Raw genomic sequence first — 57,671 nt, 5'->3', positions numbered from 1 at the left:
GCACGCAGGTTCTTCTCGGCGATCTTGAGCCGCTTGGCCTGCTCGGCGCGGACGTACGGGATCGGCTCGCGCTCGTTGCCGTCCTCGTCGGGGTGCTGCGGGACCAGCTGGTCGGGGCCGTAGTCCTTGACGATCGCCTCGGCGTCGAGACCGAGCTCCTCGAGGATCCGCTCCTCGAGCTGCTCGATCCGCATCCGCTGCTGGGCGCGGGCCATCTCGTCGCGGTGGACGGAGTTGACCAGTTCTTCGAGCTCCTTGCCGAGGTTGCGCAGCAGCGAGCGGCACTCGCGCAGCGCCTGCTCGCGCCCGGCGCGCGACTCCTCGATCTCGGTGCGGGCTCGGGCGGCCTGCTGCACCGAGACCTCCAGACGGTCCAGCGCGTACGCCACCGCGGTCCCGACCGCTCGCGCGGCCTCGCCCTCGCGGCGCATCTGCTCGCGGCGGGCAGCCGCCTTGGCGCGCTGCTCGCGCTCCTGACGGGCCGCACGGAGCAGCCCGTCGGCACGGCCGGCCAGCGCGCGGGCGCGCTCTTCGGAGGTACGTAGCGCCAACCGCGCGTCCATCTCGCGCTGTCGTGCGTCACGGGCGGCCTGGGCCAACCCGTCACGGACACTGAGGTCGGGCTCGTCCTCGGGGTCCTCCTCGGCCATGGCGAGGCGCTCCTCGAGCTCAGCGAGCCCGGCCACGGCGTTCTCCCGCGCCTCCTGCGCCTGCTCGACGGCGGCCAGCAGCCGCTCGGCCTCGCCGCGAGCCGCACGCGACTGCGCGCCGAACTGGCCGAGCTCCTCGGCCACGGCGGCCAGGGTCGCGTCGGACTCGTGCAGCTTGGCCAGTGCGACGTCGACCCGCTTCTGAGCGGCCAGCCGCTCGGCCTCGAGCCGGGAGGTCTCGAAGGTGGCCCGCTCGGAGACCGCGTGGGCCTCGGCGAGCTGGGCGGTGGCCTCGTCGACCGCGGCCTGCACCTCGATCAGGCTGGGTACGCTGGAGGAGCCGCCGGAGGCGAAGTGGGCGCCGATCAGATCGCCCTCGCGGGTCACCGCAGTGACCTCGGGATTCGCCGCCGCGAGCGCCCGGGCGGTGGCGAGGTCCTCGACCACCGCGACCTTGTCGAGCAGCCGCGCCACCGCGGGCCGCAGCACCGGCTGGCACTCGACCACGTCCAGGGCGTACTCGGCGCCAGCAGGCAGCGCCGGCCAGCCGCCGGTCTCCTCGGGAGAGCCGCCCAGGAGCAGCCCGGCCCGGCCGAGGTCCTCGGTCTTGAGATGCTCGATCGCGCCGACGGCACGCTCGGCGGACTCGACGACGACCGCATCCGACGCGGTCCCGAGCGCCGCCGCGACCGCGGCCTCGTAGCCGGAGCGGACCGCCAGCAGCGAGGCGACCGACCCCAGCACTCCCGGAAGGTCGGAGCCGAGCAGCGCGCCGGCGCCGTCCTTGCGGTTCAGACCCATCTCCAGGGCGTCCTTGCGGGCGGCCAGCGTCGAGCGGTCGCGGTCGGCCTGCTGAGCCTCGGCCTGCAGCTTGGCGAGTCGCTCCTCGATGTCCTCGAGGGCCGCGGCAGCGGCCTCGTGCTCGGCATCGAGGCCCTCCTCCCCCGCGTCCAGCCCGGCGACCTTGGTCTCCAGGGCGGTGAAGTCGCGCTGGGCCCGCTCGGCGCGTGCCAGCGCCTCCTCGCGAGCGGCGGTCAGGCGCCCGACCTCGTCGTCGGCGGCAGCGGCCCGCGACTTGAGCGCGTTGACCTGACCGGTCAACCTGGCCAGCCCCTCGCGACGGTCGGCGGCGGCGCGCTCGAGCCCCTTGACCCGGCGTTCCTCCTCGGCCGCGGCATCCTCCGCTTCCTTACGAGACTCGACGGCCTCCTCGAGGGAGTAGCGAAGCTCCTCGACCTCGGCGTCGGCGGTCTCCTCCTGCTCGCGGGCCACCTCGGCCTGGGCCTCGAGCTCCTCGGGGTCGCGCCCCTGGCGCACCTCCAGGTCCTCGGAGCCGGCCGCGTTGCGCACCCGCTCGGAGGCCAGCGACTGGGTGCCGCGCAGCCGCTCGCGCAGCGAGTTCAGCGCGAACCAGGTCTCCTGCGCGGCGGCCAGCGCCGGCAGGTCCTCGCGCAGCGCGGCCTCCAGGACCGCCTCCTGCTCGCGTCCCTCCGCGATGGTCTCCTCGACCTCGGCCCGCCGGGCCAGCAGCGCACCCTCGTCGGCGAGCTCCTTGTCGAGCTCGGTCTTGGCGGTGACCAGGTCATCGGCGTAGATGCGGGCCTTGGCGTCGCGTACGTCCATCTGCACCGTCTGCGCCTGCCGGGCGACCTCTGCCTGGCGGCCGAGCGGCTTGAGCTGTCGGCGGATCTCGACGAGCAGGTCCTGGAGCCGGTCCAGGTTGACCTGCGTGGAGTCGAGCTTGCGCAGCGCCTTCTCCTTGCGCTTGCGGTGCTTGAGGACGCCGGCGGCCTCCTCGATGAAGCCGCGGCGGTCCTCCGGGGTCGCGCGCAGGATCGTGTCGAGCTGGCCCTGGCCGACGATGACGTGCATCTCGCGGCCGATGCCGGAGTCCGAGAGCAGGTCCTGGACGTCGAGCAGCCGGCACGGGCTGCCGTTGATGGCGTACTCCGAGCCGCCGTTGCGGAACATCGTGCGCGAGATGGTGACCTCGGCGTACTCGATCGGCAGCGCGCCGTCGGTGTTGTCGATCGTCAGCGAGACCTCGGCGCGGCCCAGCGGGGCACGGCCGGCCGTACCGGCGAAGATGACGTCCTCCATCTTGCCGCCGCGCAGGCTCTTGGCGCCCTGCTCACCCATGACCCAGGCGAGCGCATCGACCACGTTGGACTTGCCAGAGCCGTTGGGGCCGACGATGCAGGTGATCCCGGGTTCGAGCTCGAGGGTCGTCGCGGAGGCGAACGACTTGAAACCCTTCAGCGTCAGACGCTTGAGGTACATCGGCTTCTCCCCCGGCTCAGGACCACGTGGTCGTACACAGTTCGCAACACATCAGCGTGGCTGAGGTGAGCCAGCAAATCTAATCGCCGCTGCTCAGGGGAACCCCAGCGGGTCGAGGATAACCCGCCGGGTCCGTCGATCTGGGGACCTCGGCCCCCACGACGGCCGGAGTCAGAGCCCCAGCGTCCGCTTCACCTCGGCGCGCAGCTCGCGCAGGTGGGCGTCCGCGGCCGTACGCAGGCCCGCGACCGCCTCGGGGTCCGGGACGACGCGCTCGGTGAACCGCTCGGCCAGGTCGGCGGCGTCGAAGGCGGAGACGTTGGCCTCCAGCCCGATGCGCTTCATGAAGTTGCGGTTCTTGTTGGTCGCGACCATCACGATCGACGGCACGCCGTACATCGTGGCCACCACCGAGCCGTGGAACTTCATGCTCGCGAACGCGGTGCACTCCCCGATCGCCCGGGTGAGCTCGTCGAGGTCCTCGGTGTAGACGACCTCCTTGCCCGGGATATCGAGGTCGTCGGCGTTGGCCACGTCGCGGCGACCGACCTCCATCGTGCCGAGGATGAGGTGGCGTACGCGCCACCCCTCCGCGATTGCCTTGCCGGCCATCTCCTCGACGCGCGAGTAGTCGTCGGGCTCCTCCAGGTTGGGCCGGTAGCGGGTGACCACGCCGAGGATCGACGCCCCCTCGGGCTTGGTCGCCGGAGGCAGGTCCAGCGAGCAGACCATGTCAGGAGCGACCTTGATGTCCAGGTCGGCGGAGATGTTCTCGAGGATCCAGTCGGCGGTCGGCTGGTCGCGGACGCCGATGAACTTCACGTTGGGGTGCTCGAGGAACTTCCTGTGCCTCTCGATGATGTGAGGCTTGATCTCGGTGTTGCGGTAGATCGGCACCCCGACACCGACCACGAAGACGGGCTTGGCCAGCATCTTGTGGTTGAAGTAGCGCGGGTCCGCCTGCCACGACTGCAGGATGTCCCCGCCGCCGATGAGGATGGCGTCGACCTCGTCGACGATCTCGGGCAGCGGCCGGTCGTAGTAGGGCTTGGTCATGTTGTCGGCCAGCACCCGCAGCTCGAACTCCTCGCCGAAGTACTGCTCGTACACCGACAGGAACAGCTCGTCGCCGTAGTTGCCCGCCCCGAAGAACCCGGCGAGCCCGATGACCGGCTTACGACCCCGTCGCTCACGGCGGGCCAGCGCCGCCCTGATCTGCTCCTTGAGCGGGTCGGGAAGGCGGCGGGCCGCGGACCGCAGGACCGGGTGATGGCGCAACGAGGACAACGGAGAGCTCCTGGGGGATCACGAAACGGGCCGCCGACGGCGGCGAACCGCGCGAGCGTAGCGACGCCGGGTTGTCCCCGACGCTCATCTGCCGAACCTGAGGTGAACGCTGGGCGACCACTCGGTACACCCCCGAAAAGGTCGAAACCGACCCTGAGTTTCAGAGTCGGTTCCCCCTGAACGAAGCTAGCCGCGAAACACGAAATAGCTCTCGCTCGTGGTGTTGCTGAGTTGCCCGCAGGTCAGGCGGGCTGCATCTCCTGCATCGAGGTGTCCAGGTCAGCGGTGTGAGCCGCAACCAGAGCGTCGTTCTCCGTCTTCAGAGTGAGAACGAGATCCTCGAGCTCACGCACACGCGCACGAAGCCGAGCATTCTCGGCTGTGAGGTGGGCGGGAGTCCGCAGGTCGCTGCTCATGTAACCGATCAGCGCCTTCGCCATGAATACGTTTCCTTCGTTGGAATCACTAGAAGTTCCCGCGATACCGGGCCGTCTACAAGGGTGACACCGTTATCGACAAGCGTCAACGTCGCGTGTCCAAAGCCGGGACTTCCGACCATGCTTCCGCCGCGAATCCAGCCTGAACTTGAGTGGATCGCACTCAACTTCGGCTCATTTTCGGCTCAGCCGCGGCGTCGGCGCTCACGCAGCTGCATGAGCTCCTTCTTCTCCTTGCTGGTGAGGGAGTCGGCGCCCTCGGCGTGGATCTTCTCGAGGAGCTCGTCCATCCGCTGGTCGTCCTTGGAGACGGTCGAGGACTCCCAGGGACCGGTGACGACGGTCGGGCCCGACTTGCGCTTCTTGGCCTTGGCGGGCTTGGCCGGCTTCGGCTGGCCGGGACCGCCGGCCACCTGCGGGATCCAGGGGAACCGGTCGAGCAGGCCGAACTGGCGCGCCACGAAGGCGTTGACGACGAGGCCGACGACGAAGACGAGCAGCATCACCCAGCTGCGGTAGCCGAGGTACTGGATCAGCTGGATGCCGACGAGGATCACGCCAAAGAGCCAGGCCGGGATGTTGAACATGAACATCCGGTCGGGCCACTGCGCGATCCACAGCAGCACCACCATCATCTCCAGCATCCCGAGACCGGCGAGGAGGTATGACGGGTCCAGCACCGCGCCGAAGACGACGGTCAGGAACGAGAGCACCGCCGTGAACGCCACCAGCATCCAGGCGAACTTGACCCGGCCGAGCTCGTTGCGCTCGAGGTCGGAGCCGAAGTACCAGAAGAAGAAGATCGCCAGGACGTCGAAGATGCTGAACTGCGGGTAGGCGAAGGGCCAGGTGAACAGCGTCCACAGCTTGAGCTCGGCGAGGTTGGGCTGGATCAGGGCGAGACCCGCCAGCACACCCTGGCCGCCCATCACGGCGAAGAGGATCAGCCCGACGATGCTCGCGAAGACCACGAGCCACGTCGTGGTCACCCCCAATGAACCGATGTGGAACCAAGGCTCGTGGGGGTAACGACCGCCTGGGGTCAACCGGAAACGTTCTCGCACGGGGCCGAGCCTATCCACGCATTGGTTGCCGCGTCAGCAGGGCACTCCCACCGACTTCCTCGATGTTGCCCAGATCCGGGGGAAGCATCGGATCGTTGCGCCACGGATGCTGCTGAAAGGCCGCTCGCGCGCCGTACCTGTCGATCATCGCGATCAGCGCGACGAGGTCCTCGGCACGGTCCTGGGCGACCAGCCACGCCATCAGCCGTTGGGCACGTGGAACAGCCGTGTTCTCGAACGGAACACCGGCTTCGTACCAGAACTCGAGGACGGCGCCACGCAGCAGCTTCCAGTAGCGGCTCGGGTCCTCGGTGTCGGGGTGAACCGCCGCGCGGAAGTGCTCCCACATGTCGATCGGCAGAACCTCGACGAGCAGGGTCTCCATGAGCTTCGCCGAGCCGGCGGCACGTACGAGATCGATCGTCTGGCGCTTGGTGTCGATCCGCTCGACGAGGTTCGCGATCTGTGCGCGCTTCTGCGTCGCCGAGGACCGGTCGGAGCGGACCTGCCAGTCGTAGACGATCTCCGTCATGACATCGAAGGAGTCGGCGGCGAGGAACACCTGGGTGAGCGCGACCTGGTCCTGGTAGCGAGTGCGCTCGGGGAAGGCGATCGCGTTCTCGGTCCAGAACGACCGCCGGAAGATCTTGTTCCACACGAAGATGTCGGCGAGCATCAGCGGCGCGTCCTCGATCCGGCACCTGAGCCGTTCCTCCGCGTGGTTGCGGCGCATCAGCGGCGTCATGAACCGGCGTTCCACACCGCCCTCGACCGCGACCCGCTCCGCCGCACCGACCGCGAAGTCCGAGCCCGTACGCCGCAGCGACCGCACCATCGCCGACCATGCATCGTGCGGCAGGGTGTCGTCAGGGTCGACGAACGTCAGCAGCTCGCCGGTTGCCGCGTCGATGCCGGTGTGACGCGCTCGCGACACCCCTGAGTTCGGCTGGGTGATGACGGTGACGCAGGGCTCCTCCGCAGCCAGTCGCCGCAGGATCTGCGCCGAGCCGTCCGTCGAGCCGTCGTCGACGACGATCACCTCGAGCTTCGAGATCTCGCTTCGCGGCTGGTCCAGGATGCTGCGCAGGCTCTTCTCGACGTACTCGGCCACGTTGTAGACCGGTACGACCACGCTGAGCGTAGGCCTGCCCTGCAGCAGCCCTTTCGCCCGGCGCACCCCGGCGTCCGTCCGCTGGCGCCAGTCCGTCCCGCCGATCCGTTGCCCGACGGAGCGCCCCCGAGCACTTCTCACAGCGGGAGGTCCTTCTTTCCGGCCGACGGGCGATCCCGCTTCTCGTACTCGCTGATCTGGTCACGGAGCGACCGCTTCAACGAATTGAGGCGGTAGATCTCCTCGGTCGCGGCCACCAGCGCCGCAACCACCTCTGCCTCCTCGGGTGTTCCCGTGGAGGGGCGGAAGACATGGGTCGGAGTGAGGTTGAAGGTGCCTGTCTGGGTGTAGCCCATCCGACTCATCCACGAGGAGACCTTCTGGTACCCCGCCAACGTTCCGCACTCGACGTACAGGAGCGGTCGGTCCCGCGAGATGAGCTCAGCCGCGCCGCCGAGCACATCGATCTCGGCGCCTTCGACGTCGATCTTGATCGCGGCCACCCGAGCCGGAAACTGCTCGTCGTCGAGAGCGACGACCGCGAAGTCGCCCTCGTCGTCCGCCACTGCGACGGACTGGGCCCCCAGATTGGTCGCATCGAGGTCCGCCATCGTGCCGCGTGCGGACTTCGCATGGACGCCGACGTCACGGACGACGACACGGTCACCGAGGTCGTTGGCCTCGACACTGGCGTTGATCCCGGCGACCAGCTCGGGGTTCGGCTCGTACGCGACGACGCGGAGCCCTCCGACCACCGCCAGGTACAGGGTGTGGTTGCCGATGTTGGCCCCGACATCGATCACGAGGTCACCTGGCTCGAGAGCAGCAACCATCGCCTCGAGCATCTGCTCCTCGTAGGGGCGGCCGGTCTTCACCAGGTTCGACTGGATGTAGTCCGTTGCGGCATGCGGGACGCAGACCGTGTAACTCCGTCCCGAAACCTCGATCGCCGTCATACGGTCCGAGGACGTCGTGCTGTCAATCATTCGTGATCACTTTCGCAGCGCAAGGATGGGACGGAACTGGTTCCGCGACGCTCTAGATCTAGATCGGTCACAAGGCGTCTTCGATGGCGCGGCCCAGGTACGGCGCAAGGGTTCGCGTGTAGGTGAGGGTCAGGTGTTCACCGTCATCACGGTAGACGATGACGTGACCGACGACCGGGCGACAGAACTTCGGTTCGCAGTAGAGGTCCGTCAGATCCACCAGCACCGCGTTCGGGTCGATGGCCACGGCCTCTGCCAGTCCCGACGGCGGCAGGACCTTCTGGCGTGGTTGCGCACACGCTGAAGCTGCGTCAAGCAGCTGCTCCTCCACGCAGGCCATTGTTCCTTCTGGCATCGCCGGGTTGTCCTCGATCGCGATCACGGGCACCTTTCGAGGGGTCGGCCGGCGCGCCCACGCGCGGGCCAACCCGTCTGCGGTCTCTGCGACAGACGCGGTCACATCGCCACCGGTCAGGATCGGAGAGGAGTTTCGCGCCTTGGAGGTGAGGATCGCGTCCAGATCATCGGCGTTCTCGACGTACGCGCTGATGCCACGCCGCCACTCCTGGCACATCCGATGGTCTGCGGTGCTGTTCTTCTGGAGGTCCGACTGAGTCCAGTAACAACCGACTCGGCCGGCGACGTCGATCCGCCACCCGAACTCGTGCGCGATGTCCTCGTACGCCCCGACGAGCTGATCGTTGTGGGAGTCACCGACCGCAAGCAGTCGTTTGCTGTAGCCGGTCTTCGGGCCGAGCTGGCACATGACGACGTGACCGGTCTTGGCCGCCGAGCTCGACCAGCATTCGCCACGGTTCGCCTGGTCCGTGGCGAGGTCGGACGGGTTCGGGACGAGAACGCCGTCCAGATCGGGGTTCTCGCAGGTTGGGTCGGCGAGCTCGGCCGCTCCCAGACAGGGCAGGTTCCGAGCGAGCAGGGCGTTCGCCTTCCGTTCCGACTCCGCTGCACTCATCGCCTGCGCTGTCAGCCCGGTTGCAGCGACGGCCAGCACGACGACCATCGCCGCAGCACTCCACAGGCCGACAGAAAGCGGAGAACGTCCACCAAGAAGCCGTGCGGAGAAGCGGACACGGTTCTCCCACTGGGTCGTACTGAGCCATGCGAGCGGGAATGTCACGCATAGGATCAGCAGCTTCGTCCCCACGTTCAAGGGCGCACCGGTGATGTACGGCAGCAGGATGATGAGCGGCCAGTGCCAGAGGTAGATGGCATACGAGGTGTCTCCGACGATGGACACGGGTCGCCATGTTCCGACGCGTGCGAGGAACGTTCCCCGACCGAGCCAGATGGCCAGTGCGGCGCCGCTCACCGGAACCAGGGCGGCGACCCCTGGAAATGGCGTGGCGCTGGTGTAGCGCGTCGCTGCCGTCGCGATCAGGGCAAGGCCCAGCGCCACCCCCAGAGCGCGCGCCCTCCTCGACGCGATCATCGGCAACAATCCGATGAGAACCCCGGCGGCGAACTCCCACGCTCGGGTGAAGGTGGAGAAGTACGCCTCTGGGGTGTTCGCGGTGAGCCAGACACCGTAGGCGAAGGAGGCGCAGGCGATGAGCGCGAACAGTGATCCAGCCAGTCCCCGGGTCGTGACGTACGACCTGGGGCCGATCAACCGGGAGAGCAACAGCACCAGGAGCAGCAGAACCGGTGTGAACAGGTAGAACTGCTCCTCGACGGAGAGACTCCAGAAGTGCTGAACGGCGGAGGGCTTGTTGTCGGCGGCGAGGTAGTCCACGCTCGCCCAGGCGAGTCGCCAGTTCTCGACGTACAGGCTCGACGCGGCGATCTCGGTCAGGAACTGCGACCAGAGACTTCGCGGCACCCAGACGAACGTCGCCACGGCGCTCACCAGCAGGACGAGGAGCGACGCCGGCAGAAGCCGTTTCGCTCGCCGGGCCCAGAACGCGCCCAGCCGGATGCGGCCGGTCGTCTCCATCTCACGGAGCAGGTGACTCCCGATCAGGAACCCCGAGATGACGAAGAACACGTCCACACCGATGTACCCGCCACTCAGTCGTCCCGGAGCGAGGTGGTAGGCGAACACGGAGAGCACCGCGATCGCGCGGAGCGCTTGGATATCTGGCCGGAACGCACCTGCCCGCGCCGGCGCACTAGGTTCCGTACGCACATCGGCCGACCGCGTACTCGTCGCCGTCGTCATGAAGGTCTCTCGTCCATGTGCATCGTCATGACCGTCAGAGAAGCGGCGCCGTGTCGACGTCGTCCGGTCCGATCATGCGACCGTCGTCCGCGACACCACGGATGCGCTGCAGGAGGGCATCACGGGAGACTCCCACGCCGTGCTCGAGGTGGCCGAGCACCTTCTCCAAAACGAGGTCGTTGTTGCCCTGGAACGCGTTGCGACGCCACAGCGCGACGGTCTGGGCCTCCTGGATCTGCTGATAGCCAGCGCGCTCGCGCGGCATCCAGACCGGGTAGCCGTTGGCGGTCGCCATCGCCTTGAGCCAGAGGTCGTCGGCGTACAGCGCGGTCTCGGAGATCGCCTCGAGGTCGAAAGTCGCTGCGGGCAGCGAGTGCGGCGGGTAGAGCACCCCGCCGATCCCCGTCGGAAGGAGCTGGTAGCTCGCCTTGCCGCGCAGGTAGTTGCAGTCGTAGACCCAGCCGTCGTAGGAACGAAGGGTGCCGTCGGGACGGAACATGGCCAGGTTCGCCCGCTGGCAGATGATGGCCCGCGGGTTTGCCAAGTGGCCCTCGTACAGGGTCTCGACGAGGTTCTCCTCGTAGACGACGTCGTCATCGACGGTGACGACGAGTGCGTCGGGATACTCCTGCACCGCGTAGAAGTACTTCTTGTGCGGCGCGATGTCGCCGTCGACCCAGCGGATCTGGAAGCAGTCGTCCTGACGTTCCAGGACCTCGTTCGGGACGTCGGCCTCGCGGTTGGGGAAGTTCTCGGTGGACAGCCACAGGAGCACCTTGTCGGGCCGCTTCGTCTGCTCCACAAGAGAGTCGATGCACTGGCCGATGGTGAGCATCCGGTGAGGAATCGAGGTCAGCGACACCACCACGTCCCTGGTCGCCGAAGGAACTCGTCCACGGCGGCGCTCCGCCTTCGACGTGACCGGCTGGATCCTCCGGCCGGCACCAGCGGCGATCCGGCGCTCGAAGAGAGCTCCTAGGTCCTTGGTGTACGCATCCATGCTGGCCCGCTCGTCATACGCTCTGCGGGACGCGTTGCCCATCTTCTCGAGCGTTGAGGCTTCCTTGTCCATCATGGCCATGAAGGCGGCGCGGAGCGACATCACGTCACCGGTGTCGACCACCAGGCCGTTCGCGTCGCTGACCATGTACTTGGCGCCGACGTTCTCCGTCACGATCAAGGGCTTGGACAGCATCGCTCCCTCGAGCGCCACCAGCGAGCACGACTCATCGCGCGACGCCACGACCACGGTGTCCATCTGCGAAAGGAGCTCGATCTTCTTTCGCTCGTCGGAGATCACACCGTGGTAGTGGATGTTCTCCTCGTCTGCGATCTGGCCGAACACGTAGGAGCTGACCGACGTACCGCTGTTGATGAACCCGCCCGCGAAGTGCAGCTCTGCGCGAGCCCGATACTCCTCCGGCATGGCCTTGTAGGCGGCGATGAAGACGTCGTATCCCTTGCGGTGCTCGATGGTGCCGAGCTGGACGAACTTGAACTTGCCGCCGGCGGCGATCTCGTACGGCTGCGCGTACTCCGAGACGTCCACGACGCTGTTACGCACCACCTCGACGGGTCCTTCGGCGTGCTCCGCGACGGCTGCCGCGGCGTACTCGCTGACTACACAGATGCTGCGGCTCTGGCGGAGCGTCTCCTGGCGCTCCGGCGCCGCGGCAAAGAAGTCAGGCAGGTTGGTCGCCTCACGCACGTACCAGACGAGCGGGATCCGCCCCTCCAGGGCGCGCACGTAGTCGTCCGTCGCCACCGTGTTGCAGACGACGAGCTCGACACCGCTCTCGATGAGCTTGTTGATCCGCTTCGGACCCAGCTGGCCGGCGCGCATCACCTTCACCGAGATGCCGAGGGCTGCGAACTCCTTCGAGAAAGGACCGGGCTTCGCCGTCCAGACCACCGGCTCGTACCCCAGGGACATCGCGACCTTGCACATCCGGTGCAGGCTTCGAGGCGTGCCGGTGTAGGTCATCTCCGGCGACACGAACACGATGCGACGCGACCGCGAGACCTGAGCGGAGTCCTCCGACGCAACAGGCTCGAGTGCCTGGATCGGCCCACCGAGGTCGAACAGGTCACCGAATCGCTCGGTATGCGTCTCCTCGCCGAACAGAGCTGGCGTGGCGTCGTAGAGGAAGTCCTTGTAGACGTCGTAGGAGTACGACTCGTTCTCGATCGCCGCCTTCAACGGATTGAACGCAACGTAGGGGGAGATCGGGCGGATGTCCCGGTAGCCCTTGGAGCGGGCGAGGTACGCCTCGACGAAGTCGACGATCCCGCGCTGCATCTCGGTGATCTGCTCGACGTTGCGCGGAGCGTTGTTGCCACGGAGGGCGACAGCCCGGCCTTTCTCGAACCCATAGCCGACAACGCTGGAGGCAACCTCGGTGAACAGGTACTCGAGCGGGTGGTGCAGCAGGTCCGTCTTGCGCGCCGCCTTCGGTCCACCGGGCATCATGAACCTCGCGAGGTCCAGGTTTGCCATCGGCGAGTAGGCATATGCGCTGATGAAGCCGTCAGACACCGTGTCGGTGACCTGTTCCGTGCGGCTCGTGCACATCAGGGCGCCCGAGACCTCGAGCGCGCGGTCAGCCAACGCGGTGCCGAAGAAGTGTCGAAGGGCGGTGATGCAGGTGCCGCTCCAGCCAATGTCGACGATCAGAACCCGCTTGGCATCGCCGACGGCCGCGCCGAAGTACTCCTTCGCCGCGTCGATGCTGGTGCGGTTGTGCTCCTCGATGACGTGCTTGTGGTCCCAGAAGAACTGCTCCAGACGTCGCCGGGTGGCGCTGGCCGGGAACAGGAACCGCTCGATGTCTGCCTTGTCCAGGTACGGCAGCAGGTAGTCGAACCCGGTGTCGATCAGGAGCTGCTCGATGGTCTTGGTGTTGTTGGACTCCTTGAACCAGCGGAAGAAGGAGCGCCCGACGAAGTCGTCGAAATTCAGGTCGAGCGTGATCCCGGCGGCCGCGTAGCGGGAGATGTCGATGTACACGCCGTCGGCGCTGCCGTAGAAGCGGTCGTATACGCGTGAGATCACGTCGCAGTCGCGCCCGCAGAACAGGATCCGATCGATGTTCTTCTCGCGTACGACCGACTCGAGGAACTCGCAGAACCCAGCGGCCAGAATGCCTCCGACACGGTAGCCGTGCGTGTAGTGCAGGCCTTCGGACCAGGTGCCGGAGCCGATCGAGTTGTTGACGGCCGCCCCGTAGAAGCTGCCCGCCAGCGCCTCCATGTACGGCTCCCGAACGAGCCTTCGCTGGTCCTGGTTGTACACGGCCGGAAGACCGACCCGCTCGGACTGCTCGACGTCTGCCTCGAGATTGTCGCCTACGTGGACGATCGACGTCTCGCTGCCGTAGTACTCCAGGAGGACCTGCTGCAGCGTGCCGTCGCCCTTACGGCGAAGGTACTCGTTCGACAGGTAGATCTTCTCGTAGCCCGCGTAACCATTGCGGACGAGCATCTCCTCGATGACCTCCCGCGGGAGGTACATGTCGGAGGTGAAGACGATGGTCTTGCCCTTGGCGAGGAGCCGATCGAAGACCTCCTTGATGTAAGGGTTCGCTTCGGCCAGCTCGATCTCGAGATCCCGCTCGAGCATCTCCCACCCCGGATCCGCGCCGTAACGCTCCTCCATCACGGCGTAGATCTCACGGAGGGTGACCTCTCGGGACCCCTTGTGGTTGTCGTTCTCCCGACGCGCGTGCTCCTCCGCCTGCCTGCGGATACTCGGGAACCGGTCGATGCCGAGCCTCGACCCGAGGATCCGGAAGACATCCTTGGGGAACTCCACCGCTCGGTACAGCGCCGTGTCGAAGACATCGAACGAGACGACGTCGTACGCGGCGAGGGTTTCGACCATCTCCTCGACGCTCAGCCGCTCAACGCTGTCGGGCTCGAGATAGTACGGTCGCCCGGTCTCCGGCTCGTCCCCCGCAGGCTCGCCCAGCCGAGCCCGGAGACGCTCGATCTTCGCGTTCAGACCCGACTGTCGGTCCAGGAGCCGGGTGTAGCGGGACAGGACCGGACCGCCGCTGGTCGGGCGACCGAACAGCACCAGCTTGTGTTCGCCGTCCACTTCCGCGACGCGCACCATCCGATGACGCAGCCCGAGCTTGTTGGTCGGCTGCTCGCCCATACCGGCAGGCATGGTTCCTCCTTGTGTTTCTGGGGTGACGACAGTGCGGGCGGTCCCGCGGTTGGTCTGGTTTCGATCGAGCCGGCTCACGGCGTGCCGCAACGCCGGGCTACTTCTCGATGACGCGGGCTCGGGGCTGTGACCAGCGGACATCTCGCTTGAGCGAGTTGCGGATGACGCGAGGTCCGGACGTCATCAGGGACCCGATCCTGAAGGACACCGAGCCACGGGTGTCGGCGAGCTCCTGATCCCGGCCCTGGAGCTCCTGCTCGAGGGTGACCACCCGGCTTCTCAGCCGCTTGCGGACAGCCGAGGCGGTCCCGGCGGCCTGAGCGACCGCGTCGGCGAGATAAGTGGCCACGATCTCGGCGCACATCGGGCTCATTGCCGCGTACTGCCACCATCGTTCTGCGAAGTCGGCCGAGACGTCCATCCACGGCTTCCGCTTGTCCGCGAAGTGGATGATGACCGGCGAGCTCATCGCCTCGTCGTACTCGTCACGGGACCAGACTCGCTGAACGGCCGGTCTGCTCCAGAACTCCTCGACGTTCTTGGGACCGTACTTCGTCATCAGGTTGAAGCGGAGCGGAAGATGGCGGAGGCCGTCATAGCAAACGATGTTGATGATGTCTTGATCGTCGGAGTCGAACTCCTTGGCGGAGAGCTCGAGGAACTGCTCGACCAGGCCGTCCTCACGCATCTTCTCCAGGTTCATCACCATGACACCGGAGTTGACGTAGCGGTCGAAGGACGGGATGCCCATCGCCCGGGCCGCCTCTGCTGACCGGAGGTGGTAGACGGCAGCCGGCACTGCGGCGACATAGACGTCGTTCACGTCCTGCGCGTAGAGCGGCGACAGATCGCTCTCGATGACGGTGTCGACGTCGAGGTAGATGATCTTGTCGACATCCAGGAAGAGGTCAGGCAGCTTGAGCCGGAAGTACGCAGGTGCGGTCAGGTGCGAGGTGCTGACCTTGACGTCAGCGAAGCCGTCCACGACGACGAACGTGATCGTGTTGCCCGGATAACGATTTTCGAAGCTGAGGATCTGGTCCCGTACTTCCGCCGGGTACTCCTCCGCCACGAGGATCTTCAGGTCGTAGCTGGTGTCGGTCCCGGAGTTCTCCAACAAGGACGTGATCGCCACCGACATGGGCTTGGCGTAGTTGAGGTCAGCGGCCATGGCGACCGGGATGATGCGGGTCTGCTCGGCCTGAGCATTGGCTACGCGGGGTTGCGGTAGTTCCAGATCCTGCGGGCGCGTCGTGGGCGCATGATCGGATACGGCGAGCTTGTGGGGAGCCACCTGTTGTCCTGTCGAGCTGTTGACCAACCCGATGGCGCGTGCGTGTGGTTCACGCCTGTGCCGGTACGGATGGGCCGTGGTTTGTCTTCCCCGAGATCCGGATGACCACGTCGCCACCCGGCAAAACCGCCAGCCCGAACACGGCGGTGAATCGTCTGCTCCCCCCGGCCCGGGGGAAGCTGAACCCGGGACGAACGGAGATGAACGAACCAGAGATTAACCCACTGGAATCCGGTTTCCTTAACCAACGCTGAGGATCGTCGGAACTGTCACGTGCCCGCAACATTCGGGTGGTCCGAAGGGGCAGTGAGCAATAGCCCAGATGGACTATCTACCCCGGGATTCGCCGGGCTCGAGGTGCCGGTTGGCAGGTGGGGCAGAAGTAGGAGGAGCGGTTCATGAAGGCGGTGCGGCGCATCGGCGCACCACACCGGTCGCAGGGCTCGCCCTCACGTCCGTACGCCGCGAGCGACCGTTCGAAGTAGCCCGACTCGCCGTTCACGTTGACGTAGAGCGCGTCGAAGGAGGTGCCGCCCTGGGCAAGCGCTTCGGTCATCACGTCGCGTACGTGGCCGAGCAGCTCGCGCACCTTCGGGCCGGTCAGCCGGTCCCCCGGGCGTTCGCCGTGCAGCTTGGCGCGCCAGAGTGCCTCGTCGGCGTAGATGTTGCCGACGCCGCTGATCACGGTCTGGTTGAGCAGGATCCGCTTGATGCCGCTGGCCGATCGACGGACCCGCCGGACGACGGCCTCCGCGTCGAAGGCGGCCTCGAGCGGGTCGGGGGCGATGTGGACGATCTCGGGCGGGAGCTCGGCTCCCCCGGGGCTGATCGAGAGACCGCCGAACATGCGCTGGTCGACGAAGCGGAGCTCGCGACCCTCCGCGGCCCCTTCGAGGCGGATGCGGACGCGCAGGTGGCGTTCGTCGGGCGACTCCGGCGGCTGGACGAGGATCTGGCCGCTCATCCCGAGGTGGGCCATGAGGGCGTCCCCGGAGTCCAGCGGCAGCCACAGGTACTTGCCGCGGCGGCGGGCGCCGACGAGCACGCGGCCTCTCAGCTCCTCGGCGAAGGCCGAGGCACCGGCGAGGTGGCGGCGTACGGGCCTGGGGTGCAGGACCTCGACGGCGAGGATCCTCGCGCCGAGTACGTGGCGCTCGAGGCCGGCGCGTACGACCTCGACCTCGGGGAGCTCAGGCAACGACTGACCTCAGGCCGAGGAGGAAGCGGAGGCCTGGATCTCGCCGTAGGCCGTCTCCGCGGCGGCCTGCTCGGCCTCCTTCTTGGAGCGGCCGACGCCGTTGCCGTAGAGCTGCTCGCCGACCCGGACCTTCGCGGTGAAGGTCTTCATGTGGTCGGGGCCCTCGTCGGTGATGACGTATTCGGGCACACCGAGGGCACGCTCGGCGGCGAGCTCCTGCAGCGAGGTCTTCCAGTCGAGCCCGGCACCGAGGTCGGAGGCCGCCTCGATGAGGGGGTCGAAGAGTCGGTGGACGAGGACGGTGGAGACCTCGATGCCACCGGAGAGGTGGACCGCTCCGATCACCGCTTCCACGGTGTCGGAGACGATCGACGCCTTCTCGCGCCCACCGGTGGCCTCCTCGCCACGGCCCAGCTTGATGTGCTGGCCGAGGCCGATGGCCTGACCGACCTCGGCCAGGGCGCGGGCGTTCACAACTGCCGCCCGCAGCTTGGCCAGCTTGCCCTCGGGCAGGTCTGGGTGGGTGCGATAGAGGGTCTCGGTGACCACGACGCCGAGCACCGAGTCGCCCAGGAACTCCAGGCGCTCGTTGGTGGGCAGGCCACCGTTCTCGTAGGCGTAGGACCGGTGTGTCAGCGAACGCTCAAGCAGCTCGGGGTCCAGGATCGGATCCCCGAGCGCTTTGCGAAGCTCGGCGTAGTTGGTCAGGAGACTAACCGCGTGTCAGATCAGAGGACCTGGCGACGCTCGGCGCGAGCGCCGTACTGGCCGCACTCGCCGCACGCACGGTGCGGGATGTGCTTGGCGCCGCAGGCGGGGTTCGCGCACGTCACCAGGGTCGGCGCAACGGCCTTCCAGGCCGAGCGGCGGTGGCGGGTGTTGCTGCGCGACATCTTCCGCTTCGGGACAGCCACTGTTTTCTCCTCTTATTCGGCCGGTCGGATCTCGACCGGCTACTGAAGCCTAGTTACTGGCGAACTCTAGTTGCTGGGCTCATCTTTCAGCGAAGCCAGCCCCGCCCAGCGCGGGTCGACCTTGTCGCCGTGGTCGTGCCCGGGATCGTCCGCGAGCCGCGCCCCACACTCGGGGCACAGTCCCGGACAGTCGTCCTGGCACATCGGCTGGAACGGCAGTGCGAGCACCACCGCATCCCTGAGCACCGGCTCGAGGTCGATCAGATCGCCCTCGGTCCGGCTGGTCTCGTCGTCCTCATCAGGGGCCTGGCCGTCACGAGAGTCGTCGTAGACGTACAGCTCCTGGATGTCGACCTCGGCTTCGTCCTCGATCGGCTCCAGGCACCGCACGCACTCGCCCTCGAGGACAGCGAAAGCCGTCCCCGTGACCAGCACACCCTCCATGACCGCCTCGAGCCGCAGGTCGAACTCGACCGGCGAACCCTCGGGGACAGAGAGGACTTCGATACCGAGATCCGCCGGCGCCGGCACCGTCAGCTCCACGTGACGCTCGGACCCCGGGCGGCGGCCGAGCTCGCGTGTATCGAGCACGAGCGGCGCTCTCGGGTCCAGGGCAGTCATGTTTCACTTCCGGATGAGGGCACGACAGATCAGATGAGATCTTACCGGGACCGGACGACGGCGACCAAAAGGACGGTCACCACACCGGCCACGCACGCGACACCGGCGATGCCTGTCGCGACCCAGGCCGCCGACTGGAAGACCGGTGCGGTGGCCAGGTCGCCACCGGCCGGGTTCGGCGGAGCGATGTGGGCGGCGAAGACCGCGAACGCCGCCGCAGCCCAGACCGCGACCGCCGGCCCCGCAAAGCGCGGCGTGACGGTAAGCCCGAGCGCGGTGAGCAGGCTGGTCACGACGGTGAGCGGGATCAGATAGCGCCAGTACGCTCCCCCACCACCAGCCGCGTAGTTGAGCTGGATCCCGACGACGACCACGGTCAGAGCGAGCAGCAGCAGCGCCGTCGCCACCCGGACGGGCTCGCGCCGCGACCGGGAGAACGCGCGGAGGCCGACGACCAGCCCGAGCACGAGCGGGGCGAGGGTGAGCACGGCGCCGATGGTGACGTGCTCCTGGAGCGCCGGCGGGATCAGCAGCTGGCGCCAGATGTCGGGGTCGGTGGCGACGTCGAGCACGGGGCGTACCTCCCGTTCCTGCAGGGGGCCGCCGGGCTTGCCGACGAGGTCGGTCTGCATGCCGGACCAGTTGCCGGTGGCACGGAAGTTGCGGATGTAGAACCACGCGTTGACGGCGACGGCGAGGAGCACGGCGACGCCCAGACGCAGGATGCCCGTCCAGTCGCGGCGCGGGCCGAACAGCCAGACCAGGCCGAGGGTCGTCGCGCACAGGCCGATGAAGACGACGCCGGGGAGCCGGGTGCCGAGGGCGGCCGCGGCGTACAGACCGAAGAGCACCAGCCCGCCGGTACGGGACCCGTGGCGAAGCAGCCAGACGGTCTGGCCGACCAGAAGAGTGGCCCACAGCACGAACAGGTTGTCGTTGAAGACGACGCCGCCGAGCCGGGTCAGGGCCGGGCTGAGCGCGGTGACCAAGCCGGCCGCGACCGACACCTCGGGGCGGCTCGGGACGATCTGGCGCGTCGTCCACATCACCGCGGCCACGACGAGGCAGGTGATCACGAGGGCGATGCCGCGGGCCGCCATCCCGGCGGCGAGCAGGTGGCCGGCGTCGGTGAGCGGTCCGACCACGGGGGCCAGCATCAGGTAGAAGAGCGGTGGATGCTGGCCGGTCCAGTCGAAGGGCAGCGTGTAGCCCCAGATCTGCGGCATCCGCATCGGGTCGCCGATGCCGATCAGGGTGCCGTGCCAGAGCTGGTAGGCGTGGTCGACGTGGGCCACCTCGTCCTTGGTGCCGTAGAGCGGCGAGGAGAGCGCATAGCCGGCACACACGCCGGCGCAGGTGATGAGGTTGGCGATCAGGCCGGCGGTCCAGAGCTGTGGTGCGGTGGGCCGTGCGGTGGGCACAGACGTCTCCCGAGTGGTTCGTTGGCTGGTGACGGGGCAGATGTTGGGGCAGGTGTTGGAAGGTCGCCGTCGCGACGGGTCAGGAAGGCGGCGACGAGGGCGACGACGACGTCGGCCAGAACGGCGATCCCACGGGCCAGCAGGGCAACCAGCAGCGCCAGCCCGGGCGAGAGTACGCCGGAGAGGGCCACGACCAGGACGGCCTCGCGCAACCCGGCACCGGCCGGGAGCCCGATCGCAGCCATCCCCAGGCTGAACCCGAGCGCATAGCCGCCGACGCTGGCCAGCAACGAGGGCAGCGGGTCGCCGCCCAGGCCGACCACGACCACCCAGATCTGGAGGCCGAGCAGGAGCCAGACCACGCCCTGCAGCGCCAGCGCCGTGCCGATCCCCCGCCAGGTCGGCAGTACCTCGAGCGGCTCGCGTCGCACCAGCCGCAGCCCGGTGTCGGCCACCTTCGCGAAGACCGGTGGATGCAGCGCCACCAGGATCAGCGGCAGGAGCAGGACCGCCCACCAGTAGCGCGCAAACGTCTCCTGTCCGAGGAACGGCATCAGCAGCACCGAGACCATCACCCCCGCGCCGACCGCGATCGCCAGCACGAGAACACCCTGGGTCAGGGACGTACGCCGCGGCACCCGCTCCGCGCGGGCGAGCTCCATCTGCCCGACGATCGTCCACACCGAGCCGGGCAGGTACTTCCCCAGCTGGCTGACGTAGAAGATCCTGGCCGCGGGCACCAGCGGCAGCGGCGAACCGAGATCGGCCAGCACCACCCGCCACATCAACAGCGCCACGCCCTGGGCGAGCACGGTCAGCAGAAAGGCCACCCCGAGCACCCACAGCGGCAGCTCCTCGAAGCCCCGCACGAGCGCGTTCCAGTTGCGGTGGATCGCGTACGCCGCCACCAGGACGACGATCGCGACGACCACCGCCTTGAGCGGCACCGCCTTCGTCCAACCTCGGCCCACGGGTCCTCCTTGGCAGCACTTTTCGGGTGCCGACATCTCAGATGCGGGGTGTGCTGCTCGATCTTTCCTTGATCACGACCCTAACGTTGAGGTGATGCACATCGTCGCCTTCGGCACCTACGACGTGGCCTCCCATCCGCGGGTCGCGGTACTCATCGAGGGCTTACGCGCCTGTGGCGCGGAGGTCACCGAGGTCAACCGGCCGCTCGGCCTGGACACCGCGGCGAGGGTGGCGATCCTGCGACAACCGTGGCGTCTGCCGCTGCTCGTGCTGCGTCTGCTGACCTGCTGGAGCGGCCTCGTCGCCGAGTCGATGCGTCGCCGTCTGCGCGGGCGTCCCGACGCCGTGCTGGTCGGCTATCTGGGTCATTTCGACGTGCACCTGGCCCGTCTCCTCCATCCGCGCTCGACCATCTTGCTCGACCACATGGTCTCGGCCGCCGGGGTGGCCACCAACCGGCGGCTGGCCGGATCCGGCGGGTTGAAGCTGCGCCTGATGAAGGCGATCGACGCGATGGCGCTGAAGCAGGCCGACGTGGTCATCGTCGACACGGTCGAGCAGCAGGAGGGGCTGCCCGAGGACGTACGCCGGCACTCGGTCGTGTGCCCGGTGGGTGCCACCAAGGAGTGGTTCGACGCGGGCGCCCGGGCGCTCGAGCGGCCGACCGAGGAGCCGCTGAAGGCTGTCTTCGTCGGCCTCTTCTCCCCCACCCACGGCGCCCCGGTGATCGCCGACGCCCTCGACATCCTCGCCGACGACGAGCGGATCGAGGTGACGATGGTGGGCCAGGGCCAGCAGTACGAGGAGGCCAGGCGCCTCGCGGCCGGCAACCCGCGCGTCTCCTGGGTCGACTGGGTCGACGCCGAGGACCTGCCCGACTTCGTCGCCGGGTTCGACGTGAGCCTCGGCATCTTCGGCACCGTCCCGCAGGCACGCCGGGTGGTGCCCAACAAGGCGTTCCAGGGCGCCGCCGCCGGCGCTGTCGTCGTCACCTCCGACACCGCGCCCCAGCGGCGGATGCTGGAGAGCGCGGCCATGCTGGTCTCCCCCGGCAGCCCGGAGGAGCTCGCCTCGGCCCTGACCAAGCTCGCCGACGACCCCGACGAGGCCCAGCGCCTGCGCGAGGCCGCCTACGAGCAGGCCCGCGAGCACTACACCCCGCGGGCCGTCGCCTCCCCCATCCTCGAATGTCTTAGCTGAAGCGAAGCCCGAAGCAATCAGCCCAGTTGAACCCGACCCGACCCAGCACCCCGATGTCGCTCACCGCCACCGACCGCCCACTGCCGCCGCTCGCACCCCGCGCCTGGCTCCGCTACGACGTCGTCAGCCGGATCATCGACCGGCTGGCTCCGAGGACGGCGCTGGAGATCGGCTGCGGCCAGGGTGCCTTCGGCGCCCGCCTGGCGATGCGCGCCGACTACCTCGGGGTCGAGCCGGACGCGGACTCGTTCGCCGTAGCGTCCGAGCGGATCACCTGCATGGGCGGCACGGTGCTGAACGCGATGTCCTCCGAGCTGGACTCGGGGAGGACGTACGACATGGTCTGCGCCTTCGAGGTGCTCGAGCACATCGAGGACGACAAGGGGGCGCTGGCCGAGTGGGTCACCCACATCCGCCCCGGCGGGCAGCTGGTGCTCTCGGTGCCGGCGTTCCAGGAGCGGTTCGGTCCGATGGACCGGCATGCCGGGCACTTCCGCCGCTACAGCCCCGCCGAGCTCACCGAGCGGCTGGAGGAGGCCGGTCTGGGCGACGTCGACATCACCGTCTACGGCTGGCCGCTCGGCTACGCCCTGGAGGCGGTCCGCAACCGGATCGACGCCCGGAAGCTGGAGAAGGTGGGCGACCTCACACCCGAGGAGCTCACCCGGGCGACCGGGCGTACGTTCCAGCCCAGCGGCCAGCTCAAGGGGGCCGCCATCGCCCTCGCGACCAGCCCGTTCATGGCACTACAGCGGCTACGGCCCGACACCGGCACCGGGCTGGTGGCCGTCGCGACCAGGCGCGACTGACCCGCCGGCCGGAACGCCCGAAAGACAACTTGACCGACCTACCGCGCGCGCTACCGACGTCGGTTCCCGACTACTCATAGATTTTCGGCCTGTGCCCTCCCCTGTTGTGACTGGATCCGATCGGTGGCGCTCAGGCGTCGTCCTGGCACTTCTCGTCCTCTTCGTCGCGGTGACCTTCGGTCCCGCGCTCGTGGGTCAGGGCATGCTGCTGGACACCGGATGGCTGCACGCGATGATGCCGTACGCCGCCGACGGCCCGATCCCGCAAGGGACGCTGTGGTGCCGCGGGGACACGTGGGACTACTACCTGCCCGGCGTCGAGAACATCGTCGAGGGCGTACGCCACGGCAACTGGCAGACCTGGGCGCCGTACGAGGTGGGCGGCGCGCCGCTGGCCTCGCTGCCGAACCATGCGGTGCTGAGCCCGGTCTCGTGGCCCTACTGGGTGATGCCGCTGTGGCTGGCGCCCGCCTGGGTGAAGCTGACCGAGCTGGTCCTGGTGCTGGCTGGGATGGTGCTGTTCCTCGGCCGGCTCGGGGTGCGGCGCAGCATCGCGCTGGTCGCCGGCCTGGTCTTCTTCACCTCCGGGTTCATGATGATGTGGACCAACTGGCCGCACACCAAGGTCGCCTGCCTGATCCCGCTGCTGCTGTGGGCCCTGGACCGTGCGGTGCGCGAGCGCGGCGCGCGCGACCTGGCCGCCGTCGGCCTGGTGGTCGCCGCGATGCTGCTCGGCGGGTTCCCGGCGGTGACGATGTTCGCGCTGACCCTGGGCGGGATCTACGTGGTCGTCCGGGCGCTGGCGCTGCGGGACGTGCGGCGCACGCTGGTCGCGGGCGGCATCGCCGCCGGCGGGGTCGGGCTCGGGGTCGCGCTCTCCGCGGTCCAGGTGCTCCCCTTCGCGCTCAACATGAGCGCTCTCGGGCTCGACGGACGGGTCCCCAACCAGGTCAAGCCGGCCAGTCTCGTGCTGACGACGGTGGCCCCTGACGTCTACGGCACCTGCGTCGACGGGCTCTGGTTCGGCGAGGACAACCCGATCGAGTCGATCTCCTTCATCGGCGTCGCGGCGCTGATCCTGGTCCTGTGCGCCCTGATCGTCAGGATCCCCGGCGGCCGCCGCCCCTCGACGCCCGCCCTGCTCGCGGTCGTACTGGCCGCCGTCGTCTGGCTGCTGTGGGTCGGCGGGCTGCCGCTCGAGCTGCTGCAGAAGCTGCCCGGCTACAGCTCCAACAGCTTCGGGCGGGCGAACTCGATCTTCGGGTTCCTGTGCGCAGTGCTGGCCGGGATCGGGCTGGAGCGCCTCGTCCAGCGGGCCGAGGTGTCGCGGTCTGCCGACGAGGAGGGTCGGTCCTGGCGTCCGCGTCTGGTGGTGTCGCTGGTCGTGCTGCTGGCGGCCGCCGGGGTGGCTGCGTACTTCCTGTACGCGGCCTATGTCTACATCGACGGCGCCCCGCGGCCGATCCCCGACGTCGCCGCGAAGCTGCAGGTGCCGGCGCTGCTGGGAGTGGTCTCGGTCCTCGCGGTGGCGGCGACGCTGCTGCTGCGGGGCCGGCTGCGGCTGCTGGGCCCGCTGGTGCTCGTCCTGGCGGTGCTCGCGCAGAGCACGATGTTCGCGCGCGAGGTGCTGCCGCTCACCGACCGTGACGAGTTCTACCCGGTCACGCCTGCCCACGAGTTCCTGAAGAAGAACCTCGGAGAGGAGCGCTACGGCGCCTCGAGCTGGGAGCACTCGGCCGTCGCCGACCACTACCGGCTGCGTACGCCGACGGGCCATGAGTTCACCTCGGCGGAGTGGAAGTCGCTGATCGCCGCGGTCAGCCCGGACGCCCAGCTGTCCCCGACCTACAGCGACTTCCCCGCCAACGTGCCCACTCCGGGGCGTCAACCGGTGCTCGACCAGCTCTCGGTCCGCTACTGGGTGACCCAGCCGATGGAAGTCATCGGGGTCTCATCGCCGACACCGGTGCCGGGCGCGCAACGGCAGCCGCTCACCGTGATGCCCGGCCAGCAGGCGACCTGCCAGGTCCCGCAGGGCGACCTGCGTGGCATCGAGGTCACCGTGCCCGACGGCCTGAAGCCGCGGGCGCAGACGCCGACGGTCGTCCAGGTGAGCGTCGGGGCCGGCGCCGAGAAGGTCACCTCCGAGCGGGCCATCGCCGTCAACCGACCGCTCAAGCGCGGGGAGAAGCTGCGCGTCGCGATCCCCGACCACCGCTTCGCCTCCGGTCCGGTGCCGGTCTCCATCTCGTTCGCAGGGAAGCGGAAACCGGTCCAGCTGGCCGGCCGCACCGACGGTTCCGCGGTCTGCACGGCGGTCCGTCCGGAGAAGGGCGACGGCCTGCGGGTGGTGCACGCCTCGGCCGGCGCGGTCGTCTACGAGCGCGCGAGCGCGCTTCCCCGGATCCGCTGGGCCGGGACCAGCGAGGTCGTGACGGACGGTCCCACGCGGGTGCGACGGCTGACCGAGGGCGTCGCCCCCGGCACGGTGCTCCTCGACGACGACTCGACGCCGGCCGCGTCCGGCTCGACCGCCGAGGTGGACGTACGCCGCGACGAGGCCGAGACGATCTCCGCCGAGGTCACCGCAGACAGAGCCGGCTACCTGGTCGTCGCCGACTCGATCGCCCGTCCGGGCTGGTCGGCGACGGTCGACGGCCGCCCGGTGGACCTGGTCGCCGGCAACCACGCCTTCGCCGCCGTGCCCGTCCCCGACGGAACCCACACGGTCACCCTCCGTTATGAAGCGCCCGGCCTGCGGGCCGGGGCAGTGATCTCCGCAGTCGGCGCTCTCGGACTTCTCGCCCTCCTGTTCATCCCGACCGTGTTCCGCAGGTGGCGGCGAAGCAGGAACGACTCCGTGACCCCTCAGGACACCAGCATCTAGAACACGTTCCACCCAGCGACACCGCGGGCGTGACACCGGTCCGCGGACGTACCAAGGTCTCGCTCATGGCTGTTCAGATCGCCGGCGAGGTGCGCTGCACGTACGCCGAGCCGGATGGCCGGGAGATCTCCGACGCCCTCTGCGGCGAGAAGGTGAGCTGACCATGCCGTACGTCACGGTCGACCGCCCGGCCGACGGCGTCGCCGTCCTCACCCTGGACCGTCCCGAGCGGATGAACGCCATGTCGTTCGACGTGATGGTGCCGGTGCGGGACCAGCTGGTCGAGATCGGCCACGACAACAGCGTCCGGGCGATCGTGATCACCGGCGCCGGCCGTGCCTTCTGTGCAGGCGCGGACCAGGAGTCGGCCGGGCGGCCACCGCACACCGAGGGGCTCGCCCGGCCGGGCTATGCGTTGCGGTCGCTGGATCTCCTGGAGGACGTGATCGGGACGATCCGCCGCCTGCACCAACCGGTCATCGCAGCCGTCAACGGTGCGGCCATCGGGGGCGGGCTCTGCCTGACTCTCGCCTGCGACATCCGGATCGCCTCCACCGCGGCGTACTTCCGTGCGGCCGGTATCAACAACGGCCTCACCGCGAGCGAGCTCGGGCTCAGCTATTTGCTGCCGCGGGCGGTCGGCTCCAGCCACGCGGCGGATCTGATGTTCACCGGCCGCGACCTGAGCGCTGAGGAGGCCGCCCGCATCGGGCTCGTCTCGCGCCTGGCCGACCCGGTGCTCGAGGAGGCCGTCGTGATCGGGACGCGGATCGCGGAACTCTCCCAGCCGGGCATCGAGCTGACCAAGAAGTCGCTCCATGCCGGGATCGCAGCCGGTTCGATGGAGAGCTACATGCCGATCGAAGGCATCGGCCAGCTCTACCTACGCCTGCTCACCGACAACTTCGAGGAAGCCACGCGCGCCCGCAAGGAAGGGCGGCCGGCACGCTTCCGCGACGACCTTCCCCGACCTCAGGACCGTCCCTAGCCCACCGATCCACCCGGCTCGCGGGCGACGGAGCGGACACGGCGTAGACCGGTGTTGAACACCAGGTTGCCTTAGCACATACGCCGGATGACACCCGCGAGGGGCCGTCGGGCCGCGGAATCCACGCGGTAATGTGGCAGTTCAGAAGCCCCTCATCTGCCCCGAATTCCGTGTTCGGTCCCACTACTTGCCCTGAGGTCCCTGTGAAGCTTGTCGTTCAAGTCCCCTGCCTCAACGAGGAGGAGACGCTCCCGTCCGTGCTGGAGTCGATTCCGAAGCAGATCCCCGGAATCGACGAGATCGTGATCCTGATCGTCGATGACGGGTGCACGGACCGGACGGTCGAGGTGGCCAAGGAGCACGGCGTGCGCGAGTTCGTGCACCACTCCCGCAACCAGGGGCTCGGCCGTTCCTTCCACGACGGAGTCGTTCGCGCGCTCGAGCTGGGCGCCGACATCGTGGTCAACACCGACGGCGACAACCAGTACCCGCAGGACCGCATCGCCGACCTGGTCCAGCCGATCATCAACGGCCAGGCCGACATCGTCATCGGCGACCGGCAGGTCGACCGGATCGAGCACTTCTCCGGGCTGAAGAAGAAGCTGCAGAAGGTCGGCTCCAAGGTGGTCAACATGGCCGCCGAGACCGACCTGCCCGACGCGGCCAGCGGCTTCCGCGCCTACTCGCGCGAGTCGCTGATGCTGCTCAACACCGTGACCCGCTTCTCCTACTGCATGGAGACGATCATCCAGGCGGGCAACAAGCGGATGAAGATCGCCTCGGTGCCGATCGAGACCAACGCCAAGACGCGTGAGTCGCGGCTGTTCAAGTCGATGCCGGAGCACATCATGAAGTCGGGAGCGGCGATCGTCCGCTCCTACATGATGTACAAGCCGTACGCCATCTTCGTCTGGCTCACCGCCTTCTTCTTCGTCCTCGGCGCGATCCCGTTCTTCCGCTACCTCGTGCTGTGGCTGAGCGGTGACAACGGCAACCACATCCAGTCGCTGCTGCTCGGTGGCGTGCTGATCAACCTGGCCTTCATGTCCGCGATGCTCGGCGTGATCTCCGACCTGATCCGCACCAACCGAGTGCTCATCGAGGACGACCTGGAGCACACCAAGAAGGCTCGCTTCGGCAAGTCCGGCACCGAGATGCTCCGCGACCAGACCTCGGTCGCCGAGTTCGACCTGCCGCACACACCGCGCACGAGCAAGTCATCTGCACAGTCCGGCGAGACGTGGACGACCAGCCTGTGACAGCGACTCAGTCCGACCCGGTCTCCGCCACGGGGGCCGGGTCGTCGGCTACCCCCAGCCCCGCGAGGCCCAGTCTGAAGAAGCGGCTGCTGAAGATCGGGCTCGCCCTCGCCGTCGTGCTCGGCGGCGCGTACCTGGTCTGGCGTCAGCGTGCCGACCTGGCCATCGCGGTCCAGGAGCTGAGCCTCGGCCGCGTCGCGATCGCCGGGTTCCTGGCGATCGTCGGCACCATGCTGATCGCCCAGATCTGGGTCGCCATCCTGCACGGGATGGGCATCCGGCCGTCGCTGCGCGACTCCCACTCGGTCTTCTACGTCTCCCAGCTGGGCAAGTACCTGCCCGGCTCGGTGTGGCCGGTCGTCGCGCAGATGCAGTTCGGGCTGCGCTGGGGCGTCGCCCGCCGGACGATGCTCGGTGCCAACATCCTCTTCATGGGCGTCGTCGTCGCCAGCGGCATCGGCGTCGGCGCGCTCCTGCTCCCCTGGTCCTCCTCCGAGGGCCTCGACCGCTACTGGTGGCTGCTGCTCCTGCTGGTGCCGCTGGCCGTCTGCCTGCACCCGCGCGTCGTCCCGGGGGTGCTCGACTGGCTCTTCGCCCGCCTCGGCCGGGAACCCCTCAACGTACGCCTGACCGCGCGGGGGCTCTTCACCGCGATCGGCTGGGCGGTGCTCGCCTGGGTCGCCTTCGGCCTCCACCTCGCCGTGATGATGCAGTCGTACGCCTCGATCGGGCTGCTCGAGGTCGCGGCCGCGACCGGTGGGATGGCCCTGGCGTGGGCCGCGGGGATCGCGTTCATCCCGGCGCCGGCCGGCGCGGGGATCCGTGAGGGGCTGCTCGCCCTCACCCTCGGGCCAATCATCGGAGTCCCCGAGGCGCTCACCGTGGCGCTCGCCTCCCGTGTCCTCCTGCTCATCGCCGACGTGCTGCTGGCTGCTCTCGGAGCGGTTGTCGGGCGGCGTACGTCGGCCTAAGGGGTAGGTAGAGGCACCGAGGTCCTGGTGCCATCGGGCTCGACCGTGACGCTCCGCTTCTCGAACGGCTCGAGGGAGCGGTGAGCCCAGATGCGGATGCGCTGATGATCCTTCGCGATCCAGATCTCGGCACAGGGCTCATAGCCCTTCTCGACCGCGCCTTCCACCCAGCCGCCGGGAGCCATAGCGGTCATCTGCAGCACCGCCGGGACCTCTCCGCTCTCCATCATCGCCGTCAGCTGCTTCTGGTTGCGGTCGAAGTCGTAGTGGAAGAGGTAGAACGGCGTCGGGTTCTCGATGTCGAGGGCGTCGTACATCGACAGGTGGTTGCCCAGCACGAAGGCGGTGCGGCCGCCCTTCAGGCACCGTGTGATCTCGGGCCGTACCGCGTCCGCCCAGGCATCGGCGGCCTCGATCTGACGGCTGTCCCGGCTCAGGTCGTCGACGTGCTCGACGGCTGAAGCGAGGGGCACCGCCGCCAGGACGAGGCAGGCACCCGCCGAGACGGCGATCAGTCTCGCCGGCAGCCGCGTAGCGATCATCATGACGCTGACAACGAGCACGAGGATGACCGGCCCGATCAGGCTGTGGGCACCGAACCCGAAGGCGAGCGCCGCACCCACCCACGCTGCTCCAGCCGCGAACCCTACGATCGCGATCACCACCTTCCAGACGGACATCGGTGCCGGGCGGCTCGGCATCGAGCCCTGGTTCCGGCGGTCATACGCGTCGCAGAGGACGAACACCAGAGCCGCGAACAGCAGGGCGCTCACGGTCTCGGTGTGCCCGGGGCCGGGACGCCGGATCGGGATGGTCGCGAGAAGCAGAGCGCACAACGCGAGGAACCGTGTCGGCTCGCTCGCCAGACGCCACACGACCGGCACGAAGATCAGCAGCAGGAGGAACGGGTAGACGGCCACGATGAGATAGCCCTCTCCGTCCGACGGCACGTCGAAGAAGGGCCAGCCGAAGTGTTTCGGGAACTGCTGGGTCTGACCGAGGATGACCTGGCGGTTGAGCTCGCCGAGGCTCATCCCGTATCCGATCCGGTAGAAGAGCACCTCCGAGACGAATCCGGCCAGGATTCCGACGGCGAGGGCGACACTTCGTGCCAATCTGTCCCGCAGCGGCGCCTGGTCCCGCCCGATGAGCTCGTACAGTCCAGCCGCGCCGGTGAGCAGGATCGCCAGCTCGACGTGCTGCCAGAAGAGGGCCGCAGGGACGAGCACCCGCACCACCAACCCCCAGCGTCCGGAATCGAGCCGGCCTCCCGGCAGGAGGAGGAACACGAAGACGACCGGCAGGACGTACTTCACCTGTGCGGGCGACGCGAGAGTCAGGACGGCCAGCGCCATGGCGGCCATCGCAGCCGGATGCAGGCGTCTGCGCAGGCCGATCGCGGCCACGAGGACCGCCGACAGAGTCACTGCGAAGAAGCGCCCCAGGAAGAACTCCCACCACAGCGGGTCGCCGCCGGCCAGCCGGTAGACCAGACTGTTCACCCACCAGGAACCGGCGTTCCAGCCGTGCTGGAAGTCGACCAGCGGGATCGCACCCTCGGCGGTGAGCTTGCCCAGGTAGTACTGCGCTCCCCTGTCCCCGGTCAACGGCTCCATCTGCGCGGTCAGAGTGTAGGCGGCCTGTACGACGGCAACGACAGCGATCACAGCGAAGGTGGCCCATCTGACCAGGCCGATGGGTTCACGCACTCGGTGCTCGTGCGATGGGTTCGCCGTCGCGGCCGACGCATCGGGCATGGTCCGAAGGTACGCGCTACGGCAGGCTCCCGCAGGTGGATCGCCGGGACCTAGGTCATGGAGCGATGCTGAGGCTCCTGGTGCTGGCGCATCGCCTGCGCTTCGCGCCTGCTGCCGGCGGCGTACGTCCTGGGCGGCCGCGCCGCGAGGCAGACGGCGGCCACGCCGCACACGATCCCCACGGCGACCACGAGTCCGGCACCCCGGGCGTCGGAGTTCGGAAGCCGGCCCGCGTAGGTCACCGAGTTGATGAACCAGCCGAAGATGAGCAGGGCGTAGACGCCCAGCACGAGCGTGATCACGGCCGCCGCGAGCCGGCTCCGTGACTCGCGTGAGCCGGCCGGGATCAGGTCGACGATCGCCATGATGCCGACGGCGAGCGCTGTGGCCAGCAGGGGCATGAGCGGCATCAGGTAGCGGTCGTTCGGGTTCCCACCGCCCGCGACGAAGCCGACCAGGTTCGCCAGGACGAGCGTCCCGTGAGCCGTGAGCAGCAGCCATCCGGCCGCCGACGAGGGCTCGTCCGCCGGCCGGGCGGTGCTGCGGCGGACGAGCAGGACGAGAAGGCCGAGCACCGCGACGACGGCGAGCACGTCGGCGCCCGTCGCGTATCCCTCGGCGAGCAGCGGCGCCCACAGTCGCTCGTACCAGTCCACCCAAAGCGAGCCGTCCGTCACGACCTGCCACCAGGTGCCGTTCGGCTCCCGGTCGAACTTGTCCAGCAGGGCCTCGGAGGCGGTCGGGTCGCCGTAGAGGACGATGTTGCGGACGTAGAACCATCCGGTGGCGAGCGCGGGAACCCCGGTGGCCACGGCCGAGGCCCCCAGAGCGCGGATCACGCCGCGACGCGAGTGGTCCCTCAGCAGGAGAGCCACCGCGATGGCTGCACCGCACAGGACGACGGTCAGCACCCCAGGCGCCTTCGCCCCTGCCGCGGCGGCCCCGGCCAGCGCGACCAGTGTCAGGCGCCCCGGCGACAGGCCGCGGTTCATGATCCGGATCGTGGCCAGCAGGGTCAGCGATGACGCCGCGACCGCGACCCCGTCGTTGGCGATGTGCCCGCCGGCGGTCACCAGTACGGCACACGAGGCGCTGATCCCGGTGGCCAGGAACGCGACCGCCGCCCGCCGGGTCACCTCGAAGGCGATCAGGCCCACCAGCAGCACGCACAGCGCGGAGCCGACGGCATTGATCAGGCGCATCCCGACGATCATCACCTGGGGTGCGTCGAGAGCCCCGGCCACGGCCACGAACGGCAGCGACATCAGGTAGTAGAGCGGAGGATGGTTGGCGGTCCAGATGTGGCGGTGCGGCTCGTCCCCCATGGTGTCCAGCCCCGCCACGACCTGGGGATACCGACGGACATCGGTCGTCACGGGCGTGTCGATCGTCGGCAGCCGTCCCGAGGCGAGCTCCACCGCGTAGCCGGCGTTCGGCCCCTCGTCGCGGGTCTGGTACTGCAGCGCCCGGGTCAGGGCGACATAGCTGCTCAGGCTCAGCGCGAAGAACGCCATCAGCACCATCGCCGCCAGCAGCCGTCTTGGGAGACGTACGTCGGTGCGGTCCTCGTGTGTGGAGTGGAGCATTCGGGACCTTCGGATGGGCTTGCGGGCTTTTGGTGAGCCTATGTCGGTTCTGTGGTGATCTTCTGCTCTTGGTGCGTGTCTTCGGGGGTGGCCCGGGTCTTGGGGCGTACGCGGGGTTGTTCTTGTGTTTTTCGGATGTTGTACGGGGTTGGGCTTGGGCCGCCGACCCGTTCATTGAGAGTGTTCTCGACCTGCCCCGGAGTCAAGGACGGCCTGCGGCCGCCGGCTACGCCGGTCGCCTTCGGCGATCCTTGACACCGGACCATGTCGAGAAAAAACATGGCTGGCTATCGGGGCGGCGGCCCAGGTGTGGCCACGGCACACGCACCCACGGCAGGTGACCGCTCCACGCCTGGACCAGACATGGCGTCTCCGCGTGAAAGAAAATTTTCTTCCACCCGCCAACCCCACCCCAGACCTAGCCCTCTCTGAGGCGAACGAAAATTCGTTCGCCTCAGCGGAAGGAATATTCCTTCCGGCGATCGGCCCACCCCAGTCCCCAAGCCCCTACCCAGCCCAAACCGCTGCACCAAACCCCTGCCGCCGACCCGATAGCCAGCCAAAATTCTCGACGAAGCCCGGTGTCAAGGATCGCCGCAGGCGACCGGCGAAGCCGGCGGCCGAAGGCCGTCCTTGACTCCGGGGTTCGACGAGAACACCCTCCAAGAACGGGTCGGCGGCAAACCCCAACCACAAAAACACGGCGCCCTCAGCGCGTCGCCACGATCTCCCCACCCCGAACACTCAGATCCCTTTGCTCAACCCTCCCCCGAGACTTGTGAGTCCAGATCGTCACAGTCGTCGCCTGCTTCTCGATCCTCACGACCGAGCACGGCACATAGTTCGCACGGATGGCATCGGTGAGCCACGGCTGCGGCGTGTGCAGCGGCATCGTCTCGATGATGACCGGGATCGAGCCGTTCTCGAGCTGAGGCACCAGCACGTCCTCGTACTGCGCGAAGTCGTAGTGGAACAGGTAGTAGGGCGTCGGGTTGGTGATCTCGAGGGTGTCGTAGAGCTCCAGATAGTTGGGCATCACCAGCGCCTCGCGGGTGCCAGCACTGCAGCGTTCGTACTCCGGGCCCGCCCAGCGGGTGATCGCGTCGGTCACCTGGAACGACTTCGCGTCGCGGCGCATGTCGTTGAGATGGTCGACGGAGGCGAGCGCCGGTACACAGCCGAGGACGACCAGTGCGCCGGCGGAGACAGCCGCAACGGCACCACGCAGGAACGTCGACCCGAGGACCGCACCCGCAACCGCCAGGGCCACGAGCAGTACGGCGCCGGCCATGCTCTGCAGGCCGAAGCCGATCCAGAGGGTGGCGGCAGCCCACAGAGCGCCGGCCGCGGCGAGCGGTAGCGCGACGATCGCCGGCGCTCGCACCCCGGCCACGAGGGACGTACGGCGCTCGTAGAGCTCGGCCACCGCCAGGACGACGGCGAGGAGGACGAGGGCCGAGACGGTGGTGGTGTGGGGGTTGTCGACGCGCCGGATCGGGACCACGACGAGGACCAGTCCGGCCAGCGCGACCAGCCGGGTGGAGTCCGAGATCCGCTGCCACACCAGCGGCACGAAGGGGATCAGCAGCGCGAACGGGTAGAGCGCCAGGATGAAGAAGCGCCCCGACTCCGTCGGCAGGTCGAAGAAGTTCCACACGGCGTACTGCGAACCCTCGTGCGTCTCGGCCTGCCCGAGGATCACCTGCCGGTTGAAGTCGGCGAAGGAGAGCCCCCACACGAGCTTGTACGCCACCGCCTGGACGACCAGCCCGAGCACGAATCCACCAGCCAGCTGAACACAGTTGAGGATCCGGGTGCGCCAGGACGCCGAGCGCCGGGCGAACAGCTCGAAGAGCCCCGAGGCGCCGGTGAGGAGCACGGCCAGCTCGACGTACTGCCAGAAGACGAGGGCCGGGAGGAGGAGCCGCGCGGCCGCGGCCAGGCGTGGGCGTGACTCGAGCCAACCGGTGGGCAGCAGGACGAAGACCCACAGCAAGCAGATCGTGTACTTGATGTGCAACGGGGTGGCCAACAGGAGCACCCCGAGTGCGAGCGCGATCATCACGGCCGGGTGCAGCCGCAGACGGAGGCCGATCGCGGCGGCGAGGACCGCTCCGAGGCCGGCACCGAGCAGGCGGCCCCAGAGGAAGTACCAGGCCGTCGGGCTGCCGCCCGCGATCGCGTAGAGCGCCGCGTTGACCCAGAACGAGCCGGCGTTCCAGCCGTGCTCGAAGTCGACCAGCGGGATCGCGCCGTGGGCGGTGATCTCGGCCAGGTGGTACTGCGCGCCGAAGTCCTGGGTCAGGAACGAGCCGTTCTGCGCGCCGACCGAGTAGGCCGCCCAGACCAGCGCCACGACACAGACCCCGGCGAACGTCGCCCACCTGATGATCCCGACCGGCTCGGTGTGATCAGTTCTCGAGTCCCCAGGTGACGCCATGACGGCGACCCTATGAGAGCGGGCGCCCGGCGTGGATGATCCACGCCGGGCGCCCGTGATGACGTGGGTTTCAGCCCTTCGTCAGGACCGAGGTGCGCTCCGGGTAGGGCAGTGTCGGGGTGAGACCGGCGTGGATGGTCTCCTTCATCCCCGAGGCGGCGATGGCCTCGACGTAGCGCTTGCGGCGGCTGTTGTCGAAGACGATGATCCCGCCGGGAGCCAGCCGGTCCTTGGCCTTCTCCAGGCACGCCTCACGGGCACGCCCGTCGATCACCACGAGGTCGAACTCGCCGTCGACGTCGTCGATGGAGTTGACGTACGCCTCGAAGTCGAGGCCCGCGTGGCCCTCCTTCTGCGAGGGGACGACGGGGTTGTCGCTGGCGACCGGCTCGATGACCCGCAGCGAGATCTTCTCCTCGCCGGCCAGCTCGGCCTGCATCATCTCGCCGAAACCCTTGTGGTGCTCGACGGAGTGGATCTCGTCGGCGCGGCGGGAGAGCCAGATGGTGGAGGCGCCGGAGCCGTACTCATAGATCCGGATCGGGCGCTCACGCTCGCTCAGCCAGGCGTCGACCGCGGTGATCGCGTCGTAGGTCCACCACGGCACGTCCAGCTTCGCCATCGCCAGTGAGTCGTAGACCTTGGTGAGCGAGTGGGCCCAGTGACGCCAGCGCTGCTCGACCGGCGGCGCGGTCTCCTTCGCGAGTCCCGTCTTCGTCAGCCCGCGACCGACGGCCTTGAGGGAAGCGGCGTACGACTGCTTGGCCAAGGAAAGCGGGGAACGGCCTGAGGTGGACATTGATCTCCAGGGAAAGGGATTGTCGGGGTAGCCCAAAGGAACTGCCCAGTAGACGATACCGGCGAACGGTCCCCCTTACTCGGAACGTTCTGCCAAACGCTTGGTGAGTCGTGCGAGAACATCCGGCGGCAGGAAAGCCGACACATCCCCACCGAAATGGGCCATCTCCTTGATCAGCGAGGAGGAGACCGCCGCCCAGCGCGGGTCGTTGAGCAGGAAGACGGTCTCGACGCCGGTCATGTGGGCGTTCATCTGCGCCATCGGCGCCTCGTACTCCAGGTCGGGCGCCCCGCGGAGCCCCTTCACGATCGCCTGGGCGTCGATCTCGACACAGAAGTCGGTGACCAGACCCGTGAACGCCTGAACCCGTACGTTGCCCAGCGGAGCGGTCACCTCGGTGATCATCTCCATCCGCTCCTCGGGTGTGAACAGGCGCTTCGACTTCGACGGGTTGACCCCGACCGCGACGACGACCTCGTCGAACATCGCCGAGGCGCGAGTGAAGATGTCGAGGTGGCCGAACGTGGGCGGGTCGAACGAACCCGGGCACACCGCACGACGCGTCATTGTTTCTTCTCCCATTCGATCAGTTCGGCCGGTCAGTCCGGCGCGTGGCCGTACCAGAGCGTGGTCTCGCCGTACTTCTTCGACTTCTGGTCGGTGAACCCGTCGGGCCAGACCGGCTCGGGGCTGCGTGCGGACCGCTCGACGACGACCAGGGCGCCCGGCACCAGCCAGCCGTGCTTGACCAGCAGCGCGATGTCCTCGGAGACGGCGTCGTCGGAGAGCGGGTAAGGCGGGTCGAGGAAGGCGAGATCGTAGGGCGCCGGCGGTGGCGTCACCAGAGTGCTCGCCACGGTGGCCGCGACCACGTGGGCCCGCGGGAAGCCGAGCTCCTTCGCGTTGGAGCGGATCACCCCGGCCGTACGCCGGTCCGACTCGACCAGGGTCACGACCCCGGCGCCGCGGGACCATGCCTCCAGCCCGACCGCGCCGGTGCCGGCGTAGAGGTCGAGGAAGCGCAGTCCGGCCAGCGAACCGTAGGACGACTCGATCGCCGAGAAGAGGGCCTCGCGGACCCGGTCGGTGGTGGGACGGGTCCGCACCCCCTTGGGAGCGAGTAGGCGTCGCCCTCCGGCGACGCCTCCGATGATCCGAGTCATTGGGACACCTTAGGACTTTTCCAAGTAGTCGGCGGAAGCGGACTCCTCGATCTCGGTGACCCGCTCGGCCAGGAGCGGCGCGGTCGCGAGCTCCGGGTCGGCCTCGAGCAGCGCCTCGGCCGCCTCGCGCGCCTCCAGGATCGTCTCCTCGTCGCGGAGCACGCGCAGGCTCTCCAGGCTCGATCGCCGGCCCGACTGGGAGGCGCCGAGCACGTCTCCCTCGCGGCGCTGGTCGAGGTCGACCCGGGACAGCTCGAACCCGTCGGTGGTCTGGGCGACCGCGTCGAGGCGGGTCCTGGCCGGGGTGCCGGTCTCGGCGTGGGAGACCAGCAGGCACAGCCCGTGCAGCCCGCCACGGCCGACCCGGCCGCGCAGCTGGTGGAGCTGGGAGACGCCGAAGCGGTCGGCGTCGAGGATGACCATGGTGGTGGCGTTGGGTACGTCCACGCCGACCTCGATCACGGTGGTGGCGATCAGCACATCGATGTCGCCGGCAGCGAAGGCGCTCATGGTGCGCTCCTTCTCCTCGGCGGGGAGCTTGCCGTGGAGCTTGGCGACGCTCAGTCCCTGCAGCGGGCCGGTGGTCAGCTCCTCGGTGACCTCGTCGACGGCGGAGAGCTGGGCCGGGGCCGCCTTGACCTCGTTGCCGTCGGCATCGAAGTCGCGCTGGTCGCTCTCCCCCTGCTCGGACTCGTCGCCGCTGATCCGCGGGGCGACGACGTAGACCTGGTGACCCTTCTCCACCTCCTCCTTGACACGCTCCCAGACCCGGGCGATCCACGCGGGATGCTCCACGAGCGAGACCAGGTTGGTCTGGATCTCGGCGCGGCCGGCAGGGAGCTCGGTGAGCGTGGAGACCTCGAGGTCCCCGAACACGGTCATCGCGACCGTGCGCGGGATCGGCGTCGCGGTCATCACCAGCAGGTGCGGCGGGGTGCCAGCCTTGTCGGTCAGGGCGGCCCGCTGCTCGACGCCGAAGCGGTGCTGCTCGTCGACGACGACAAGGCCGAGGTCGTCGAACATCACCTGGTCCTGCAGCAGGGCATGGGTGCCGACCACGATCCCGGCCTCGCCGGTGGCGATCCGGCTCAGCGGCCCCTTGCGCTGGGTCTTGGTCATCGAGCCGGTGAGCAGCTCGACATGGGTCTGTTCCTGGTCGCCGGCGAAGAGCCCGCCGGCCAGGCCGCTGGCGGCCAGATCGCCGAGCATCGCGGTGATCGAGCGGTAGTGCTGCTGGGCGAGCACCTCGGTCGGCGCCAGCAGCGCGGCCTGGCCCCCGGAGTCGACGACCCGCAGCATCGCGCGCAACGCGACCAGCGTCTTGCCGGAGCCGACCTCACCCTGGAGCAGGCGGTTCATCGGGTGGGGCTGGGCCAGCGCCGCCTCGAGCTCCTCCCCGATCTCCTCCTGTCCCTTGGTGAGGGTGAACGGCAGCCGCTCGTCGAAGGCCTCGAGCAGGTGGTGGACGCCGCCGGTGCGGGCAGTGGTGCCCAGCGCCTGGAGCGCCCGTCGCCGGCGGCCCAGCACCAGCTGCAGCCCGAGCGCCTCCTCGAACCGGAAGCGGCGCTGAGCGCGCTGGACGTCCTTGAACTCATGGGGTGCGTGGATCAGGTCCAGGGCGTCGCGCAGCCCCGGAACGGCGTACGTCTCCCGGAGCTGCTCCGGGAGCACGTCGGTGACGTCCTCGACGACCTGCCGGGCGAATCGCACCGCGCGCATCACGTCCCAGTGCTGGAGCCCGGCGGTGAGCGGGTAGATCGGGAAGAGCTCGGTCAGCTCCTCGACCGCCATCTGGTTGTCGGCCGCCTCGGCGGCGTTCTCGGAGTCGGACGGGTCACCGAAGACGACCATCTGCGGGTTGGCCAGCTGCCACTCGCCGCGGAAGGATCCGGCCTTGCCGACGAAGACGCCCCGCACGCCGGGGGCGAGCACGCCGCGGCGCCATTCCGCGATCCGCTGGGACTTGGAGAAGAAGGTGAGCTGCAGGTCGGCGGTGCCGGCCTTGAGCTCGGTCTCGACGCGGTAGGCGGGCCGGCCAGTGCGGCGGTCGGTGTGCTGCCGTACGACGCTGCGGACCACTTCGCCGAGCACCGTGAGCATCTCGCCCTCGTGCAGCTGCGGCGTCTGGCTGAGGTCGGCGGTGCGCAGGTAGCGCCGCGGGAAGTGGTAGAGCAGGTCGCCGACGGTGCGCAGCCCGAGACCCTTGGTGAACTTCGTGGCGTGCTTGCTGTTGCCCAGCACGGCCTCGATCGGCGACTCGAGGGTGATCGGCACCGTCTCTTCTCCTCTACTCCACCGACATCAGGAGGGGGTAGCGCTCCTGGCCTCCGTCGTACACCATCACATCAACGGCCGGATGGTTGGCAGCCAGCCACGCCGCGACGGCGCCGGCGAGCTCGCCCGTGGGGTCCTCGAGGCCGGAGACCAGCGTCACGAGCTCGCCGCCACCACCGATGAGCCGGGCGAGCACGTAGGTCGCACACGCCTCCAGGTCCTGGCCGACCTTGACGAAGTCTCCGTCGAGCACCCCGAGCGCGTCGCCCGGCATACACGGCCCCGCCATGGTAATCGCTCGGGTGTTCGAGATGGTGACCGCACCATGCCGCGCGTGTCGCGCGGTGGCGGTCATCTCCAGCACGTCCTTGTCGAACTTCCGGCCGGGCTCGTGGACCGCGATCGCCGCCAGCCCCTGCACCTGGCTGCGGGTCGGGATCACCGCGACGTTGATGTCGAGGTCGTCTTCGGCGGTGCGGGCCGCGGCCTCGGCCGACTGCCGGGTCGGGGCGTCGTTGGGGAGCACGATCACCTCGTCGGCGCCGGAGGCGGTGATCGCCTCGAGCAGCTCGGAGGTCGTCGGGCGCCGGTGCGGGCCACCCTCGATCACGATCGCGCCGGCACCACGGAAGAGCTCGGCCAGACCCGGCCCGGCCGCGAACGCGATCACCGCCCGACCACCGCGAGTCGCATGGCGATGGGCCTGGCCGGCGATCTGCTCGGCGAAGTGGGTCACATGGATCCGGTGGGGCCGTCCGGCGTTGATCCCGGCCTCGATCGCGGCGCCGACGTCGTCGACGTGGACGTGTACGTTCCAGATGCCCTCGCCACCGACCACGACCAGCGAGTCGCCCAGCGGCTGGAGCCGCTTGCGGAGGTCGGGGATCGCGGCGTCCTCGGCGTCGAGCAGGTACATCACCTCGTACGCCGGGCCGCCGGGCTCCAGCGCGTGGCCGTCGGCCGCGCCCATGCCTGTCTGGATCGGGATCGGGATGTGCGGGGTGCTCGCCATCGGCTTCTGCGGACTCGGACGGCGTCCGGTCAGGGCGGTCTCGAAGGCGTCCAGCAGCACACAGATCCCGCGGCCACCGGCGTCGACCACGCCGGCGGCGGCGAGTGCGGGCAGCTGTTCCTGCGTACGGGCCAGCGCGGCGCGGGCAGCGCTGGCGGCGACCGACATCACGTCGCGGGTGCGGGCAGTCTCGTCGATCTCGACGCACGCCTCGGCGGCGTCCGCGGCGGCCCGGAGCACGCTGAGCATGGTGCCCTCCTGGGGCTCGCCCACCGCGGCGTACGCGGCGTTGCCGGCACTGCGCAGCGCGTCGGCGAAGACCGTGGCGGTGCGCTCGTCCTCGGTCGCCTGGATCAGGCGGCGCAGCAGGGCGCCGATCATCTCGGCCAGGATCACCCCCGAGTTGCCGCGGGCGCCCAGCAGCGCGCCGCGCGAGAAGGCGCGCAGCCCCTCACGCCAGTCGGGGCCGGTGAACTCGCGCAGCCGGTCACGGGCGGCGGCGATCGTGAGGTAGAGGTTGGTGCCGGTGTCGCTGTCGGGCACCGGGAAGACGTTGAGCGCGTCGATCTCCTCGCGGTGCGACGCGAGCGCGTCGGTCGCCAGGTCGCCGAACCGGCGGAACAGATCGAGCTTGACCTCGGCCACGCTGCCCTCCCTACTCCTCGACACACCCCTGCATACACCCAGACACCGTGACACCGGACACACTTCCCGGTATCGCGGCCCCCAGGGTAGGCGGTGCCTGGGTACGGGGTAAACGACGGGTGAACAAATCCGAGGCTGCGGCAAAGACACGAGCGAGTAACAACTTCTACCGAGTCATCCCCTGCGGCGGTGACGATCCATCCCTAGTGTGGAGGTTCCCCAACGCCGAAGGACTACGGATGTCGATCCCGACCCCGACCCCACGCGCGAAACGCGTCAACGCAATCTTCGACTTCTCGGCCGGGCGCGGCCTGGAGATCGGACCCCTGCACCAACCGCTCATCCCGCGAGATGCCGCGGAGGTCTCCTATCTGGATCTCTACGACCGCGACCGGCTCTACGAGTCGTACGCCGAACACTCCCGGGTGAACCACGACACCATCCCCGAGATCGACTATCCGATGTGGGACGGCACCCGGATGCGTACGCTCGAGGAGGCCGCCAAGGAGGGCGCCCCGTTCGACTGGGCGCTGGCCAGCCACGTCGTCGAGCACGTTCCCGACCTGGTCGGATGGCTGGCGCAGGTCGAGGCCGTGGTCGCTCCCGACGGAGCCCTCGTCCTGGTCGTCCCCGACCGGCGCTACACCTTCGATGCCCATCGCCCGCCCACCACGATGGGTCAGATCCTGCAGGCGTACGAGGCCGGCGACACGATCCCGTCGGTCCGCGCCGTCTACGACCACCACCGGTCCGCGGTCAACACCGACGCCAAGCGCCTCCACCACCGCGGGCCGAGCGAGGCCGAGACCTGTATCCACGACCTCGGCTACACCAGGGCCCAGGTCGAGCGCGCCCGCCGAGGCGAGTACGTCGACTGCCACGTATGGACCTACACCGACCGCTCGTTCCCCGAGATCATCGCCGAGCTCCGCCGTCTGGGGCTCACCGGCTGGTCGGTCGAGTCCCTCCTGCCCGTGCCCGAGAACGACATCGAGTTCTACGTCGTCCTGCGCCGCGGCCTCTCCCCCGACCTCCCCGCGGTGCCCGCGATCCCCGACTGGGTCGAGCACGGCCTCGAACTGCGCGACGAGGTCGCCAGGCTCCGTGGGGTCGTCGCGGACCAACGGCGGCGGCTCGAGTCGCAGCGCAAGCAGCTCGCCGGCCAGCGCGCCGAGATCGACGATCTGCGCGGGTCGAAGCGGTGGAAGCTGGCCACCGCACTGGCCGCGCCGCTGGACAGGTGGCGGGATCGCCGCTCGGACGACTGACGATTTCGCCGGGCAGAGCCGGACGGGCTACGCTTGTTCGGTTGTCTCGGCAGGGCAGCCGTTCATCGCGCCCGCCGACACTATCCAATCGACCTCGATCATCTATTCAACCTCAGGAGTTCACGGTGGCTGCCGTCTGCGACATCTGCGACAAGAAGCCGGGCTTCGGCAACAACCGGCCGTGGTCCAAGAAGGCGACCAGGCGCCGCTTCGACCCCAACATCCAGCGCGTTCGCGCCGTCATCAACGGCACCCCGAAGCGCATGAATGTCTGCACGACCTGCATCAAGGCCGGCAAGGTCGCTCGCTGACCTCAAAGCAGAAGGGCCCCGCGGCAGCGCGCAAGCGCTGAGCGGGGCCCTTCTGCTTTGATCCGAGGGGCGCCGAGTCGGCGCAACTGCACGCCTAGGAGCGAAGCGAAGCGAGCGAGGCGTGCGGTTGCGCCGACTCGGCGCAAACCCGACGCAAGCCAGACTAGAAGCGCGACCCAGACACGGACGCCCAGCGCTCAGAAGTGCGTCCACCCCGTCGACCCCTCATAGACCTCCCCGTCAACCGTGACCGCCTCCCCACCCGGCTCGCCGATCGTCCCGATCACGACCCACCCGTCCGGCAGCTCGACATCAGGCGGGAACGCGGCGAGCAGCGAGTGATCCTCTCCCCCGCTGAGCACGAACGCGAGCGCGTCGGCACCCGTCGCCGAGGCGACCGCGTTGAGCTCGTCGGGGATGGTCAGCGCGGAGGTGTGCACGTCGATGGAGACGTCCGAGGCATCGGCGATGTGCCTGGCCTCGGACAGGAGCCCGTCGGAGACGTCGATCAGCGCCGAGGCACCAGCCGCCGCGGCGGCGGGGCCGGCTGCGTACGGCGGTTGTGGGCGGCGGTAGGCGTCGACCAGCACCCGCGGTGACCGGAACCCTCGCTTGAGGATCGCCAGGCCGGCCGCGGCCCATCCCTGACGGCCGCACAGCGCGAGTACGTCGCCGGGCTCCGCACCCGAGCGCAGCACCGGCGCTTGGGCGACCGCGCCGATGGCGGTCACGGAGATGACGATCTGGTCGGCGCCGGTGATGTCGCCGCCGACGACGGAGGCCCCGACCAGCGCGCACTCCGCGGCGAACCCCTCCGCGAAGTCGACGGCCCACTCGGCCGGAAGGTCCGATGGTAGGGCGAGCCCGAGGGTCATCGAGTGGGCGACGCCACCCATCGCGGCGATGTCGGCGAGGTTCTGACCCGCCGCCCGGTGGCCGATGTGGGACGCCTCGGCCCAGTCCCGCCGGAAGTGGCGGCCCTCGACGAGCAGGTCGGTCGAGACCACCACGTGCCCCTGCTTGACCCGCACCAGCGCGGCGTCGTCGCCGGGGCCGACCAGCACCTGCTCCCCCTGGGCGAAGTGCTTGGTCATCTCGGTGATCAGCCCGAACTCACCGATGTCGGCGAGCGTCGTGTCCCTCGGAAAAGCCATGGCTCCATCCAACCCTCCTCGCCACGCGCGGAGATACCGGGACACGCATCACACTGTCTTATCCCCAGGGTCGGTGTAGGTCGATCGATAGATAACGCGATAGGTTACTTGCCTGACGTTGTGCCAAGGAAGGCACGGAGAACAGGAGCAGCACCATGGTCGTACAGGCGTACATCCTCATCCAGACCGACGTCGGCAAGGCCGCAGAGGTCGCCACCGAGATCGGCAAGATCCAGGGCGTGACCCTGGCTGAGGACGTCACCGGTCCGTACGACGTGATCGTCCGCGCCGAGGCCCGCAACGTCGACGAGCTCGGCAAGCTGGTCGTAGCCCGGGTCCAGAGCCTCGAAGGCATCACCCGCACCCTTACCTGCCCGGTCGTCCATATCTGAGATTGACGGCTCTTCCCGGCCGTCTGTTAGAACGAACTCATGAGCACACCTCCCCTTTCCGGACCTGTCGCCGTCATCGCCGGCGGGCTGAGCCACGAGCGCGACGTGTCGCTGGCCTCGGGCCGCAACCTCGTGCGCGAGCTGTCGGCGCTGGGCGTGGAGGTGGCTGCGTACGACTTCGACCGGGCGCTGCTGCACAACCTCGAGCGCGACAAGGCGGTCGTGGCGCTGCCGGCTCTGCACGGCCAGTTCGGTGAGGACGGCGAGATCCAGACGCTCCTGGAGCTGATCGGGATCCCGTACGTCGGCACCGTCTCCACCTCCTGCCGGGTCGCGTTCGACAAGACGGCTGCCCGCGAGCTCCTGCGCCGCGGGGGCATCCCGGTGCCGGATTCGGTCTCGCTGTCGTCCACGACCTTCCGCGACGTCGGGGCGCCGGTGCTGATGGAGCACGTCATCTCGCGGTTGGGCGAGCGGGTCGTGGTCAAGCCCTCGCGCGGCGGCTCGGCGCTCGGCGTCACCGGCGTCGACGGCCTCTCCGCCCTTCCTGCGGCCCTGGTCAAGACCTACGCCTACTGCGACGAGGCCCTCATCGAGCGCTTCTACGCCGGCATCGACGTCTCCGTGGTCGTCCACGAGACCGATGAGGGCGTCAAGCCGCTGACCCCGATCGCCATCGACTTCAGCAAGGGCCACGAGTTCGACTTCGCGGCGCGCTACACCGCGGAGTTCGTCGGCTTCGGCCGCCCCGACCTCCCCGACACGCTGCTCGCCGAGCTCGGCGAGACCGCCGTGCGCGCCCACGAGCTGCTTGGCATGCGGGACATCTCCCGCACCGACTTCATGGTCACCCCCGACGGCAGCTTCGTCGTCCTCGAGGTCGCCATCACCCCCGGCGCCACCGAGACCAGCGTCTTCCCCTTCGCCGCCAAGCACGACGGCACCTCGATGGGCGAGGTCACCCTCGCCCTCCTGAAGCGCGCCCTGTCCCGCTGAGCCGAGTCGGCTCGTCCTGACGTAAAACCACGCCGAGTCGGCGCGTTCTAACGCGCCGACTCGGCGTGGTTTTCGGTCAGCTTGCGCCGACTCGGGCTCAGCTCAGGCCGGTGAGCTTGCCGGCGATGCCGCCGGCGGCCTTGAGGGCGACGCCCTCCTCGAAGTTCCGGGTGACCTGAGGGATGTGCTTCTCGGCCTCGGCGATGGCGCTGGTGAGCACCTCGGAGGCCGGGGTGTCGGGCCACAGGTAGAGCGAGAGGGCGCCGGGGATGGAGTTGACCTCGTTGATGTAGACCTCGCCCTTGCCGTCGGAGAGGAAGTCGATGCGGAGGATGCCGGTCAGGCCGGTGAGCTCCACGACACGTACGGCCAGGTCCTTGATCTGCTTGGTGACCGATTCCTCGACCTGGGCCGGGAACTCGCGCGGGGAGGAGGAGAGGCCGTCGGTGTGGACGTACTTGGCGGAGTAGTCGTACATCTTCGCCTCGCCCGAGCGCAGCGGACGCTCGACGTCGCTCACCGCGACCTCGGGCGCGGTGCGCACCGAGGCGTTGAGGTCGAACAGGTCGGGACGGTACGGCTCGACGACCGCGCCCGCACGCAGGTGCGGGGAGGTGTTGAGGAGCGCCAGGCCGGTCTCGTAGTCGTCGACGACCTCGATGCCGATCGAGGAGCCGCCGAAGCGCGGCTTGACGATGTAGGGGCCCTCGAAGGACGGGGCGGCGTAGCGCGAGAGCAGCTCGCGCTGGAGCGACGGGAGGCCGGCGTTGAGCATGACCGCACCGAAGGCGAGCTTGTCCATGCCGAGCGCGGCCGCTGCCGGGGTCGCGCCGGTCGCCTTGAGGCCGGCGAGCTCGAAGAGCCACTGGATGCCGCCGGCCTCGCCCGCGCCGCCGTGGAAGGCGGAGAGGATCGGGCCGGTCTCGAGGCGCTTGCCGCCGCCGAAGCCACCGACGGTGTAGAACCCGTCGCCCTTCTCGGTGCCGAGGCGGAACTCGACGGCCTTGGAGCCCTTCGGCTCGCCGCCGAGGAAGTCACGCGCCTCCTGCTTGGCGGGCACCAGGAACCACTTGTCGGAGCGCGCCCAGTAGAGGCACGTCACCTCGACGCCGGCACCGGAGAGGACCCGCTCGGCCTGTAGGCCGGTGAGGATGCTGATGTCGTGCTCGGCGCTGGGACCGCCGAAGACGATGGTGGCCTTGGTTACGCTCATGGTGGAAGCTCCTGGGGTCCTACGCGTAGTGATCGGGGAGGTCGTTCTCGTACAGCACCACGTCGCCCTCCTTGGCCGCGGTCAGAGCATGATCCGCTGCCGCCTTACGGCTCTCGAACGCAGTGGTTCGCGCTGGCTCCCCCGAACGCAGCGCTTTTCGGTTGGTGCGACCGACGATGCACAGCCGCATCTTGTCGGAGGCCGTCGCAGCCTGCGCGAACTCGATGTTGCGCGCGGCCTGCTCGGTGCCCAGCTCGACCATACCGGGCGTGATGGTCCACACCGTGCCCGACTCCCCTGCCAGCCGCTTGGCCTTCGCGAGCGCCGCCGCGGCGCCGGTGGGGTTGGAGTTGAAGGTGTCGTCGATGACCCAGACGCCGCCGGGCGTCTTGTTGGCCTCGGCGCGGTGGGGCGTGCCGGGGATCGACGCCAGCCGCTGGGTGATCGTCTCGATCGGGACATCGACCGCGAGGGCCAGGCCGACGGAGATCGCCACGTTGATCGGGTGCCCGACCTCGTCGGGCAGCTGGACGGCGTACGTCTCGCCGTTGATCTGGAGAGCAGAGTCGGTCACCACGACCTCGGCGGTGGTGCCCGGGACGGCGGAGCAGGCGATGACGCGCTTGCTGGCGCGGAGGTTCTCGGCGATGAGCGCGAGCTCGGGTACGTCGATGTTGAGCACCACGGTCGAGGCCTTCGGGAGGATCTCCGACTTGGCCTTCACGATCGTCTCGCGCGACTTCATCCGCTCCAGGTGGGCCTCGCCGATCGTGGTGATGGCGGCGACCTCGGGCGGGAAGATCTCGGTCAGCTCGGCGATCTCGCCGGGGCCGTAGGTGCCCATCTCGGCGACGAAGATGTCGGTGCCGGGCTGGAGCCGGTCGTTGACCGCGCGGGAGAGGCCCATCGCGTTGTTGAAGCTCGCCGGCGAGGCCAGCGTCGACCAGCGGCCCTGCATGAGGTGGGTGGCGTAGTTCTTCGTCGAGGTCTTGCCGTAGGAGCCGGTGATCGCGACGATCCGCGGGTTGACCTTCTTGATCGTGGCGGCCGCCTGGACCTGCCACTTCTTCGCCATCGCCTTCTCGATCGGCCACATGATCGCCAGCGCGGCCTCGGCCAGCGGGACGGCCAGGATCGGGAGCAGGCCGGCGGCGGCCGGCACGACGAGTGCGATCACCAGGGTGAGGATCGCATGCAGTACGAAGAGCACACCGGCCAGGCGCTTGACGCGGTCGGTCCACACCAGCCGCTTGGCCCCGGTGAAGCTCATCCCCACCGGCCAGCCGATGAACAGCAGCGCGCCGACGAGCGCGCCGTAGGGCAGCACGAACGAGGCCAGGCAGACCACGACGACCGCGGCGAGCAGGATCGCCTCGACCGGGCGTGCCTTGACCCAGATCCACTCGATCGCGAACAGCCGCGTCGGCTCGTAGTGCTCACGCTGAGCGACCCGCAGCCAGCGGTAGTAGGAGACCAGGGTCAGCGCGGAGGTGACCAGGACGATCCACATGCTTCTTCTTCAGCCCCTCAGATTCAGTTCGTACGAAGTTCGTCGATGGCGCCTCGAAGGCTCTTGACCAGCCCCGCGTCGAGCAGGTGCGCGGAACCGGGGACGATCTCCAGGGTCGCGTTGTCCCCCAGGATCTCCATGGCCTCACCGGGCATCCAGACCGGTGCGGCGGTGTCGTTCTCACCCCAGATCAGGCGGACCGGAAGGTCCTTCGGGATGGCTGCCAGCTGGTCGGTGTAGTCGTCATTGACGGCCTTCACCAGCACCTGGCGCATGACGCCTTTCGCGTTGCGGTAGTCCGATGATCCGTACTTCTCCCGCAGCTGCTCCATCTTTGACTCTGGGATGAGCTTCTTCGAGTACGCCCAACGACCGACCCGGTAAGCAAGCTTGGGTTTTCCGCCGACCTTGGGGCGGAACAGAGGTACGCCGGTGAGCACCACACCGCGGACGAGTTCGGGATGCGCAGCAGCGAGTTGGACCGAGACGCGGCCGCCGAAGGAGTGCCCAACCAGAACCGGTCGGTCGAGGTCCCGCAAGATCTTGGCGAGCCACTCGGCGTACTCCCTAGTCCCCCAGGCCTCATCGGGGGCCGGGGTCGCACCGAAGCCGGGCTGGTCGAGCGCGAGCGCGTCCAGGCCCTCGAGCGTCGAGCCCCAGTCGCTGCGGTTGCGGGCCCAGCCGTGCAGGGCCACGACAGTGGCAGCATCCTTGCCGTGCTTCTCACCGAAGGCACGTCCATCCAGCAGGGTCGTCAACACGGCCGCAACCTTATCCGGGACCATGCGCTGACCCGTAACCGCGCGGCGCGTGAGCCCGGTTGTCGAGCGGGCAATAGGGTCGAAGTCATGGATCACAAGCCCGCCACGATCGCCGTCCACGCCGGGCGGCCGGCCCACGAGCCCGACCAGCCGCTCAACGTACCGATCACGATGGCCTCGACCTATGTGGCCGGCGGCGACAAGGAGTACGGGCGCTACACCAACGACGCGTGGGTGGCGTTCGAGGAGGCGCTCGGGCAGCTCGAGGGCGGTCGGGCGCTGTCGTTCGCCTCCGGGCTCGCGGCGATCGCGACGCTGCTCGACCTGGTCAACGACTCGGTGGTCGTGGCGACGGAGCAGAGCTATCTGGGGACCATCGGCCAGCTGGCCGACCTCGAGGGGCGCGGCCGGCTGACCGCACGCCTCGCGGACTTCTCCGACACCGCCGCGGTCGTGAAGCTGCTCGAGAAGCTCGACGGCGAGGTCGCGCTGGTCTGGGTCGAGACGCCGACCAACCCGGGGATGCAGCTCGCCGACCTGCCGGCCGTCATCGCCGCCGCGCACAAGGCCGGGGCGCGGGTCGTGGTCGACAACACCTTCGCCACTCCCCTGCTCCAGCAGCCGCTCGCGCTCGGCGCGGACATCGTCATCCACTCGGCCACCAAGTTCATCGCCGGGCACTCCGACGTCGTCATGGGCGCGGTCGTGGTCTCCGACGACACGCTGTGGGACGTGCTCAAGGCCCGTCGCGACCTCCTCGGCGCGATCCCCGGCCCGTTCGAGGCGTGGCTGGCGCTTCGCGGCATCCGTACGCTGCACCTGCGCGTCGAGCGCTCCTCCGCCAACGCGGCGACCCTCGCCGAGCGGCTCTCAGCGCACCCGGCGGTCGCCGAGGTCCGCTACCCCGGGTTCGGCGGCATGCTCGCGGCCGTCCTTCCCACGGCGGAGCAGGCCGACCTCCTGACCCACTCGACCTCGCTCTGGGTCCACGCGACCTCCCTCGGCGGCGTCGAGTCCACCTTCGAGCGCCGTCGCCGTTGGAAGACCGAGTCGGCGACGGTGCCCGAGGGGCTGGTGCGGATGTCGGTCGGAGTCGAGGACGTCGACGACCTCTGGGCCGACCTCCTCCAGGCGCTGGACCGCCTCTGACACCGACGCTGGTCAGTCGATCGGGCTCACCACCAGCGCCGACCCACCACCGCGTCGCCACGGCTCGGCGGTCGAGGTCAGCAGCCCGTCAGGGCCGATCTCGATCGCGGTGGCCGCGCCGAGCTCAGCGGTCGGGGCGAAGGTGTGCCCCAGCGATGTCAGCGGCCCTCCGTACGCCTCGATGAACGCCGGCTCGGCACCCGTGTTCGCCCCGTTGCGCTGGGAGACCCGCGGCGCCGCCATGGCCTCGGGCAGGGTCCGGTCGCGCGCGTACCGCTCGATGAGGATCTGGAGCACCGTGGTGATGATCGTCGAGCCTCCCGGCGACCCGACCGCCAGCACGGGTCGGCCGTCGGAGAGGACGATCGTGGGTGACATCGAGCTGCGCGGGCGCTTGTTGGGCTCGATCCGGTTGGGGTCGTCGGCCCGGTAGGTCGTCGAGAAGTCGGTCAGCTCGTTGTTGAGGATGAAGCCGCGGCCGGGCACGGTGATCCCGGATCCTCCGGTCTGCTCGATGGTCAGGGTGTACTCGACGACGTTTCCCCAGCGGTCGACCACAGTCAGGTTGGTGGTCTCGAGGTTCTCGGTGTCCTTCGCCGTCGTGCCGGCGCCTTCCGCGCCGTCGCAGACCCCGTCGAAGTCGTACGCATCACCGGCCGCCACGGGCTTGGGCTGGGCCGCCGCGGGGTCGATGCCGCAGGCCCGCTCGGCGGCGAACGTGTCGTCGAGGAGCGCCTCGACGGGCACGTCGACGTGGTCGGGGTCGCCGAGGTAGGCGCCGCGGTCGGCGAAGGCGATCGCGCTCGCCTCGAGCAGATGGTGGTAGGCCTCGGTGTTGGTCATCCCGGCCAGCTCGTAGCGCTCCAGGATGTTGAGCGCCTCGCCCACCGAGGTGCCGCCCGAGGACGGCGGGGCCATCCCGTAGACGTCCAGGTCGCGGTAGGTCGAGCGGGTCGGCTCGCGGTCGGGGGCGGTGTAGGCGGCGAGGTCCTCGGTGGTCACCCAGCCGGCCGGAACCGGGAGGTCGGTGTCGTCGCTCTTGGGCGGCTCGGCCACGGTCGCGGCGATCTCCGCGGCCAGCGGGCCACGGTAGAAAGCCTTCACGCCCTTGCGTGCGAGCAGGTCGTAGGTCGCGGCGATGTCGGGGTTGCGGAACCGGCTGCCGACCTCGGGAGCGGATCCTCCGGGAAGGAATAGTTCGGCGGTGGAATCGATCGCTGCGAAACGTTCCGCGTTGTCGACGGTCTGCTGGCGGAAGGTCTGGTCGACGACGAAGCCCCGGCGAGCCAGCCGTGCGGCCGGCTCGAGCGACTGGCCGAGCGAGCGGGTGCCCCACTTCCTCAGCGCCTTGTCCCAGGTCAGCGGCGTGCCGGGCACTCCGACCGAGGCGCCGCTGGTGACCATGTCCGGGAAGAACGGATACTCCTTCCCGGTCTCCGGGTCGATGAACGCATCGCGTGGCATCGCGGCCGGCGCCTTCTCCCGACCGTCGATCGTCTCGACCTTCCCGGTGCGCGCGGAGTAGTGCACGAAGAAGCCGCCCCCGCCGATACCGGCCGAGTAGGGCTCGGTCACGCCGAGCGCCGCCGCCGTCGCGACCGCGGCGTCGGTCGCGTTGCCGCCCTTGCGCAGCACCTCGAGCCCGATCCGGCTCGCGTCGGCGTCGACACTGGCCACCGCGCCTCCGTAACCGACCGCGGTGGGCACCTTCGGTGGTGGCGCCAACCTGTCCTCCGGGGCGGCGGTCGCCCCGGCGTACGGGACCAGGGTGGCCAGCGCGAGCGCGCCTCCGGTCAGTGTGGCGACAACTGCAGAGCGGCGTCCGAGCATGGCGATCTCCCAGAGATTGGCGGCTCATCGAACGTACTACTTCGGCGCCGACCTCGAATTACGTTCTGAAATTCCTTAATTAGTAAGGGTTGCTTACAAACAAACCGGCTGCCACCATCGAATGGCGATTCGGGCGCCTGGTGCCCGAGCCAGCCATCACCTCGGAGGTGTCACCATGCATGTCGCCTTGCCCTCACGAAGATCACGCCGCGCAGTCGGCCTTCTCATCGGCGCACTCGCCGGAGCGCTCGCCCTCACCGGCGCGCTCGTCCTCACCAGCACCCCGTCCAGCGCATCGCTGACGACGGCCGCCGCGCAGCCGACCGCGATCAACGGCTACCGCAACGTCGGCTACTTCGTGCAGTGGGGTGTCTACGGCCGAGCCTTCAAGCTCAAGCAGCTGGAGACGTCCGGGGTCGCCGACGACCTCACCCACCTCAACTACGCCTTCGGCAACATCCACCACCAGACGCTGACCTGCTTCGAGGCCAACAAGGCCCAGGGCGAGGGGCCCAACGGCTCAGACGGTGCCGGTGACGCCTACGCCGACTACGGGATGTCGTACGCAGCCGACGCGTCCGTCTCCGGCACGGCCGACACCTGGGACCAGCCCCTGGCCGGCTCCTTCAACCAGCTCAAGCAGCTCAAGGCGAAGCACCCCGACCTGAAGGTCCTGCTCTCGCTGGGCGGCTGGACCTGGTCGAAGAACTTCTCCCTCGCGGCGGCGACGCCGGAGTCACGACGCAAGCTCGTCTCCTCCTGCATCGACCTCTACATCAAGGGCAACCTGCCGGTCATCGACGGCCGTGGCGGCGCCGGAGCGGCGGCCGGCGTCTTCGACGGCTTCGACATCGACTGGGAGTGGCCGGGCTCGCCCAACGGCAACACCGGCAACCACGTCGACCCGGTCAACGACCGCGCCAACTTCAAGGCCCTGCTGGCCGAGTTCCGCTCCCAGCTGGACGCCCTCGGCTCGACCACGGGCAAGGACTACCAGCTCTCCGCGTTCCTCCCGGCCAATCCGCAAGACATCGAGGCGGGCGGCTGGAACGACCCGGCGATCTTCAACTCCCTCGACTTCGGCAACATCCAGGGCTACGACCTGTGGGGTGCCTGGGACCCGACGCTGACCGGCCACCAGGGCAACCTCTACGCCGACCCCGCCGACCCGCGCCCCGACGGCAAGCGGTTCAGCGTGGACGAGTCGGTCCGGGAGTACCTCGACGCCGGCATCTCCCCGGCCCAGCTCGGGCTCGGCATGGCGGCGTACGGCCGTGGTTGGCAGGGTGCGACCTCCTCCGCCCCATGGGGCCCGGCGACCGCCGCGGCACCGGGGACGTACGAGGCCGGCAACGAGGACTACGACAAGCTCAAGTCCCGCGGCACCGACCACTACGACGCCGCGACCGGCGCCGGGTGGCGGTACGACGGCAACCAGTGGTGGAGCTACGACAACAAGCGCACGATCGCCCAGAAGGCGGCGTACGCCATCTCGAAGGGCCTCGGCGGAGGCATGTGGTGGGAGCTCTCCGGTGACCGCCAGGGCGAGCTGATCGGCACCTTCGCCGATGCCATGCGCAACGGCACCGGCGGCCCGGTCGAGGAGCCGGACCCGACCGACCCGCCCACCGAGGAGCCCACGGACCCGCCGACCGACCCGCCTGGCGGAGCGGCTGCATGGTCGGCGACCACGGTGTACGTCGCCGGCGACCGTGTCACCTACGGCGGTCACCTGTGGGAGGCCAAGTGGTGGACCCAGGGCAACATCCCGGGCACCGAGGAGTGGGGTCCGTGGAAGGACCTCGGAACAGCCTGAGTCGCTGACCGCTCCGCTGGTCGAGCCCGGCGAGCGCTAGCGAGCCGGTGTCGAGACCAACACGGTCGCTTGCCGTGTTGGTCTCGACACGCCTCCGCCTGGCGGCTCCGGCGGCTCGACCAGCGAGCGCGTCCTACTCGGTCTCGGCCTTCGTCGGCCGCTCGAGCATCTCGTCCATGATCTCGCTGACGGTCTTGGCGCCGGAGACGACGTCGTCGACGTACTGCGCCAGCGGCACGTCCACCCCGACCTTCGCCGCCAGCTCGCGCAGCGAGTGCGACGACTTGGCGCCCTCGGCGACCTGGTGGCTGGAGGCGAGGATGTCGGCGGTGGTCATGCCCTTGCCGAGCTTCTCCCCGAACGTACGGTTGCGGGAGAGCGGCGAGGAGCAGGTCGCGGCCAGGTCGCCCAGGCCGGCCAGACCCATGAGCGTCATCGGGTTGGCGCCGAGCTGCATCGCCAGGCGTGCCGTCTCGGCGAGACCGCGGGTGATGAGCGACGCCTGGGTGTTGTCGCCGAACCCCATCCCGGCGGCCATCCCGGTCGAGATCGCGACCACGTTCTTGTAGGCCCCGCCGATCTCGCAGCCGACCACGTCGGTCGAGGTGTAGGGACGGAACGCAGGCGAGTGGACACGCGCCTGGATCGTCTTGGCGACCTCCTCGTCGGCACACGCCACCACACCGGCGGCGGGCTCGCGACGGATGATCTCCTTGGAGAGGTTGGGGCCGCTGACGACCGCGATCCGCTCCGGCCCCGCACCGGTGACGTGGGCGATCACCTCGCTCATCCGCTCGAGGGTGCCGAGCTCGACACCCTTCATCAGCGAGACCAGCGGTACGTCCTGGGGCAGGAACGGCGCCCAGTCGGTGAGGTTGGCGCGCAGCGTCTGCGAGGGCGCCGCGAGGACGACCAGATCGGCTCCGTGCGCTGCCTTCTCGATGTCATGGGTGGCGCTGATGTTGTGCGGCAGCTCGGTGCCGGGGTGGTAGTCGGGGTTCTCGTGGGTGTCGTTGATCGCCGCCGCGACCTCCTCACGCCGCGCCCACATGGTCACGTCGTTGCCAGCGTCGGCGAGGATGACCGAGAAGGCGGTGCCCCATGAGCCCGCTCCGAAGACCGCTACCTTGCCAAGCTCGCTCAATTGTCGTCCTTCTTCTTCGTCTTGCGGGGGTCGCCGGTCGCGTTGACGCCGGCCTTCTTCGGGTCGAAGAGCTCGCTGGGCGGCTCCTCCTCCCGGATGTCGGCCACCAGGCCGACGATCGCCTTCATGATCCGGTCGGTCGCCTGGTTCACCACCGCCGGCGTGTGCTCCTGGACCTCGAGGTCCTTCAGGTCCACCGGATCACCGATCTTCATCTGGATCATCTTGCGACCGATCAGGTGCGGCTTGAGAGAGTACGCCGGAAGCAGCTCCTGTGCTCCCCACTGTCCCACCGGGTAGACCGGGGCACCGGTCGCGAGCGCGATCCGCGCCGCACCGGACTTGCCGCGCATCGGCCAGCCGGTCGGGTCCTTGGTGATGGACCCCTCGACGTAGACGACCACGATGCTGCCCTCGTTGACGGCCTTCACCGCCGCATCGAACGCCGACGCACCTGCGGTCCGGTCCACGGGGATCTGCCGGGCGGCCCGCAGGAACTTGCCCAACGGACCCTTGAACAACGCCGCCTTGGCCAGGTAGCTCGGCCTACGTCCGTAGTCCCACACGATGTGCGCGGCGGTGAACGGATCGATCTCGGAGACATGGTTGAGCGCGAACACCGCTCCCCCGCTCTCCGGGATCTTCTCGCCGCCCTCCCACTGGTGCTTGGTGGTGGCGAGGAGGACGGGCTTCACGATGCCGACAGCCACGACCCACGGCCAGCCGAGCTTGCCCTCCTGGAACTTCCGGTACTTTCCCACGCAGGGCAGGCTACCGGGCCGTCTCCGCGTGGTTGTGAGATACCTGTCAGGATCTACCTCGATGCCTGTACCTGCACCCGGTTACGTCGTACTGCTGCCCGTCAAACCCCCGGCGCGCGGCAAGTCCCGGCTGGTCGGAATCGAGTCGCACGAACGGGCCGATCTCGCCCGCTCGTTCGCCCTCGACACCGCCGAGTCGTGCCTGGCCGCCACCGGCGTCGGCGCCGTGCTGGTGATCACCGACGACTCCTACTTCGCCGCCGATGTCGCCCGTCTCGGCGCCGCCGTCATCCCCGACGGGGTCAGCGGCGACCTCAACGAGACCCTCGTGCAGGGAGCGCTCGAAGCCCGGCGCCGCTGGCCGGGGCTCCGCCCCGCTGCGCTCTGCGGCGACCTGCCCGCGCTCCGCTCCGCCGACCTGGACGCGGCGCTGCGCGCGGCGGAGGGGTTCGGGGCTGCGTACGTCGAGGACGCGGCGGGTGGGGGCACCACCCTCTACACCGCGGCCCACGACCGGTTCCAGCCCGCGTTCGGGCCCGGGTCTGCCGCCGCCCATCGCGACGGCGGCGCCCATCCGCTGGAGGGCGACCTCCACTCGCTGCGCCACGACGTCGACACCCTCGAGGACCTCGAGACCGTACGCAGCCTGGGGCTCGGGCCGCGTACGACTCTCGCCTCCGTGCGCGTCGGGAGTCCGGGCTAGGAGTCGCCCGACGGCGTCTCGGCCCCGGTCGTCGGGCTCGTCGATGCCCCGCTCTCGGGAGCCTTCGTCGCCGCGGTCGTCTTCTTCGCCGCCGTCTTCTGCGCCGGAGCCTTCTTGGCCGTCGTCTTCTTGGCTGCGGTCTTCTTGGCCGTCGTCTTCTTGGCTGCGGTCTTCTTGGCCGTCGTCTTCTTCGCGGCCGTCGTCTTCGCAGGGGCGGCTGCGGCGGAGGTCTCCGTCGCCGGAGTCGCGGGGGTCGCCGCACCGGCGGTGGTGGCCTTCTTCGCCGCGGGAGTCTTCTTCGCCGTGGTCTTCTTGGCGGTGGTCTTCTTCGCCGCCGTGGACTTCGTCGCCGTGGTCTTCTTCGCCGCGGTGGACTTCGTCGCCGTCGTCTTCTTCGCCGCGGTCGTCGTCTTCTTCGCGGGGCTCTTCGTGGCCGTGGTCTTCTTGGCGGCGGTCTTCTTCGCCGGCGCAGTCTTCTCGGCCGCTTGGGCGACCGGGTCCGCAGCGGCCTCGACGGTGGGCTCGGGCTTCACCGGCTCGGCGACCCGCTTGGCGGGCGGCACGACCGGCTCAGCGGCCTTGGCCGGCGCCTTGCGCCCTGGCCGCGGCACCTTGACCTTCGGAACGGAAGGGACCTTGACCTTGCCGGACACCACGTCGGCGACCAGCTTCCCGGCCGTCTCCCGCACCGCGCCGACTACTCTTCCGGCCTGTTTGCCTGCATCAGCTACTCGTTTTCTCACCACGCGATCGACCTTAGGCCATCTCCGGCGCTTCCGGACATACCGACGGCATGTGAAAACGGATTGTTCACCTGATCGCTCCTGATTCCGACGCCTCCACGTGGTTACCGTGGAGAGACTCGGGGCACGTCCGCAGCACCGCTTCGACAGCGCAGCCTTCGGGAGACAGGACGAGGAAGGTACGACCATCACCGACGTGCACATCGACGAGGAGCAGCCCACCGTGGTGCTCGAGGAGCCGCAGACCACGGTGCGGCCCAGCCGCCGCGCCGGGATCCTGTTCTCGGCCTGCATCATCCTCGCCCTGATCGCCTCCGTGGCCTGGCTGGCCGTCCACACCACCCGGCTCGCCGAAGGTCGCACCGGCGCCAACGTACCGACGCCGGCGCCGCCCGCTCCGACGGTCCGCAACAGCGAGCCGGCCATCCCGGCGACGTACGCCGATCTCCCCGTCGGCCCCGCGACGACCCTGCCCTTCGTGGACCAGGCCGGCCGGCTCCAGCTCGGCGCGAAGCCGCAGAAGGTCTTCGGGTCGCAGATGAGCGTGGCCGGCTGGACGGTGCTGATGTACGAGCGCGCCGACAAGCCCGGTCCGGTGTGGATCGCGCGGCGCGGGTCGACCATCCAGGTCCCCGGCCTGTGGACCCAGCCGGTCCTGAGCAAGGATGGCAACCAGCTCTTCGCGCTCCAGCAGACCGGCGACGCCGTCTCCGCCCTCGTCGCGGTGGACACCACGACGGGTGAGGAGACCGACCGGCTCGTGCTCGAGGGCACGCCTGCCGCCACCGCGGTCCTCGGTACCGACCGCACCCGCGCGTACTTCCGCACCGGCATCGTGCCCGCCCCGCCGGCGGTGCCCGGCAACTACGGCGAGCTCACCGTCTCCCGGCCGCCGGTGACCGCCTGGGATCCGGGCGAGGCCACCCAGCGGATCTCGCTGCCGCTCGGCTACCAGCAGCTGATCCCGCTGCGGCGCGGCGTACTTCTTCACAACCCCGGCGAGTGGGAGGCCCGCTTCGCCGCCATCGAGGCCGACGGCAGCCTCACCCAGCCCGGCGTCCACGCGCCGCTGCCCGGGTCCGTCGCCGACTCCCCCGACGGCTCGATCGTCGCCATCGCCCGCAACCCCAGCGACCCCGGGATGATCGGCTACGGCGCCGAGCGCGGCATCGCGGTCAACATGAGCACCTCCGAGCACATTGACCTGCGCGTACCCGACTCCGTCGAGAAGGTCCGCGTCGCCGGCTTCGAGTCCGACCGCAGCGTCGTCCTCTACACCGCGACCGCCGCCGAGTCCTGGTACCTCCGCTGCTGGGTCGACACCGGCTCCTGCGACCGCATCACCGGCTCCCAGCGTGGCGCCGACGGCCGCCAGATCCGCCTCCCCTAGCCACCCGAGACGTCAGTTCCGTCTGCCGAAAACGCAGTTGTGGGCGACGAGAGTGCACTCTCGTCTACCACGCCCGGGACTATCGCGACATCACCGGCGACCGCCATCGCTGGTTTCATCGAGGAGGACCGAAACGGTTACGCCGCCGAAATAACCGC

At 69.0% G+C, this 57,671-nt stretch carries 45 protein-coding genes (1 of these 45 running past the window's edge); 14 read left to right on the top strand and 31 right to left on the bottom strand.

What is annotated here, in order from left to right:
- The 15 genes from smc to ABTX24_RS14880 all read right to left on the bottom strand — a co-directional run.
- On the bottom strand, window positions 1–2,930 hold the 5' portion of the coding sequence (gene smc / locus ABTX24_RS14950) for a chromosome segregation protein SMC (protein WP_350840631.1). The gene continues 610 nt to the left of window position 1, outside the view; the window shows 2,930 of its 3,540 coding nt (coding positions 1–2,930); it begins with the start codon at window positions 2,928–2,930; its stop codon lies beyond the left edge, outside the window.
- Window positions 2,931–3,101: 171 nt separating this feature from the next.
- The gene (locus ABTX24_RS14945; protein WP_350840629.1) at window positions 3,102–4,217 is read right to left on the bottom strand and encodes a polysaccharide pyruvyl transferase family protein; all 1,116 of its coding nucleotides are present in this window, start codon (window positions 4,215–4,217) and stop codon (window positions 3,102–3,104) included.
- A 242-nt stretch (window positions 4,218–4,459) separates the two neighbouring features.
- Complete coding sequence (locus tag ABTX24_RS14940; protein ID WP_141803713.1) at window positions 4,460–4,657, bottom strand: hypothetical protein; 198 nt, start codon at window positions 4,655–4,657, stop codon at window positions 4,460–4,462.
- Window positions 4,658–4,839: 182 nt separating this feature from the next.
- On the bottom strand, window positions 4,840–5,643 hold the full coding sequence (locus ABTX24_RS14935; protein WP_350840627.1) for a DUF6576 domain-containing protein: 804 nt from the start codon (window positions 5,641–5,643) through the stop codon (window positions 4,840–4,842).
- 85 nt (window positions 5,644–5,728) lie between these two features.
- Entirely contained in the window at window positions 5,729–6,970 is a 1,242-nt protein-coding gene (locus ABTX24_RS14930) for a glycosyltransferase family 2 protein (protein WP_350840625.1), read from the bottom strand.
- Window positions 6,967–7,704 (bottom strand): FkbM family methyltransferase, encoded by a 738-nt coding sequence (locus tag ABTX24_RS14925; RefSeq protein ID WP_350840623.1) that lies wholly within the window; start codon window positions 7,702–7,704, stop codon window positions 6,967–6,969. Before ABTX24_RS14925 ends, ABTX24_RS14930 begins: the two co-directional genes overlap by 4 nt.
- Before the next feature lie 178 nt (window positions 7,705–7,882).
- Window positions 7,883–9,994, bottom strand: coding sequence for an acyltransferase family protein (locus ABTX24_RS14920; RefSeq protein ID WP_350840621.1), 2,112 nt, complete (start codon window positions 9,992–9,994; stop codon window positions 7,883–7,885).
- 34 nt (window positions 9,995–10,028) lie between these two features.
- Window positions 10,029–14,162 carry a glycosyltransferase gene (locus tag ABTX24_RS14915; protein ID WP_350840619.1) on the bottom strand — a complete coding sequence of 1,378 codons (4,134 nt, stop codon included), beginning with the start codon at window positions 14,160–14,162 and terminating at the stop codon, window positions 10,029–10,031.
- A gap of 97 nt (window positions 14,163–14,259) precedes the next feature.
- Window positions 14,260–15,456: a glycosyltransferase family 8 protein gene (locus ABTX24_RS14910; RefSeq protein ID WP_350840617.1), complete on the bottom strand. Its 1,197-nt coding sequence runs from the start codon at window positions 15,454–15,456 to the stop codon at window positions 14,260–14,262.
- 331 nt (window positions 15,457–15,787) lie between these two features.
- On the bottom strand, window positions 15,788–16,654 hold the full coding sequence (gene mutM / locus ABTX24_RS14905; RefSeq protein ID WP_160024527.1) for a bifunctional DNA-formamidopyrimidine glycosylase/DNA-(apurinic or apyrimidinic site) lyase: 867 nt from the start codon (window positions 16,652–16,654) through the stop codon (window positions 15,788–15,790).
- Window positions 16,655–16,663: 9 nt separating this feature from the next.
- The gene (gene rnc, locus ABTX24_RS14900; protein WP_350719134.1) at window positions 16,664–17,305 is read right to left on the bottom strand and encodes a ribonuclease III; all 642 of its coding nucleotides are present in this window, start codon (window positions 17,303–17,305) and stop codon (window positions 16,664–16,666) included.
- Window positions 17,306–17,382: 77 nt separating this feature from the next.
- Window positions 17,383–17,568: a 50S ribosomal protein L32 gene (gene rpmF, locus ABTX24_RS14895; RefSeq protein ID WP_008358292.1), complete on the bottom strand. Its 186-nt coding sequence runs from the start codon at window positions 17,566–17,568 to the stop codon at window positions 17,383–17,385.
- A gap of 66 nt (window positions 17,569–17,634) precedes the next feature.
- A complete protein-coding gene (locus tag ABTX24_RS14890; RefSeq protein ID WP_160024528.1) occupies window positions 17,635–18,189 on the bottom strand; it encodes a YceD family protein in 555 nt (184 codons plus the stop codon).
- Between the two features lie 41 nt (window positions 18,190–18,230).
- The gene (locus ABTX24_RS14885) at window positions 18,231–19,610 is read right to left on the bottom strand and encodes a glycosyltransferase family protein (RefSeq protein WP_350840615.1); all 1,380 of its coding nucleotides are present in this window, start codon (window positions 19,608–19,610) and stop codon (window positions 18,231–18,233) included.
- Window positions 19,562–20,581 (bottom strand): lysylphosphatidylglycerol synthase domain-containing protein, encoded by a 1,020-nt coding sequence (locus ABTX24_RS14880; RefSeq protein WP_350840613.1) that lies wholly within the window; start codon window positions 20,579–20,581, stop codon window positions 19,562–19,564. The genes ABTX24_RS14885 and ABTX24_RS14880 overlap by 49 nt, the downstream gene beginning before the upstream one ends.
- A gap of 94 nt (window positions 20,582–20,675) precedes the next feature.
- On the opposite strand from ABTX24_RS14880, the gene ABTX24_RS14875 reads away from it, so the two are divergent.
- The 6 genes from ABTX24_RS14875 (at window position 20,676) to ABTX24_RS14850 (ending at window position 28,696) form a co-directional block, all read left to right on the top strand.
- Window positions 20,676–21,782, top strand: coding sequence for a glycosyltransferase (locus tag ABTX24_RS14875; protein WP_350840611.1), 1,107 nt, complete (start codon window positions 20,676–20,678; stop codon window positions 21,780–21,782).
- 26 nt (window positions 21,783–21,808) lie between these two features.
- Window positions 21,809–22,591, top strand: coding sequence for a class I SAM-dependent methyltransferase (locus ABTX24_RS14870; protein WP_350840609.1), 783 nt, complete (start codon window positions 21,809–21,811; stop codon window positions 22,589–22,591).
- A gap of 106 nt (window positions 22,592–22,697) precedes the next feature.
- Complete coding sequence (locus ABTX24_RS14865) at window positions 22,698–25,478, top strand: YfhO family protein (RefSeq protein ID WP_350840607.1); 2,781 nt, start codon at window positions 22,698–22,700, stop codon at window positions 25,476–25,478.
- 163 nt (window positions 25,479–25,641) lie between these two features.
- Window positions 25,642–26,466: an enoyl-CoA hydratase gene (locus tag ABTX24_RS14860; protein ID WP_350840605.1), complete on the top strand. Its 825-nt coding sequence runs from the start codon at window positions 25,642–25,644 to the stop codon at window positions 26,464–26,466.
- A 170-nt stretch (window positions 26,467–26,636) separates the two neighbouring features.
- Entirely contained in the window at window positions 26,637–27,725 is a 1,089-nt protein-coding gene (locus ABTX24_RS14855) for a glycosyltransferase family 2 protein (protein WP_350840603.1), read from the top strand.
- Window positions 27,722–28,696: a lysylphosphatidylglycerol synthase domain-containing protein gene (locus ABTX24_RS14850; protein WP_350840601.1), complete on the top strand. Its 975-nt coding sequence runs from the start codon at window positions 27,722–27,724 to the stop codon at window positions 28,694–28,696. Before ABTX24_RS14855 ends, ABTX24_RS14850 begins: the two co-directional genes overlap by 4 nt.
- Here ABTX24_RS14850 and ABTX24_RS14845 read toward each other — a convergent pair.
- The 8 genes from ABTX24_RS14845 to ABTX24_RS14810 form a co-directional block, all read right to left on the bottom strand.
- On the bottom strand, window positions 28,693–30,405 hold the full coding sequence (locus ABTX24_RS14845; RefSeq protein ID WP_350840599.1) for a hypothetical protein: 1,713 nt from the start codon (window positions 30,403–30,405) through the stop codon (window positions 28,693–28,695). The two genes, ABTX24_RS14850 and ABTX24_RS14845, sit on opposite strands and share 4 nt — an antisense overlap.
- Window positions 30,406–30,503: 98 nt before the next feature.
- Entirely contained in the window at window positions 30,504–32,039 is a 1,536-nt protein-coding gene (locus tag ABTX24_RS14840) for a phospholipid carrier-dependent glycosyltransferase (protein WP_350840597.1), read from the bottom strand.
- Between the two features lie 709 nt (window positions 32,040–32,748).
- On the bottom strand, window positions 32,749–34,479 hold the full coding sequence (locus ABTX24_RS14835) for a hypothetical protein (RefSeq protein ID WP_350840595.1): 1,731 nt from the start codon (window positions 34,477–34,479) through the stop codon (window positions 32,749–32,751).
- A gap of 70 nt (window positions 34,480–34,549) precedes the next feature.
- A complete protein-coding gene (locus tag ABTX24_RS14830) occupies window positions 34,550–35,278 on the bottom strand; it encodes a class I SAM-dependent methyltransferase (protein ID WP_350840593.1) in 729 nt (242 codons plus the stop codon).
- Between the two features lie 75 nt (window positions 35,279–35,353).
- Window positions 35,354–35,845, bottom strand: a complete 492-nt coding sequence (coaD, locus tag ABTX24_RS14825; protein WP_160024538.1) for a pantetheine-phosphate adenylyltransferase — start codon at window positions 35,843–35,845, stop codon at window positions 35,354–35,356.
- Between the two features lie 32 nt (window positions 35,846–35,877).
- Window positions 35,878–36,441, bottom strand: a complete 564-nt coding sequence (gene rsmD / locus ABTX24_RS14820; RefSeq protein WP_160024539.1) for a 16S rRNA (guanine(966)-N(2))-methyltransferase RsmD — start codon at window positions 36,439–36,441, stop codon at window positions 35,878–35,880.
- 9 nt (window positions 36,442–36,450) lie between these two features.
- Window positions 36,451–38,715 (bottom strand): ATP-dependent DNA helicase RecG, encoded by a 2,265-nt coding sequence (locus ABTX24_RS14815; RefSeq protein WP_350840591.1) that lies wholly within the window; start codon window positions 38,713–38,715, stop codon window positions 36,451–36,453.
- Between the two features lie 13 nt (window positions 38,716–38,728).
- Window positions 38,729–40,372 (bottom strand): DAK2 domain-containing protein, encoded by a 1,644-nt coding sequence (locus ABTX24_RS14810; protein WP_350840589.1) that lies wholly within the window; start codon window positions 40,370–40,372, stop codon window positions 38,729–38,731.
- Window positions 40,373–40,611: 239 nt separating this feature from the next.
- Between ABTX24_RS14810 and ABTX24_RS14805 the strand changes: the two genes are divergently transcribed.
- Both ABTX24_RS14805 and rpmB read left to right on the top strand, forming a co-directional pair.
- Complete coding sequence (locus ABTX24_RS14805) at window positions 40,612–41,640, top strand: class I SAM-dependent methyltransferase (protein ID WP_350840587.1); 1,029 nt, start codon at window positions 40,612–40,614, stop codon at window positions 41,638–41,640.
- Between the two features lie 125 nt (window positions 41,641–41,765).
- Window positions 41,766–41,951 (top strand): 50S ribosomal protein L28, encoded by a 186-nt coding sequence (gene rpmB, locus ABTX24_RS14800; RefSeq protein ID WP_141803692.1) that lies wholly within the window; start codon window positions 41,766–41,768, stop codon window positions 41,949–41,951.
- A 197-nt stretch (window positions 41,952–42,148) separates the two neighbouring features.
- Here rpmB and ABTX24_RS14795 read toward each other — a convergent pair whose 3' ends face one another.
- Complete coding sequence (locus tag ABTX24_RS14795; RefSeq protein ID WP_350840585.1) at window positions 42,149–43,105, bottom strand: thiamine-phosphate kinase; 957 nt, start codon at window positions 43,103–43,105, stop codon at window positions 42,149–42,151.
- A gap of 155 nt (window positions 43,106–43,260) precedes the next feature.
- Between ABTX24_RS14795 and ABTX24_RS14790 the strand changes: the two genes are divergently transcribed.
- Together ABTX24_RS14790 and ABTX24_RS14785 are read left to right on the top strand one after the other, a co-directional pair.
- Window positions 43,261–43,497 (top strand): Lrp/AsnC family transcriptional regulator, encoded by a 237-nt coding sequence (locus ABTX24_RS14790; protein WP_091049571.1) that lies wholly within the window; start codon window positions 43,261–43,263, stop codon window positions 43,495–43,497.
- Between the two features lie 39 nt (window positions 43,498–43,536).
- On the top strand, window positions 43,537–44,493 hold the full coding sequence (locus tag ABTX24_RS14785) for a D-alanine--D-alanine ligase family protein (protein WP_350840583.1): 957 nt from the start codon (window positions 43,537–43,539) through the stop codon (window positions 44,491–44,493).
- 97 nt (window positions 44,494–44,590) lie between these two features.
- Here the strand turns inward: ABTX24_RS14785 and ABTX24_RS14780 are convergent, their stop codons facing one another.
- From ABTX24_RS14780 to ABTX24_RS14770, 3 genes are read right to left on the bottom strand one after another with little or no spacing between them, the layout of a single operon-like run.
- The gene (locus ABTX24_RS14780; RefSeq protein ID WP_160024544.1) at window positions 44,591–45,706 is read right to left on the bottom strand and encodes a D-alanine--D-alanine ligase family protein; all 1,116 of its coding nucleotides are present in this window, start codon (window positions 45,704–45,706) and stop codon (window positions 44,591–44,593) included.
- 19 nt (window positions 45,707–45,725) lie between these two features.
- On the bottom strand, window positions 45,726–47,216 hold the full coding sequence (locus ABTX24_RS14775; RefSeq protein ID WP_350840581.1) for a Mur ligase family protein: 1,491 nt from the start codon (window positions 47,214–47,216) through the stop codon (window positions 45,726–45,728).
- A gap of 23 nt (window positions 47,217–47,239) precedes the next feature.
- Entirely contained in the window at window positions 47,240–47,977 is a 738-nt protein-coding gene (locus ABTX24_RS14770) for an alpha/beta fold hydrolase (protein ID WP_350840579.1), read from the bottom strand.
- An 87-nt stretch (window positions 47,978–48,064) separates the two neighbouring features.
- On the opposite strand from ABTX24_RS14770, the gene ABTX24_RS14765 reads away from it, so the two are divergent.
- Complete coding sequence (locus tag ABTX24_RS14765) at window positions 48,065–49,126, top strand: trans-sulfuration enzyme family protein (RefSeq protein WP_350840577.1); 1,062 nt, start codon at window positions 48,065–48,067, stop codon at window positions 49,124–49,126.
- Window positions 49,127–49,138: 12 nt separating this feature from the next.
- Here the strand turns inward: ABTX24_RS14765 and ggt are convergent, their stop codons facing one another.
- On the bottom strand, window positions 49,139–50,956 hold the full coding sequence (gene ggt / locus ABTX24_RS14760; protein ID WP_350840575.1) for a gamma-glutamyltransferase: 1,818 nt from the start codon (window positions 50,954–50,956) through the stop codon (window positions 49,139–49,141).
- 175 nt (window positions 50,957–51,131) lie between these two features.
- Here ggt and ABTX24_RS14755 point away from each other — a divergent pair, with 175 nt between their 5' ends.
- Window positions 51,132–52,772, top strand: a complete 1,641-nt coding sequence (locus tag ABTX24_RS14755; RefSeq protein WP_350840573.1) for a glycosyl hydrolase family 18 protein — start codon at window positions 51,132–51,134, stop codon at window positions 52,770–52,772.
- Between the two features lie 133 nt (window positions 52,773–52,905).
- Here ABTX24_RS14755 and ABTX24_RS14750 read toward each other — a convergent pair whose 3' ends face one another.
- Together ABTX24_RS14750 and ABTX24_RS14745 are read right to left on the bottom strand one after the other, a co-directional pair.
- Window positions 52,906–53,916: an NAD(P)H-dependent glycerol-3-phosphate dehydrogenase gene (locus ABTX24_RS14750; RefSeq protein ID WP_160024550.1), complete on the bottom strand. Its 1,011-nt coding sequence runs from the start codon at window positions 53,914–53,916 to the stop codon at window positions 52,906–52,908.
- Entirely contained in the window at window positions 53,913–54,677 is a 765-nt protein-coding gene (locus ABTX24_RS14745) for a lysophospholipid acyltransferase family protein (protein ID WP_160024551.1), read from the bottom strand. The genes ABTX24_RS14750 and ABTX24_RS14745 overlap by 4 nt, the downstream gene beginning before the upstream one ends.
- Window positions 54,678–54,738: 61 nt before the next feature.
- Between ABTX24_RS14745 and cofC the strand changes: the two genes are divergently transcribed.
- Entirely contained in the window at window positions 54,739–55,380 is a 642-nt protein-coding gene (cofC, locus tag ABTX24_RS14740) for a 2-phospho-L-lactate guanylyltransferase (protein WP_350840571.1), read from the top strand.
- On the opposite strand, the gene ABTX24_RS14735 is transcribed toward cofC, so the two are convergent.
- Window positions 55,377–56,069, bottom strand: a complete 693-nt coding sequence (locus ABTX24_RS14735) for a hypothetical protein (protein WP_350840569.1) — start codon at window positions 56,067–56,069, stop codon at window positions 55,377–55,379. The two genes, cofC and ABTX24_RS14735, sit on opposite strands and share 4 nt — an antisense overlap.
- 163 nt (window positions 56,070–56,232) lie before the next feature.
- On the opposite strand from ABTX24_RS14735, the gene ABTX24_RS14730 reads away from it, so the two are divergent.
- The gene (locus ABTX24_RS14730) at window positions 56,233–57,513 is read left to right on the top strand and encodes a hypothetical protein (RefSeq protein ID WP_350840568.1); all 1,281 of its coding nucleotides are present in this window, start codon (window positions 56,233–56,235) and stop codon (window positions 57,511–57,513) included.
- Window positions 57,514–57,671: the final 158 nt, after the last annotated feature.

The sequence above is a fragment of the Nocardioides sp. NPDC127514 genome (genome assembly GCF_040302125.1).
In the GTDB taxonomy this organism is placed as follows: Bacteria; Actinomycetota; Actinomycetes; order Propionibacteriales; family Nocardioidaceae; genus Nocardioides.
This window is presented reverse-complemented; position numbering and strand designations above follow the sequence as displayed.

Bases quoted from the DNA above. Each gene is read 5' to 3' on its own strand.
- ABTX24_RS14790 (WP_091049571.1), top strand. From the start codon at position 43,261: ATGGTCGTACAGGCGTACATCCTCATCCAGACCGACGTCGGCAAGGCC.
- ABTX24_RS14775 (WP_350840581.1), bottom strand. From the start codon at position 47,216: ATGTGGATCGTCCTGGTCACCTCCGCGCTGACCCTGGTCTCCTACTAC.
- coaD (WP_160024538.1), bottom strand. From the start codon at position 35,845: ATGACGCGTCGTGCGGTGTGCCCGGGTTCGTTCGACCCGCCCACGTTC.
- ABTX24_RS14785 (WP_350840583.1), top strand. From the start codon at position 43,537: ATGAGCACACCTCCCCTTTCCGGACCTGTCGCCGTCATCGCCGGCGGG.
- ABTX24_RS14940 (WP_141803713.1), bottom strand. From the start codon at position 4,657: ATGGCGAAGGCGCTGATCGGTTACATGAGCAGCGACCTGCGGACTCCC.
- ABTX24_RS14805 (WP_350840587.1), top strand. From the start codon at position 40,612: ATGTCGATCCCGACCCCGACCCCACGCGCGAAACGCGTCAACGCAATC.
- ABTX24_RS14835 (WP_350840595.1), bottom strand. From the start codon at position 34,479: ATGGCGTCACCTGGGGACTCGAGAACTGATCACACCGAGCCGGTCGGG.
- ABTX24_RS14795 (WP_350840585.1), bottom strand. From the start codon at position 43,105: ATGGCTTTTCCGAGGGACACGACGCTCGCCGACATCGGTGAGTTCGGG.
- ABTX24_RS14765 (WP_350840577.1), top strand. From the start codon at position 48,065: ATGGATCACAAGCCCGCCACGATCGCCGTCCACGCCGGGCGGCCGGCC.
- ggt (WP_350840575.1), bottom strand. From the start codon at position 50,956: ATGCTCGGACGCCGCTCTGCAGTTGTCGCCACACTGACCGGAGGCGCG.
- cofC (WP_350840571.1), top strand. From the start codon at position 54,739: ATGCCTGTACCTGCACCCGGTTACGTCGTACTGCTGCCCGTCAAACCC.
- ABTX24_RS14915 (WP_350840619.1), bottom strand. From the start codon at position 14,162: ATGCCTGCCGGTATGGGCGAGCAGCCGACCAACAAGCTCGGGCTGCGT.
- ABTX24_RS14860 (WP_350840605.1), top strand. From the start codon at position 25,642: ATGCCGTACGTCACGGTCGACCGCCCGGCCGACGGCGTCGCCGTCCTC.
- ABTX24_RS14875 (WP_350840611.1), top strand. From the start codon at position 20,676: ATGCACATCGTCGCCTTCGGCACCTACGACGTGGCCTCCCATCCGCGG.
- ABTX24_RS14840 (WP_350840597.1), bottom strand. From the start codon at position 32,039: ATGCTCCACTCCACACACGAGGACCGCACCGACGTACGTCTCCCAAGA.
- ABTX24_RS14780 (WP_160024544.1), bottom strand. From the start codon at position 45,706: ATGAGCGTAACCAAGGCCACCATCGTCTTCGGCGGTCCCAGCGCCGAG.
- ABTX24_RS14755 (WP_350840573.1), top strand. From the start codon at position 51,132: ATGCATGTCGCCTTGCCCTCACGAAGATCACGCCGCGCAGTCGGCCTT.
- ABTX24_RS14830 (WP_350840593.1), bottom strand. From the start codon at position 35,278: ATGTCCACCTCAGGCCGTTCCCCGCTTTCCTTGGCCAAGCAGTCGTAC.
- rsmD (WP_160024539.1), bottom strand. From the start codon at position 36,441: ATGACTCGGATCATCGGAGGCGTCGCCGGAGGGCGACGCCTACTCGCT.
- ABTX24_RS14890 (WP_160024528.1), bottom strand. From the start codon at position 18,189: ATGACTGCCCTGGACCCGAGAGCGCCGCTCGTGCTCGATACACGCGAG.
- ABTX24_RS14920 (WP_350840621.1), bottom strand. From the start codon at position 9,994: ATGACGACGGCGACGAGTACGCGGTCGGCCGATGTGCGTACGGAACCT.